Genomic DNA, 57671 nt, shown 5'->3' with positions numbered 1-57671 from the left:
CCTTGGGAACGTTGTCCTCACCGATGACAATGCGCTTAATCCCGCCCAGGAACAGTATCACGTTGAATGCCCAGCTGACAATTGCCAGGGATGCTTTCCTTGCCTTGTCGTCATTGAACTTGTGCATTATAAAGAGCACCAGCTGCATTGGTAGTGAAACGATCAGGAAAATAACAAGAAAAATAAAAATAATTATTGTACGAATCATTTATTTGAGCCTTTCTTAGAAAATTTCCGTTATTATTTTCTCATGAGAAGCGCAAAAATGGAATAGATTTCTCGTTTTATGTTAAAGTATAAAAGAGCGTACCACGAAGGAGGCATGCATGCTGCTGATAAAGAACGGAAGGATCATGGATCCTGCTACTGAGACAGAGGGTGTTTTTGACATCCTTATAGACAAAGAGAAGATCGTAAGGATAGGACTGTGTGGCAGTCTTGATGAGATAGCAAGAGAGAGTGCCTCCATGATGGAGGCAGGCGACGACTATACAGAGATAGATGCCGGAGGATGCATCGTGGCGCCCGGCCTTGTGGACGGGCACGTTCATTTCAGAGATCCGGGATTCACTTATAAAGAAGACATCGAAACCGGTGCCAGGGCAGCAGCCAAGGGCGGCTTTACCAGCGTCATAATGATGGGCAACACCAATCCCCACATGGACAATGTGGCTACAATAAAGGACGTGCTGGAGCGTGGCAGTAAGACCGGCATCAACGTCTACACCTGTGGTAACGTCACCATGAATATGGAGGGGAAAGAGCTTGTGCCGATGGAAGAGCTTAAAGAGGCGGGAGCAGTTCTTTTCACCGATGACGGTAAGCCCATAATGGATGCAGCGCTGATGGAGAGGGCGTGCGTAAAGGCGGCAGAGCTTGACAGAGTAATAAGCCTCCATGAGGAGGACCCTTCATTTATTTCAGAAAACGGGATCAACGCAGGAGAGGTGGCAGCGGAATTGGGTCTTAAGGGCTCGCCCAGGGAAGCTGAGATCTCCATGGTCAAAAGAGATATCGAAATAGCCAGAAAGACCGGCGCTACAATAGTTGTTCAGCACATAAGCGCAGCTGAATCGGTGGAACTTATAAGACAGGCCAGAAGAGAGTGGGTCAAGGTCTTCGCTGAGGCAACTCCACACCACTTTACGCTGACAGAGGATGCGGTAAGAAAGCACGGTACTCTGGCCAAGATGAATCCGCCCCTTCGCCTTGAGAGCGACAGACAGGCGATAATCGAAGGTCTGAGGGACGGAACCATAGATATGATCGCAACGGATCATGCGCCACACTCCAAGGAAGAGAAGGAAAAGAGCTTTAAGGAGGCGCCCAGCGGAATCACAGGACTTGAGACCTCGCTGGCACTGGGCATCAGGGAACTGGTAAAGCCAGGATACCTTAGCCTTATGGAACTTCTATCTAGCATGAGTGCCAAGCCGGCGGCTCTGTACGGGCTTGAGGCAGGAGCCATAAGAGTTGGCGATAATGCGGATCTGATAATCTTTAACCCCGATGAGGAGTGGGTGTTTGACAAGAGCGTTTCCAAGGCATCAAATACACCGTTTCTTGGAGAAAAGCTACCCGGCAAGATATTCTTTACCATCTGCAGGGGACAAATAGTATATAAAGCTGATTGAGGTGGATATATGGCAAAGAAAATGAAAACAGAGGCGAAAGTCCTCTCCCAGAGGCTTTTAGCCGACGGAATCTATGACATGTGGCTTGAGACGGAGATGGCCGGAGATGCCCATCCCGGGCAGTTTGTGGGAGTGTATCCCGCAGGCAAGGCAACACTTCTTCCAAGACCGATAAGCATCTGCGAGGTTGATGGAGCAAGGCGCGCTATCAGGCTTGTGTACAGAGTAGTAGGACAGGGAACTGCTGAGTTTGCGCTCTATCAGCCCGGGGACTACATCAGTATTTTAGGCGTTTTGGGAAACGGCTTTCCGCTTGATAAGGCAGAGGGCAAAAGAGTTCTTCTCATGGGCGGAGGAATCGGAGTTCCGCCACTTCTCCAGACAGCAAAGGAGTTAAAGGCTGCAGGTAAGGCAGCATCTGTGACCTGCGTACTGGGATACAGGGACGCCGAGACTTTCCTGCGTGACGATTTTGAGAAGGCAGCAGAGCTTGTCATTGCCACAGAGGATGGCAGTATCGGGACCAAAGGAAATGTCATAGATGCCATTAAGGAAAACGGCCTTGAGGCAGATGTGATCTATGCCTGCGGACCAATGCCGATGCTCAGAGCCATCAAGGCTTATGCTTCAGAGACCGGCATGAAGGCCTATGTTTCTCTGGAAGAGAGAATGGCCTGCGGCGTTGGAGCCTGTCTTGGATGTATCTGTAAGACAAAAGAGATCGATGAGCACTCACAGGTTAAGAATACAAGGATCTGTACCGACGGACCTGTGTTTGATGCTGACGATCTTGATATGTGATAGTTGGAGGTGAAGCTTTGAAACTTTCTGTTAATATAGCCGGCGTTGAATTCAAGAACCCCGTGATGACTGCTTCGGGAACCTTTGGATCCGGCATGGAATATTCTGATTTTGTTGATCTGAACAGACTTGGTGCTGTGGTTACCAAGGGCGTAGCCAACGTGCCCTGGGAGGGAAATCCCACACCGAGAGTTGCGGAAGTTTACGGCGGAATGCTAAATGCCATAGGACTTCAGAACCCCGGAATCGAGACCTTTGTCAAAAGAGATCTCGAGTTCCTTAAAGGGTATGACACAAAGGTGATCGTCAATGTATGCGGAAAAAGCATTCAGGACTACGTTGATGTGGTGGAGAGATTATCGGATGAGCGCGTGGATATGCTTGAGATCAATGTCTCCTGCCCTAACGTTAAGGAAGGTGCCATTGCCTTTGGACAGAATGCCAAGGCCCTTACTGAGATAACCACCGAGATCAAAAAACACGCAAAGCAGCCTGTTATCATGAAGCTCAGCCCCAATGTCACCAGCATTTCAGAGATGGCAAAGGCTGCAGAGGCAGCAGGTGCGGATGCGATATCACTTATAAATACAATTACAGGAATGAAGATAGACATTCATAGAAGAAAGTTTGCTCTTGCAAACAAAACAGGCGGACTTTCAGGCCCTGCCATCAAGCCCGTTGCCGTAAGGATGGTCTATGAGGCTGCTCATGCGGTTGATATCCCGGTTATCGGAATGGGAGGAATAGCCACAGGAGATGATGCCATCGAGTTTATCATGGCAGGAGCAAGTGCTGTGGCAGTGGGAGCCATGAACTTTCATGACCCTTACGCAACCGTTCATGTGATAGAGGGAATCGAGAATTACATGAAACAGTATGGCGTAGAGGACATAAACGAACTTAGAAAAATACTGTAACAAAAGGAAAAAGAGGAAGAGCTTTTTACGGCACTTCCTCTTTTGTGTTACTAGCAACGGTATTAAGTTTCTACTTTCCCTGTGAGCTCGTCGAAACCTTTCATAACGGCGTCAAAGGTCTGTTTTGAAATATCAGGGAGCTCTCCACCCCAGGTCTTTTCGGCCTGTTTGTATCCCTTTTCAAATGCAGATCTCATCTTCTCGAGCTTTTCAGGATCGTCTCCTGCAAGCGCTTTGGCAAAATCAAGAATACGCTCTGAGGTTTGTTTAACGCCCCAATAGCCGTTTTCTGAAATGTCTTCCTGCGCCTGCGCTTTGGTAGCTGCGTCTACTGTGAAATCGCCCTTTGCAAGGAATTTCCAGATAGAATCCTCGTCATTTTCGCTGTTTGCAATGCCATAGGTCTTGGCCTGCTTGCCCATCATCTTATGGACGATGTCCAAAAGCTGCTGTTGGCGAAGCGCATCATCTGCTTTCAGCTGTTGAATGATCTTGGCTCTGTCTGTCTCTTTCGATGAAACCTTGGAGGTACTTGAATTTTCCTCGGATTTCTCGTATACGGCAGCCGCTTCTTTTTTGACCTCTACCTCTTTGTCTTTTTTCTTGTCTTCGACAGGAGAATTAACGGTTGAAGTATAGGTCGTTGCGATGTTGTTAGTAACCTCGGTAACTCCGTTTACGCCCATATAGAACTCCTTTTCCGCACAGGTTAGCTAATACCGCGCTGAAACGAAACTATAGTTTACCTATTCTGACTATCGGCAATTTTTTGAAAAACTTAACCCCTGAAATAAAAATTTTTCATTTTTTTTGTATTTTTTTTCTTGTAATGGATTATGGATGGTGAGAAGATGTGAAGTAGCGGGGGATGTAGAGATTTCTTTTGCAAATTATCAGTAGGGGAGCGGATTCTAGAGATGAAGATAACCAGAAAAGCCTATGCCAAGATAAACCTGGGACTTGATGTAATCGGAAAAAGAGATGACGGCTATCATCTGGTAAAGATGATAATGCAGAATGTAGATATATATGACACGCTGACCTTTGAGGATAATGCAGACGGGGAGATAACCCTTAAGGCTAATTCCGAGACCATTCCGACGGATGGAAGCAACCTTATCTGCAAGGTGGCAAATCAGCTGAAAGAGGAATTCGGTATTAAAGCCGGTGCCGACATCACTTTGGAAAAGAGAATTCCCGTGGCAGCAGGTATGGCGGGAGGAAGCACCGACGGTGCAGCATCTTACCTTGCACTTAATGAACTCTGGGGGCTTGGACTTTCCAAAGAGGAGCTGTGCAAAAGAGCTGTTAAACTGGGAGCGGACATTCCATACTGCATCATTGGAGGAACGGCTCTGTCGGAGGGAATCGGAGAAGAACTTACCGTTCTTAAGGATGCCCCGGAATTCTACCTTGTGGTTGCAAAGCCTGCGATAGCGGTTTCTACAGGCTGGGTATATACAGAGCTGGATAGCAATGTTATTGAGAAACACCCTGATATAGATGGTATTAGGAAGGCCATCGAAGAGGGTGATGTCAGAGGAATGTGTGACAAGATCCACAACGTACTTGAGCCTGTGACAACAGGTAAGTACAGCGTTATCAAGGATATAGAGAGAGTCCTTGAAGACAACGGAGCCGTAAGGGCTTTTATGACAGGAAGCGGTCCAACTGTTTTTGCTGTTTACGAGAGAGAAGAAGATGCCAGAAAAGGTTATGAGGCGGTCAAAGAATCCGGCCTTGCTCCGGAGCTCTTTTTAACAAAGCCCATTAACCCCGGCAAATGATCAGGTGAATTGTATGAAGAGAAATGTAGAGGTCAGTGTTACAGGCATACATTCAAGAGAAGGTGAACCGACTGAAAAGGTTGAATCCTTGGCAGCGGGAATATATGAGCTTTTGGAGGACGGAAGTTTTATCGTCGAATACGACGAGGAACAGGATACCGGAGCCGGGAACATGAAGGTTCACAACCGGGTGCACATCGGTGCCGATGGCCGGAAGATGGAGATTGTAAGAGGAGGAGCAACTACCTCAACGCTTACATTTGCCGATGACCTTGAGTATGACACTGAGTATGCAACGCCCTACGGAACCATGCTGATGAAGGTAAGGACCAAGAGCTTTGACTTTACCAAGGTCGGCGGAGACGAGGAAATAAAGCTGGTTGCGGATTATGACCTGGAGATTGAAGGCCAGGTGGTTTCGAGTTCGATGATAGTTATAGACATAAAAAATGCGGTGGCAAGCTAAGTTGTCACCGCATTTATCTTTTTTATTATTTAACCATTTTTGCTCCGGCCTTTTCCTGAGCCTTGGCAACGAGATTCTTAAAGAATCCTTTCTTCTGCTCGGGAGCCTGAACCTTACCATGAAGGCCCTTAACTTCTGTTACGTAGATACCGCTTACTGAAGCCTTAACCTCTTTCTTGGTAGGAACTGAGTCGAAGATCTTCTCATCACAGATAAGACTCATTACTCTGTTGCCGATCCTTACCTTGAGGATAGGAAGTCTTGAACCCCTGAGGAGCTTGGGAGTCTGATCGATGACTGCCTGTGGAAGACCTGCTTCCTTGAGCTTCATTCTCTTCTTGTCAATGATCAGCATTGTGACTGTCTGCTTCATGGCATCGAGCTGAACCTGCTGCTCTTCCTGCTTCTTCTGAGCTCTCTTGCCGAGTATGAAAAGTGCAACAACAGCTGCAATCAGAACAACTAAAACTACAATTAAAACTATTAATCCTGTACTCAAAATGTAATCCTCCAAACTAAATAAAAAGTGCACTACCTATTCTAGCATTCTTTTTAGTTTTGCGCAATTAAATACTTTAATAAGAAGTTAGAGTGTGGTAGTATAAGAAATATTGTTTGAAGGAGTAACATATTATGAAGAAAAACTATAGAATAATCGCTGCTTTGGCAGCATCAATGGTTATGCTCTGTGCATGCGGAAAAGAGGCAGCAACAGAGACAACAGAAACTACAACAGAAGCAACAACAGAGGCTACAGCCGATGAGGCAGCTCAGTCAGATGCACAGGTTACAGCTGATGCAGCGGCGGAAGGGACTTCCGGAAGTATCGATGTTTCAGGGCTTGAGGCAGTAACACTTAATGACGTTGACATCGACAGCCTGGTTAAGCTTGGAGATTACAAGGGAATCACTCTTGATCTCAAGAAGACAGAAGTAACAGATGCAGACGTTGAGGACAGCCTTAAGAGTGCTTATTCTCAGAATCCTAACATGAAGGAAGTTACTGACAGAGCTATCGAGAGCGGAGATACAGCCAACATCGATTTCGTTGGAAAATACGCTGACACCAAGGAAGAGTTCCAGGGTGGAGCAGGACAGGGATATGACCTTGTTATCGGTTCAGGTTCATTTATCGATGGATTTGAGGATGGCCTTATCGGAGTTAAGAAGGGTGAGACAGTTGATCTTAACCTCACCTTCCCTGAGGACTACGGCGCTGCAGATCTTGCAGGCAAGGACGTTATCTTTACAGTAACAGTTAACAGCATCAAGGTTGCAGATACTGAGCCTTCAGATGAGTGGGTTAAGGGTCTTGGCCTTGAGGATGTTGAGAACATGGATCAGTTCAGAGCACATCTTCGTGCAGAGCTTGAAGCTGATGCAGATACTCAGTACAATGAGGACCTCAAGAACGCAGCTGTTGAGATGGTAGCAGATAATGCAACTGTAGATGAGATGCCTGAGAAGCTCTACAACAGATACTACATCCAGATGGTAGATTCACTTAAGAGCTATGTTCAGCAGATCGCTTACACATATGGCGTTCAGGTTTCAGAGACAGAGTATGTTCAGACAGTAATGCAGAACAACGGTCTTACAGGAACACCTGAGGATTACCTCAATGACCTTGCTAACCAGCAGACCAAGAGAATCATGGTTCTTCAGGCGATTGCAAACAAAGAGGGTATCGAGGTTTCACAGGAGACCATTGATAAGTATATCCAGGAAGACTATGACAACTACTTCAAGTCAAGCTACAACACCATTGATGAGTTCAAGGCATCCTTTGACACAGAGGATTACAGAGAGCAGATCATGGCTGAGCAGGTTGCAGAGTTCCTTGTAGAGAATGCAAATATTTCAGAATAATGTTATACTACATATAGTAGTAATTGGTTTTATTTGATACTAGTTGTTGAAATTAAAGCAAGGGGGTATTGGGATGAAAAGATTTTATTCTATCGTTGCCGTGATACTTTCCCTTGCTTTTTTTGTACTTACTCCGGTACAGTCTTTTGCCACGACCAGTGAAGAACTTCAGGAACAGCAAAAGAAACTGGAGGAGGAAGAAAAGGCCCTGAAGCAGCAAAAGAAAGCTGCCGAGAGCCAGAAGGCAGCAAGCCAGAGCAAGTTAAACGAGGCAAACAGTCAGATATCAGAGTCTACCGAGGCACTCGGAGAGACACAGGAAGCTATAGATTCCACAAATGCAGAGATCATCGGTCTTATGACTGATATCGAGCTGATAAAAGAAGATATTGAAGAAAAGGCTCAGCTCATAGATCAGACCAATGCAGAGTACGAAGAGGCCAAGAATCATGAGGAAACCCTTTACGGATCAATGGTCCAAAGGGTGAAGTTCATGTATGAGAAAGGCAATCTTTCTTATGTACAGCTTCTTCTTACAGCCACAAGCTATGCGGATGCTTTGAACAAAGCTCAGTATATTGAGGAGCTCTATGAGTACGACAGGCAGAAGCTCTCAGAATATGTGGCAGCCAAGGAGGCAGCAGCTGCACTTGCGCAGAGACTTGAAGAGGAGAAGGCTGAGCTTGAAGCTTCTCAGTTCGAGCTTGAAGAGGAAGAGGCCTACATGGAAGAGCTCCTTGCCCAGTACAAGGCCACTTACGCTGATTATGAAGTCAAGCTTGCCAAGGCTAAGCAGGACGCAGCAGTATATACGGCTCAGGTTAAGAGCCAGCAGGCCAGCATAGCAGGTCTTCAGAAGAAGATCGAGGCCAAGCAGAAGGAAGTTGATGCAGCCAAGCAGGCGACACAAAACGCTCTGGATGCAGAAAGAGCAGCAGCTGAAGGAGATGGCGGTTCAGATTCAGGATCTTCATCATCAGGTGGCGGATCGGGATCAGGGTCCTCCGGCGGTGGTAAGACCTACGCAGCAGCCGGAAGTGCAACAGGAAGCAATATAGCCAAGTATGCATGCCAGTTTGTTGGAAATCCTTATGTGCCGGGCGGTACAAGCCTTACAAACGGAGCAGATTGCTCAGGATTTGTTCAGTCAGTTTACAAGGCCTTTGGAATAAATGTTCCCAGAACCTCCTGGGGGCAGGGATCCTACGGCAGAGAAGTTTCCTATGCTGATGCCCAGCCGGGAGATGTTATCTACTACGGCGGACACGTTGGAATATACATTGGCGGCGGACAGATTGTTCATGCCAGCACTCAGAAGACGGGTATTAAGTACAGTCCTGCAACCTACAGATCGATCATCACTGTAAGGAGATTTTTGTAAGGCAGTATTTGATGTGATAGCAGTTGAGATTTTAGTTGTGAGGAGGAAGAATGGCTTCAGAAGAAAAGGTCATAGTCATTGACTTTGGCGGGCAGTACAACCAGCTTGTTGCCCGAAGAGTCAGAGAATGCAATGTGTATTGTGAGATTTATTCTTATCGTACACCAATTGAGCAGATTAAGGAGATGGCGCCTAAAGGAATCATCCTTACCGGCGGTCCCAATTCCTGTTATGAGGAAGGTGCACCTTCCTACACAAAAGAGCTCTTTGAACTGGGAATTCCGGTACTGGGGCTTTGCTACGGTGCTCAGCTCATGATGCACCTTTTAGGTGGCAAGGTTGAGAAAGCTCCTGTAAGGGAGTATGGCAAGACCAATACTTTTATTGACGGATCCTACGATACACTGTTTAAGGATATCGATAAGGAGACCGTTGTATGGATGAGTCATTTCGACTACATCAGCAAGGTTGCACCCGGATTTGATATCATTGCACATACAGCAGACTGCCCTGTTGCAGCAGCTGCCTGCGAGGACAAGAAGCTCTACGCAATACAGTTCCACCCTGAAGTTCTTCATACCGTTCAGGGTAAAGAGATTCTTCACAACTTTGTAAGGAATATCTGCAATACACAGGGAACCTGGAGAATGAACTCCTTCGTTGAGAACACGGTTAAGGAGATCAAAGAGAAGGTCGGCGATGGCAAGGTACTTCTTGCTCTTTCCGGCGGAGTTGATTCATCGGTTCTTGCAGCCCTTCTTGCTAAGGCCATCGGAAGACAGCTCACATGCGTCTTTGTTGATCACGGACTTCTTCGTAAGAACGAAGGCGATGAGGTCGAGGGAGTATTTGGACCAAACGGTAATTTTGATATTAACTTTGTCCGCGTCAATGCGGCTGAGAGATATTACGCTAAGCTCAAGGGCGTTGAGGAGCCTGAGAGAAAGCGTAAGATAATCGGAGAGGAATTCATCCGCGTATTCGAGGAAGAAGCTAAGAAGATCGGAGCAGTTGACTTCCTTGCCCAGGGAACCATTTACCCTGACGTTGTAGAGTCAGGACTTGGCGGAGAGTCAGTTGTCATCAAGTCTCACCACAATGTCGGCGGACTTCCCGACTATGTTGATTTCAAGGAGATCATTGAACCGCTTCGTCTTTTGTTCAAGGACGAAGTCCGCAAAGTTGGTCTTGAGCTCGGACTTCCCGAGTACCTGGTATTCCGTCAGCCATTCCCCGGCCCCGGACTTGGTATTCGTATCATCGGTGAAGTTACAGCCGAGAAAGTTCGCATCGTTCAGGACGCCGACTACATCTACAGAACCGAGCTTGCCGAGGCAGGCCTTGAGAAGCTCCCTGACCAATACTTCGCAGCTCTTTCCAACATGCGCTCAGTAGGTGTTATGGGAGATGAGCGTACCTACGACTACGCAGTTGTCCTCCGTGCTGTTGAGACCGTAGACTTCATGACTGCAGAGGCATCAGAGATTCCGTTTGCAGTCCTTCAGAAGGTCATGAGCCGCATCATCAACGAGGTCAAGGGCGTTAACCGCGTAATGTTCGACCTTACAAGTAAGCCCCCGGGAACGGTGGAACTGGAGTGATAACGAGCCGGGCACGAGAAATTCATATGGAAAAACCACGAAGTGGTTTTAGTAGATAGCGAAGAACCGGTCTGAATGCTTGCATTCAAGACCGGTTCTTTGATAGCTACGGAGAATCCCGTAGGGATTTCCATATGAATTTTCGAAGTATCCGGCGACAACAGACGCTTATAGAAATCGCGTTTTGAAGCGATTTCTATAAGAGGAGTGATACATTTGTGATGTCTCGTTCATCCGGTATAGATAACGCTAATAGATTGCAGGTAATCCATGTGATTACCTGCAGTTTTATTATTGGGAAATAATGTCGTGCCAAATAAAAGCAATACGTTGACAACGTATACATGCTGCTTTATACTTTAATAAAGTATAGAAATGTTTCGGAGGTTAAGATATGGATATTTCAGAAAGAATAAAGGAATTACGAAAGAAAACGGGATTATCGCAAAGTAAGTTTTCTTCAAAATTTGGAATTCCTGTAAGAACACTTCAGCAGTGGGAACAGGGGATTAGTGCTCCTCCGGATTACGTGGTCAGAATGATGGGGTATATTATGCTTCTTGAGGAAAACGGGCAAATAAATGGAGGCGAACTGATGGGGGGAAAACGTGAAGATGGCAAATGATAAAGTTCAGTTATTTGAAGACCAACCGATAAGGACTGCATGGGTAGAGGACGAAGAAGAATGGTATTTTTCGGTTGTGGATGTAGTGCGTGTATTAACGGAACAACCAGATACAGACGGTGCAAGAAATTATTGGAAAGTTTTGAAAAACAGAATAAAAGAAGAAGGAAATGAACTGGTTACAAATTGTAACCAGTTGAAGATGAAAGCTCAGGATGGAAAAATGCGTTTAACAGATGTTGCCAACACAGAACAGCTGCTTCGCATTATTCAGTCGATCCCATCAAAGAAAGCTGAGCCATTCAAGCTGTGGCTTGCTCAGGTTGGTCGCGAGCGAATTGAAGAAGTAATAGACCCGGAGCTGACCATAGAACGCGCTTTGGAAACCTATGCTAAGAAGGGGTATTCGCGAGAATGGATAAATCAGCGCTTGCAGGCTATTCAGGTGCGTAAAGAACTTACAGACGAGTGGGATAAGCGTGGCGTAAAGAAAGGCGTAGAATATGCAATCCTGACAGATGAGATAACGAAAGCCTGGTCCGGAATGACAACGCGACAATATAAGAATCATAAAGGGTTGAAAAAGGAAAACCTCAGGGATAATATGTCAACATTGGAGCTGGTGCTTAATATGTTGGCTGAGGCTACTACTACAGAAATTTCTAAGCAAAAACAACCGGAATCTTTTGAGGAAAATCGAATTGTTGCAATTGAAGGTGGGGAAGCGGCAGGAGAAGCACGATTGGCGGTGGAAAAAAGAACCGGAAAACCTGTAATTACAAATAAAAACGCGGCACAATTGCAGGATATAGTTACAGGACTCATTGAAACTATAAATGACAATAGCGATGATCAAGAAGGGGAATGAATAAACTAAGAATCTGCTATAATTCATTACTATATGGATACAAATATTATTACAACCGGTTTCGTTGAAAAATCAAAAGAAATCCTACAGGAGAATCTTGTAGGCATATATCTCCACGGCTCAGCGGTCATGGAGTGTTTTAATCCTGCTAAGAGTGATCTTGATCTGATCGTAGTAGTGAAGAACTCTATGTCAGATGCTGATAAAAGAGCCTATATGGGCATGGTGGTTGATCTAAGCAGCCAAGGACCGGCCAAAGGGATTGAAATGAGTGTAGTTAAACAAAGTGTTTGCAAACCATTTGCCTATCCGATTCCCTTTGAGCTGCATTTTTCTATTGCTCATCTTGATTGGTACAGAAATGATCCGGATGATTATGTTTCGAAAATGAAAGGTAAGGATAAAGACCTTGCAGCGCATTTTACGATCATAAATCACAGAGGCAAGTGTCTTTACGGAGCTCCAATCAAGGATACGTTTGCAGATGTGCCGATACAGGACTATATAGATTCCATTTGGGAAGATGTTGCAAATGCAAAAGATGAAATAGCAGATAATCCAATGTATCTGACATTGAATCTGGCAAGAGTTCTTGCGTATTTGAAAGACGGCGTTGTCCTCTCCAAGAAAGAGGGTGGCGAATGGGCGCTGAACAATATTCCTGAAAGGTATCATAGCTTGATATATAATGCAATGAATGACTATGCTGAAGGCGCTGTTATAACATATGACTCTATTTTTGCAAAAGAATATGCTGGATTTATGTTGGAACAAATTGTAAAGGAGCAATGGATAGGCACATATGCAGAATGATAAACGTATGAATTATGTCATCAGAAATATGAGAAAAAATGAAGTCGGCCTGCTTAAAGATTTTTTGTACGAAGCCATATTTATTCCGGAAGGGATCCAGCCACCGGAAAAAGACATTGTTGAAAAACCGGAATTGAGAGTTTATACAGATGATTTTGGCAGTCGGCAGGGGGATAACTGTCTGGTGGCTGATTTCGGAGGAAAAGTGGTTGGGGCTGTTTGGACGAGAATAATGGATGATTATGGCCATATCGATGATGCGACTCCGTCATTTGCTATTTCTCTGTATAAGGAATATCGTAAGCAGGGCATTGGATTACAGCTGATGATTAAGATGCTGGAACTGCTTAAAAGGCAAGGATATGAGCGGGCATCTTTGGCAGTACAAAAAGCCAACTATGCCGTAAAAATGTATGAGAACGTTGGATTTAAGGTTGTCGATGAAAACGATGAAGAATACATTATGGTTTGTGAATTATGAGAGATGAAATGGGGGAGGATATGATATTACTTGTTGTAGATGTGCAGAAGGGCATAACAAACGACAGGCTATATGCCTACGAGAGCTTTATCAATAACATAACTGAATTGATTAACACAGCCAGGAGCAACAATGTAGAAGTAATCTACGTCCAGCATGATGATGGACCGGGATCGGGTTTTTCGATTGGGGATGAAGCTTTTGAAATCGCAGAGCAGGTGGCTCCAAACAGCGATGAAAAAGTGTTTGTTAAAACCATAAACAGCTGTTTCGGAAATCATGACTTCGCAGAATACCTGAAAGATACAGGTGAAAAAGAGTTGATGATAATCGGGCTTCAGACTAACTTTTGTATCGACGCAACTATAAAATCAGCTTTTGAGAGAGGCTATAGAGTAATTATTCCTGCCGAAAGCAATTCTACTTTTGACAACGATTATATGGACGCAGAGACCACTTACAGGTACTATAACGAGATGATGTGGCCCAAAAGATTTGCAGAATGCGTATCGATGGAAGCGGCGATAAAGCTATTGCAGAAAATGTGAGGACAAAAAAGAGGAGTATGAAAAGTAAAGTATCAAAGGACAGAATATGGATTGTAGCCCTACTGGTAGCACTGGCGCTGGGCTTTGCAATCTTTGTAATAGCAGCCCTGTTCATGGAAACAAAGAAGATCAGGGAGTTCAAGGTAGACGTATTTGTACTCAGCAATGAGTCTGACATATGCATGGCTGACGGCCCGGATGGAACAGTGAAGATGAGCGCTGACAATCTTCCGGCGATCTATTCGATAATCTTAAAGTCCAAGGGCAGGATCGTCTTTGGAGAACCCAAGGTGCAGGATACTGTGGTGTTTAACTTTGAGTGCCACGATGAAGACTGGACCATGACAGTAGATGAGATAGATGATGACAAGATCAGGGTAAATCTTGAAGGCCCGAGGACTTATACAATGTACCTGAACAACAACAAGAATTTTGAGGCATTTCAGAAGGCAGCATCTGCTGAAGGTTACGTTAGTAAAAACAAGGTTATCAGGTAAAAAGACAGTTAATTTAAATAATTGTGTTGACAAAGCCCATCAATTAGCATAATGTAATAATTACTTGTAGCAAAGCAAACTAAGAAAGGAGGTAAGAACAATGTTAAAGACTAGAAATTATGTAGCAGTGAATATGGAAATTGTGGTTACCTCGCAGGAGTTTGCTCAGTAATTGTATTTATCTAGAAGCAATCAGGCGTGGTATCCGCATGGAGACCACGCTATTTTTATGGCTGTTTATGGCGGTAGGGTCTCCGGGCTCTACCGCTGTTTTTATATGAGGATGTGATAATTATGAAAAAGTATTTGATAAGGAACTGGTGGAGATATACCCTCGGCGGAATATCACTTATATGCAGCACAGCAATCGATGTGCTTCTTCCCTTCGTAACACTTTCCATGGTAGATGATGTTATCGTCGGAAGAAACATGGATATCTTCAGAAGAGACATACTTCTGTTTGTGGCAGCAGGCCTGGGAAGAGCTTTCTTCCAGTTCGTAAAAGAGTTCCTTTGTGATATGTCGGGATGTCGGGTGGCATCCGGCCTTAGAAAAGATATGATGAAGCATATCTTCACGCTCCACAAGGGATATTTTGACAAGACCAACACCGGCGAACTCATGGCAAGAGTCAAGGACGACGCCGGAGCAGTCTGGGATCTGACCGGATTTGTTGGAATGCTGCTGACAGAGGCGACAGTTTACTTCATCGGAGTTGTCATCTGCATGATCAGGCTCAACTGGAAGCTCAGCCTTGTGCCTTTGGTATTTATGCCTTTCCTTGCCTATGTGGCCCTTCATCTGGAAAAGACACTTAGCAAGGATTACGACGATATCAGTGAGAGAAACGCAGCCCTTACCAAGGTAGTTGAGGAGAACATCTCAGGCGTAAGGACCGTTAAGGCTTTTTCTGCCGAAGGCACCGAGATGAAGAAGTTCGATGAGAAGAACCTCGACTACGCTAAGGCCAACAAGAAGTTTGCCTCTGACCTTGCAGACTCTGATCCGCTCATCGGCCTTATACCGAAGGTTATGCAGGTGGCTGTGGTTGCTATAGGCGGCTATGCGGCGATCAAAGGAAGCATAACCTACGGAACACTTGTGGCATTCGTGTCATATTCAATCAACATCGTATGGCCCATCGAGAACCTTGGCTGGATGCTTTCCCTGGTTTCTCAGGGACTTGCAGGCTACAAGAAGATCTCCAAGGTTCTTGGCACAACACCCGATATCACCGATCCTTCGGGAAAAGAGCTTTCGGAAGCAGCAAACGCTCCCGGGCAGATCAGCTTTGAGAACGTCAGCTTTGCCATCGACGATAAGCCCATTTTAGAGGATGTGTCTTTTACCATAGAAAAAGGAAAGACTCTCGGTATCATGGGCGCAACGGGTGCGGGAAAGAGTACCATCGTCAACCTGCTTGAGAGATTCTATGACGTGACAGACGGATGCATTCGCATCGAGGGAAAAGACATTAAGGACATGCCACTTAGTGATGTAAGGGCCTTTTCATCAGTGGTAACCCAGGATGTATTTCTTTTCTCCGACACTATCACTGAGAATGTAAGGCTTGGTTTTAAGGACAGCATGGACGAGGTGACGGTAAGAAATGCCATTAAGAGTGCCCATGCAAAAGACTTTGTCGAGAAGATAACCGATAGCTACGAGGCGGTTATCGGAGAGAGAGGCATTGGTTTGTCCGGCGGTCAGAAGCAGAGACTTTCAATTGCGAGAGCACTTGCAAAGAAGGCAGATCTTCTGGTTCTTGATGACTCCACATCTGCTCTTGATATGGAGACGGAAGCTGCGATCCAGCAGGAGCTTTTAAAGAAAAAAGACATGAGTAAGATCATCATCGGTCACCGTATATCATCGGTTAAAGACGCAGATGAGATCATAGTTTTGGAAAACGGAAGAGTAAGAGAGAGAGGAACCCATGCTGAGCTCATCGGAAAGAGGGGACTGTACTACAGCACCTACGAAGCCCAGTACGGAGACTACAGGAATGCTCTTGCGGTAAATGAGTAAGGAGGTGCATAAATGGCTATTAACAGCACCAGAGAGGATGAGGATTTAAAGGAGAGCCTTAAGCTTGACGTCCTAAAGAGACTTCTTAAGAATCTTCTGGAATATAGGGGGAAAAATGTGCTGGTAACCGGACTTATTCTGGTGACGGTTGCCATCCAGACCACTTATCCTCTGCTGATAGAAAAAGTAATTGATGATGAGATCATAGATGGAAATGTCCGGGGCCTTTTTACCATGGCCGGATTTATGATAGTTCTGGCCTTTGTGAACTACGCAGCCACCAGGATCTGGAGACGCATAATGGCTGTGATCTCCAACGACATGATCATGAACATCAGAAGAAGGCTCTATGTTCATATTCAGGAGCTGGGAGTAGACTTTTTTGACCAGAGACCATCCGGCAAGATCCTGGCCAGGATCACGGGCGATGTCAATGCGTTAAAAGAGGTTCTCTCAAGCACTATTACGACCCTGGCACCTGAGGCTGTGATGCTTGTTGCGATACTGGCTATCATGATCGTAAAGAGCCCGGTTCTGTCGCTGTCTGCGGCAGTTGCAGTTCCGATCATCATGCTGGGACTTTACTTCTGCGAGATCCTCGCCCACAAGAGATGGCAGATCTGGAAAAAGAAAGATTCTAACATGACAGCATACATCCATGAGGGAATTGAAGGTGTATCCATTATCCAGAGCTTCAATGCTCAGGAGGAGTCCTCAAAGGAGTTCGACGGACTTGTTAATGAGGTTATTAAAGCCTTCAGAAATGCGGTAGTTATAACAGATATCTACAGCCCTACAATCGAGATTGCAGGCGGACTTGGAACGGCGACACTTTACTATCTGGCAGTTACAAAGCTCAATGTTCAGCCGGAGTCCATAGGTACGCTTTCAGCTTTTGTTCTCTATCTTGGCATGTTCTTTAGTCCTATCAGGAATCTTGCCAACTACTACAACAAGCTGATTACTAACCTTTCTTCTGCTGAGAGAGTTTACGAGATCATGGATATGGATCCTCTTGTTAAGGATGGAGAAAGAGCTATCGACCTTCCTGAGATTGAGGGAAATGTTGAGTTTGACCACGTGACCTTTGCTTACCCCGATGAGCCGGATGTGGACATTCTCCACGATGTCAGCTTTAAGGCTAAGAAGGGAGAGACCATTGCCCTTGTTGGACCGACAGGAGCAGGTAAGACAACCATTGTGAGTCTTATCAGCAGGTTCTATAACACTAAGAGCGGAAGAGTTCTTGTGGATGGATATGACATCAGCAAGGTGACAATCCAGTCACTTAGAAATCAGCTGGGAATCATGACTCAGGACAACTATCTCTTTTCCGGAACCATCAGGGACAACATCAAGTACGGAAGACCTGATGCCACGGATGAAGAGATGCTGGCGGTATCAAAGGCTGTACATGCCCATGATTTTATCTCGCAGATGGAGAAGGGGTATGACACTGTGATCACAGAGAGAGGAGGCGGACTCTCCAACGGGCAGAGGCAGCTTGTGGCTTTTGCGAGAACTCTTTTAACAGATCCCAAGATCCTGATCCTGGATGAAGCCACGGCTAGCATCGACACCAGGACTGAGATCCTGGTTCAGCAGGGAATAGAGGAGCTTCTTAAAAAGAGAACTTCATTTGTGGTTGCACATAGGCTTTCCACCATCAAGAATGCGGACAAGATATTTGTTATTGATGACGGTGGAATCCTTGAGTGGGGTGACCACGAGAGCCTGATGGCAAGAAGAGGAGCCTACTACGAACTCTACTCGGCGCAGTTTGTCAGCGCGTCGTAATGTTGTATAATTTACATTATGAAAGACATAGATAAAGACTACTTATCCTGCAGGTTATGCCCCAGGAACTGCATGGTGGACAGAACCACCACAAGGGGCTATTGCAGGGAACTGAATACTTTGCACGTATCAAGGGCTGCTCTCCATATGTGGGAGGAGCCCTGTATTTCCGGTACGTCCGGGTCAGGTACGGTGTTCTTTTCAGGCTGTAACATGGGATGTGTCTTTTGTCAGAACAGGAAGATCAGCCGGGGAGAAGTCGGGAAATTCATATCGACGGAGCGCCTCGTGGAGATATTCTTTGAGCAGCAGGAGAGAGGTGCAAACAATATAAATCTCGTGACGGGGGACATGTTTATCCCTACAATTGCAGATGCAATCGAGAGAGCCAAGGATCAGGGGATTAAGATTCCGTTCCTGTTTAATACATCTTCGTACCTGAATATCGAGAGCGTGAAACGTCTTGAGGGGCTGATTGATATTTATCTTCCGGACTTTAAGTACATCAGGGAGGAAGATGCTGTGAGGTACAGCAATGCTCCCGGATACCCTGAGGCAGCCAGGGCGGCCATTGCGGAGATGGTAAGGCAGTGCCCTGAGTGCGTGTTTGAGACGGATGCTAAAGGGCAGGAACTTATTAAGAAGGGCGTGATTGTCAGGCACCTTCTTATGCCGGGTATGCTGATACAGGCCAAGATGATCACGAAATATCTTTATGAGACCTACGGAGATAATATCTACATAAGTCTTATGAATCAGTTTACACCGGGAGAGGGGCTGGAGAAGTTTCCTGAGATCAACAGGAAGATCACGGAAGCTGAGTATCGTAGCCTTGTTGATTACGCATCGAACCTTGGCGTAGTAAACGGCTATGTTCAGGAGGGCGAGACTGCTTCGGAGAGCTTCATACCGGAGTTTGATTGCGAAGGGGTGTAAGTTGATGGGGAGTCAGTGGGGACGGTTCTCTTGGGGAGTCAGTGGGGACGGTTCTCTTGGGGAGTCAGTGGGGACGGTTCTCTTTGACTCCCTTTGTTTGGGAATTTTATCGCTCTTAATTATCTGACAAGGGAGTCAAAGAGAACCGTCCCCACTGACTCCCCAAGAGAACCGTCCCCACTGACTCCCCACTGACTCCCCTTAGGGGGTTGCAAAACCCCTTTCAATGGGCGAAAATATTAGATATAAGTGTTCTAAGACGGAGGGTTATTATATGGATTATCAGTCAAGATATGAAGAGTGGATGGAGAAGCTTTCTGACAGCGATCCCTTAAAAGCTGAGCTTTCTGCCATCGCAGATGATGAGAAGGAAAAGGAAGAGAGATTCTATCAGGATCTTGCATTTGGAACTGCAGGCCTTAGGGGTAAGGTTGGAGCAGGAACCAATCGCATGAATTTCTTAACTGTAGGCAAGGCTTCACAGGGCGTTGCCGACTACATTGTTTCAAAGGGACAGGCAGCAATGGATGCAGGTGTTATCATAGCTCATGATCCCAGACATTTTTCAAGAGAGTTTTCCGAGCTGGCAGCAGGAATCTTTGCGGCTAACGGCATCAAGGTTTATACCTTCCCGAGCCTTCGCCCTACACCTGAGCTGGCATTTATGATAAGACGCCTTCATACGGTTTCAGGAATCAATATTACAGCATCCCACAACCCCAAGGATTACAACGGCTACAAGGCTTACTGGGATGACGGATGTCAGGTTTCAGCAGAGGTTGCAGACGGAATGACCGAGTGCATCAACGCGGTAGATATCTGGACCGGTATCAGGAAGTCCGACTATGACGAGGGCGTAAAGGCAGGCAAGATCATAGTTCTTGGTGAGGAGTATGACAGAGAGTACCTGGACAAGATTGAGTCCCTGGCTATTCATGAGGGCGACGATCTTGATCTTTCAATTCCTCTTGTTTACACACCACTTAACGGATGCGGATCAATTCCGTTCAGGCAGATGCTTACAGACAGAGGCTTTACTAACTGGAAGATCGTTCCCGAGCAGGAGAATCCCGACCCTGATTTTACAACTGTCGGATATCCCAATCCCGAGGATCCCAAGGCCTTTGCTCTTTCTGAGAAGTATGGAAAAGAGTTTGGTGCAGAACTCCTTATGGCTACCGACCCCGACTCTGACAGATTTGCTATAGAGATCAGGGATGATAACGGCAACTACGTTCCTCTTAACGGAAACCAGACAGGTTACCTTCTTGTAAACTATGTCCTTGAGGGACACAAGAGCGCAGGAACACTGCCTGCAAAGGGAGCAATGGTTAAGTCCATTGTTACATCTACTCTTTCAACAATAATGGCAAAGGCTTACGGAGTTGAGATGTTCGAGACTCTGACAGGCTTTAAGAATATCTGTGGTAAGATCCCTTACCTTCACGAGAACGGCTATCAGTATCTCTTCGGTTATGAGGAGTCTGTTGGATATGCAGTTTGTGAGGATATCAGAGACAAGGACGGAATCTCAGCAGGAATGCTGGTTGCAGAGGCAGCAGCTTACTACCGCAAACAGGGCAAGACCCTTTGGGATGTTCTTGGCGAGATCTATGCCAAGTACGGTTTCTTCGCTGAGGATGAGCCGAACATCGTGCTCGAAGGAATTCCGGGTGCTCAGCGTATCCAGCGCATGATGAAGTACTACAGGGAGAATATTCCCACAGAAGTTGCCGGTGCCAAGGTAGAAAAGGTCATCGACTACATAAACGGCTACGAAGACATTCCACCACAGAACGCCATCAGGATGTTCCTTGACAACGGTTCATGGTTTGCAATAAGACCAAGCGGAACAGAGCCAAAGATCAAGTTCTACTTCTATTCAAATCAGGATTCAAGAGAGAATGCGCTGAAGGTTAACGCCGATATCAAGAAAGCCACACTTGATCTGATAAATTCTGTTGAGTAAGGGGATATATAAATGAGCGAGCACACACATACATATACACATGAGCATGACGGAAGTCAGCATACTCATACATATACGCATGATCACGAGAATGGTGCAGAACATCACGACCACGATCATCACGAGCATCACCACCATGATCATCCTATGGAGAACAAGGAGCAGGTAAAAGCTCTTTTGGACTACAATTACAAGCACAACACCAGCCACGCTGACGAGCTGCACAAACTTGCAGATAAGCTAGAGAGCTTTGGATTTGCTGAGGCAGCAGCCAAAGTATCGGAGGCGGAAAAGCTCTTTTCCGAAGGAAATGCAAATCTTAAGGCAGCGCTTGATCTTATCAGTAACGACTGATAGAAGGAGGTGTGATATGTGCCTTTCTACAGTTTACAAGAACTCCAAGCCGGATGAGGCGATCATGGAATACGTAAGTACCATAACCTTCGATGGGGACAACGTCATCTGTACGGATCTCATGGGTGAGAAAAAGAGCTTTAAGGGTAAGCTTACTTTTGTTGATCTGACAGGCGGAGTCATCAGGATCGATTGTGAATAAGAGTAAAAAATAAGAGGCCATCGCCAGGTGCGATAGCCTCTTTTAATTTCTTAAAAACTTGTGTCTTCTACGCTTTCCTTCATTGAGTAAGGCATTGCAGTTGCATCGGGACGCTTCATGTTGTCAAAGCGCTTGATCATAAGAGGCTCCCAGATGTAGTACAAAAATTTACCATCCAGATCAAAATAGAAAACTGCAAAGAGGATGCCATAAATAAGTGCTGCAATCCTGAAAAGTTTGAAGATGAATTTTAATATTTTACTCATAATTACTCTCCCTTTTAATTACCAGCTGCCTCCGTCATCAAAATCAAGAAGTGAAGGATCCAGTGGCTCCTCGCGCATTACGGTTGTCATGTAGTCGTTTATGATATCGCGGATCTCTGCGCGGGATACTGTTCTCTTATCCGGAAGAGCATGTGGAACCCAGATAGCATGGATGTTACGCTTGCGGAATTCGTCCTCGAATACTCCGTGGATTCCCTGCATTCCCTTACACTGAAGCTGGTCGTACATGATGACCATATCGCAGTTGAATCTCTCCATGTAATCGAACAGGGAAAGAATGTGCTCATGTCCGCCAACTGCCATTGCACGCATAGGTGCTTTCTCATTGAACCATGCCAGATCCTCAAGAGCGTGCTCGTAGGTGTCGGTACGCAGGTACTGGTCGAACATAAGCGAATCCATGTTGATAATGGTGTTGATACCCCAGCAGTTGTAAGCCCATGTGCACCAGTGTGAGTAGTAAAGAGGTGCGCAGCTCCATGCAATTGCACGGTGTCTGGTCTTTGGGAAGGTCTCGATCTTGTTCTTGACACACTTGTCCATGATGCGCTTTACATGTGCATCCATCTCGTGCCAGATAGGTCTGTCACCATCCTGTGAGTAGTAGATTCTGTAAAGAGCCTGAGCAACACCGGTGATAGGATAGTAAGGAGTGTTGGCTGCAACATCCCATTTCTCCCACTCAAACTCGGTGAGCTTGTTGAAGCTCTGTGCATATTTAACGTACTTATCCCAATCCATCTTGATGCCGAAGTTCTCTTCTACGAACTTCCATGCACCTTCGATCTCTTTCTGACAGTTCTTCTGAACCAGAGGATCGTCATAGCGCATAGGCTGTGGCATAGCATAGAGCGGACGGTTTAAGAACCAGTCCTGAAGAACTGAAGTTGCAACGGATCCGTCACAGGCTTCGTTCGTTGTAAGCATTACCGGGCTGTAATCCGGGTAATCGTCAAGGACAAAGAGTCCGTACTCAGCCTGACACATAGGACATGGATCTGCAGGAAGTCCGATGGACTGCGCTGCGTCGATGTAGTTCAGAACTGTGTGGTTGTTTACGTGTACTGAAACGAAGTAGGGGATCATCTCAAGAGCTACATCGTCGAGCTCACCTCTCCAGCCGTAAAAGATATTTCCACTGAGCGTCTCGTTGTGGGCAATGGTCTTTTTCCAGGTCTCGTTTTCTTCTCCGCCGTTGAGCTTTTTGTCGGCCTCAAACATTCTCATGAACTGTCTGATGGTCTCACTTACCATTCCGCGATAGTGCCAGGCAGAAGCCTTCATGGCCTCGCCTCTTGCACCTTCAAGACCTCTGTCGAACCAGTGCATAACTGTAAGATAAGTCTGACCCATCCAGCGATATCTCATGGTTCCCTTGGCGAAAGTAACAATGCCCTTAGGACCGCCTCCGTAATTCATGATATCAGTAACCATGTGAGCGTAGTTGTAAAGCCAGATCATGTTGAAGTAGTACATGGTATCTTTTACACCACGCCACTCACGGTGCTTGTAAAGTCCTGTGTTGCCGACGTAGAGATCACCAAGACGTCTCTCTTCATGTGGCTTGCCATACCAGAAATCTCTGGCCATTTTTTTTATGTCTTTTGGTTTATTCTTTTCTTCCGGGCTCTTTTCTACAACGAAGAGCTCGCGATATTTTGCTTTTATGTCTTTAAGTCCGAATGCCATATACCTCAGCCCTCCTTCTGTATTTTCTTGAGCTCGATGCTCTCAACAAACGCCTGGAATCTGGTTCTTAGCTGTCCTACGGCGTTGTTTACATATTCTTTCTCGATAGAACATACGGGGTAACCGAAATCTCTTGGGATAACCAGGGTGTCGATGGTACGCTCATAGCTCCAGTACTCGCAGAACTTCATCTGTGAAATGATGATACCGTCTGCCTTGTATTCCTTGGCAATATCAGCAAGGTACTGCTTACGAGCACGCATGATATGCTGATCCATGAAACGAGGACACTCGCTGGTCTCAAGGTAGTGGCGTGCGATAGCGCGAAGGGGCGTCTCACCCTCTTTTACCACGATCTCTTCTCTTCCGGGAAGTGATCCGTAGCAGTAGCGGTCAGCAACAACCAGAGCGCCGCACTCCTCGATGAGTTTGATGAAGTCAGGATCATCCTCCTCGGAGCCTGTAAGAACAACCTTTACTCTGTAGTTCTTCTTGGCATCGGGTTTTCTGGTCTTGAGCTCTTCTGCGATGTCTTTTAACTTATCGATGATAAGGTACTTGGGACATACAAGAGTTGCCAGCTGGATGACGGAGAATTCCCAACCTGTGATGGTGGGTTCGTCGAGCTTTCTGTAGCTGCCGATCTCCTGAATGAGACGGCAAACCTCATTGTGCTGCTCGATAGCTTTTAAAAGAGCTTCATCAGAAGTGTCGATGTCGAAGTGCTCTTTTAACTTATCCAGCACGTGAGCCTGTAACTGGCCTACATAGTGGTCAATGGAGTTCTCGTTTTTCTTGAATGGAACATCGGTGAATTCGCAGAAGAAATCAGGATTCTTGATGATGTCCATAAGCTGGAGATGCTCCTGGAACCTACAGGTCACAGTACAGGTTTCTGTTGCCATTTCGGCGTCAAGGAAGTTGAAGCCTCCCTCAAGAGCCCTCTCTAAAAGGCAACGTCCGTACATACAGGTACGGTTGGTCATGTAGTAGGTTGCCATATCAGGCGATCCACTACGAGGTGCACGAAGACGCACTGAAAAACATCCCGGAAGGTCCAAAAGAACTTCCGGCATGAAATAGCAGGTATAACCAAGAGCGCGCTTTCCGTCAGCTTTTGCCTGGCGGACAAGCGGATTGTTGGCTTCCTGCAAAAGGTCTTCGAGCTCAAAGATATGCACGAGATCTTTCATGTATTTGGTTTCCCCCTCTTGAAGATTAAAAAAGCAAAAACACCGCAAGGCATTTTGCTTAAAAACATGCACTATATCATCAAGGCTATAATAACATATATCACAAAAAGTTAAAAGAATAAGGTAATACTCTTGTAGAAATTATACAATCCTTTATAATATAAGAGCAGGGTAATTAACTCTACGAGGGGGATTTATGACACATAATACAGTTGTTATCGCATTAGCGGGCAAAGGTGGCGTTGGCAAGACGTCTCTTTCTGCTGCTATTGTAAGACTCCTTACTGAAAAAAGACCCGACGCCAAAATTCTGGCTATTGATGCAGATCCGGCGGTGGGTCTTTCTGTCGCTCTTGGGGTAGAAGTCACTGAGACTCTGGACCAGATAAGAAAGAGAGTGGCAGAGGATGTTACCGGTAAACTAAGGGATACCCAGGATATCCTGGCAGAAGCCAAGTTCAGGCTCTATGATGCCATGGCTGAGCAGAGAGGATTTGCATTTCTTGCTATCGGAAGGCCGGAGGCGGCCGGATGCTACTGCGCCATCAATACTTATCTTAAGAAGGTCATCGAGATGCTTGTAGATGATTTTGACTACGTGGTGATTGACGGAGAGGCAGGAATTGAGCAGATCAACAGAAGAGTTCTGGAGAAGGTAACCCACCTTGTGTGTGTATCGGATCAGAGTCAGAAGGGTCTTAAAATCATCGGTACTATCAGAGACGTGGCAGGCGAACTGGTAATGTACGATGAGATCGGTCTCATAGTAAACAGGGCACTGTTCCCTGAGAGAATTGAGGACAAAGAGATTGAGGGAGTTAAGGTTGTGTCCGTCATCCCTCAGGATGATGCCATGACGGAGAACGACATGGAAGGACGCAGCATCTTTGAACTTCCGCAGGATACCGGAATATTAAAGGGCGCCGACGAGGCCCTAAAAAATTTAAAAATCTATTAAAGGCATAGAAAGGAGGTAGCCGTGCAGGACCTAAAACATCTAATCAAATTCGAGAATCTATTGGATGATGCAGCCAACGATCTGGTCAAGGAAGCACAGGCAGAAGGGCAGTATGCTATCGGATACACCTGTTATCACATGCCGGAGGTACTTCTGAATGTTGATAATTGTTTTTCAACCCGTATGCGAGCTCCGCGTACAGGTTCGATAGACATTTCCACATATTACATGTCCAACTACACCTGCGAGTTTGCCAGAGCTCTTTTGGAGAGAGGCATCGAGGGTGGTTATGAATATCTGGACGGTGTAGCCGGTGTTGATGCATGCTCAGCCATGAACAGATGCTATGAGCATCTTGAAGTGCTTGAGTGCAACAAGAAGCCACACTTCTTTGTAACTCACACCGATGTACCCTACAAGGTAGAGGACTACAACGTAGATCAGGTTGCAACACAGATGCGCCTTAGAGTTCTCGATGTTATGCACGAAAAACTCGGCACCGACGTATCGGACGAGGCAATCAGAAAAGCAGTAGAGGAACACAACGAACTCTGCAGAGTTGTCACAGAAATCGGAAACTTCAGAAAGCTGGAGAATCCACCTATTACAGGATATGAATTCCATGTCATCTCTCTTGTGAGCTACTGCTGTCCGACTGCCAAGATCCTCCCGCTCCTTAAGGAGACTTTGGAGGAGATAAAGACAAGAAAGCCTGATCCCAAGCCATGGTTCAGAGCAAGAGTTGCAATTGTCGGATCAGAGGTGGACGACCTTGATCTTACAAGACTTCTCGAGGAAGCAGGAGCGATGGTCGTAGCCGACAGATACTGCTACGGATCCTTCCCTGGAAGAGAAGAGATTAAGCTCAATGATGACGAAGATATCGTCAAGCAGATAGCAAGACATTACATGTTGACTTCCGAGTGTCCAAGGTACATGGCTGAGGAAAAGATAAAGCAGAGGAGAGATACTGCTGACAGACTCGCCAAAGAGTACGGCGCTGACGGAATCATCTTTGAGCAGATGAAGTACTGTGATTTCTGGGCATTTGAGAGACCTCTTGCCAGCCATATCCTCACTGAGGAGTACGGATGGCCGACTCTCTCCATTGACAGATCTTACAACGTACACAATTCGGGACAGCTGCGAACCCGTTTCCAGGCGTTTGTTGAAGCCCTTGAGATTAAACGAATCAGAAGAAATGCCCAGGAACAGGAGGTGGTTGGATGAAATACATAGATCCCAAGAATTTCAGACTTAAAGACCACATCGACTGGAAAGCCCAGGCTGAAAATATGAAGGAGATCGCAGGCATCGTCGGAGAGCTGGTTAAAGAGACCGACTGGAAAGACGTTGCAGCAGCTGCAGGTAAGGACGCCAAGGGACTTAAAAAGCGCATTACCCATGAAGTAAATCTTCTAAAGAATATGTCTCCCGAAGAAGTAAAAGACCTTGTCCTTAACGGTGAGAAACAGCTTGGTAAGCTCTACGCCAACGGCAAGATGGCCACAGTAAGGCGAGAGTGGAGAGGTATAAAGGACACCGGAGTTGACTTCTATGAGTGGACCAGAATGTGGGGAATGCTTCTTGCAACTTTCTCAAAAGACCTGGTACCTGCCCTTATGGGAGCAACACATTACAGATGGATGATCTCATACTTCTGCTGTCACTCCTTCATGGACAAGAACACCATGGGACTTAGAGGAAGAGCTCTTAAGATGCACCACGAGCTCATCTATGCAATATTCAGATACGTTGCTGAGAACCTGGTTCTTCTTATGAAGGCAGATGAGAAGGTTGGTAACAGCACAGACCTCTCCAAGAAGATAGTTCTTTTTGACGAGATGACAATGTCACAGATAATGGCAGGATTCCCGGACCTCATCGGTATTCCTTATCAGCTGATGCCGGTATTCCTTCTCTCTGAGATCGACCAGCTGGCATGTATGCCATACATTGACGCGATCGAATCCTACGGACTTCCGTCAGATACCTGCCCGGTTCCTTCATCAGAGTGCGGAGCGGTAGTTGTGGATGCTCTTCCTCACATGGGAGCATGCTTCATCTCCAGCTCAATGCCTTGTGACGGATCTGTTATGGCTTCCTCTTATACAAGCCGCAGATTTAAGGACCTTCCCACATATCATCTGGCATTCCCGGTCAGATATGAGGACGAGTCCATTATGGATGCAGCGGTAAAAGACATTAAGGGCTGCATCAAGTTTATCGAAGACAATACAGGTGCAAAGTGGAACTGGGATGCTTACTTTGCTGCCATGAAGAGATTTAACGAAGAGACCAAGTATGAGCTCCAGAAATGGGAGATCAACCAGACCCCTTATCCTCAGCTCATCGGACCATGCTACGAGCTGTTCCGCAAGTGGAACTACGAGATGGACGGAGGTCTCGATCCCAGAATCATCTCAACCTTCAAGAAGGTTGATAAGCTCATGCTCAAGGCTTATGAGAACAGGGATGAAGCATGGCGCGGCAAGATGAAATACAGAGCAATCGTTTGGTCAATACCTGCTCACTACTATGCAAACTTCTCCAACTGGGCGGCTAACTGCTGGGGCGTAGATATCCTGGTAGAGATGGAGTCATTGAACTTCACCAAGCCTCTTGAGACCGAGGATAAGGAAGAAGCTCTCAAGGATCTTTCAAGACTCTACGAGAGAATGGTAATGAGAAGACACACCAACGGTGGATATGACCACGTTGTTACAGAGCTCTGGAGACAGTGCGAGGCATGGAACGTAGACTTCGTACTTATGTATCAGCACGTATCCTGCAAGAACATGGCTACTGTTCAGGGACTGTTCGAGGATCAGGCAAGGGAGAGAGGCATCAAGCTTTTGTGGTGCAGCCACGACCTTATGGATCCAAGAACCGTATCACGTAAGGATATGAGATCAGAGTTTAACGAGTTCATGAGAACTGTTATGAAGGCAGAACCGGTTGATCCGTCACTGCTGGATTTCGAAGATGATACTACATGGTGATATAGGGATTCAACGATATGTGTATATCACCGGTAATTAAATGATTTAAGACAATGAACATTAATTTCTTAGGAGGGATTTTTTAAATGAAATATTTCGGTGGATGTGACGTAGGATCAACATATACAAAGGCTGTAATTGTTGACGAGACAGGCAAGATGGTTGCAGGAACAACTGTAAAGAGCAAGATCATTGCTCAGGAGTCTGCAGAGATTGCCATGAAGGAAGTAATCGATCAGGTTGAGGGACTTAATAGTTCCAAGGATCTTGAGTACCTCATCGGTACAGGATACGGACGTAACAAGGTTCCTTTTGCTGATGAGAACATTTCCGAGATCTCATGCCACGCTATGGGTGTACATGTTACTAACCCTTCAGTTAAGGCTATCATCGATATCGGTGGACAGGACGTTAAGGGTATTTCAATCGATACAGACGGAACAGTTAAGAACTTCGCTATGAACGATAAGTGCGCAGCAGGAACAGGACGTTTCTTCGAGGCTATGGCTCGTTCTTTCGAGATGAGTCTTGAGCAGTTCTCAAATCTCTCACTCTCAGCTAAAAACGTTATTCCTATCACAGCTCAGTGCACAGTTTTCGCTGAGTCTGAGGTTATCACCCTTGTTGGTGAAGGAAAGCCTATGGATGAGATCGCTGCAGGTATCGAGATGGCTGTTGCCAAGAGATGCTTTGTAATGTCCAAGAAGGCAGGCGCTACAGATTCCATCACACTTACAGGCGGATGCGCTAAGAATGCCGGACTTAAGGCTGCCATCGAGCAGGTACTTAAACTCAAGGTTGTTGATCTTTCTATCGATCCTCAGCTTATGGGAGCACTTGGAGCTGCTGAGTATGCAAGACAGAAAGGCCTTGCTAAGTAATAAGTGAAAGGACTTATTAGGGATGAGTAAGACTATAAAGATCATTCTGAAAATAATAAAAATTCTTACCATTGTCACAGGAATACTCTTTGTGATCTATTTCTGGAACCTTGATCAGAAGCTCATGGCCTGGGCCTATACACAGGTAAACAAGATTTTCGACCGCAAGAAAGCGGACATTAAGTTCTGATCGGAGAAGGTTTATGAAGTTATATGATAATTTGATCGATGTGACAGCAAGAGAACTTGAGAAGGCACAGGGAAAGGTCTTTTCCTATGAAAAGGTACCTGGCTGGAAGTGTCTTGATAACACTGAGTTCATCATGCAGAGAGATGCTGCTCTTGAGCTTGGATCAGTAGGACTTCCTTCGGTTAACTACACCTGTGTCACAACCTCAGGGAAGATAGCTGATGATGAGATCGTCGTTTACGGAAAAGACATATCGGAGATAAACGGCCCTACAGCCTTTGCCAGGATTGTGATCCTTGAGACGGGTGACCTCGGAGAAGATGAGGACCAGGAGAAGGCGTTCCAGGCCATCAGAAATCTTGAGTTCGTAAGATACCATGTTTTCCCTGAAGGCTACATGGTAAGGGTGTCTTCCCAGAGCAATCAGGAGCAGGTTCGCATCGCAAAGAGTGCCCTGAAGAAGGGAATAAACTTTGCCGGCGTGGGAGCAGCTTATATTTCCAAATACAAGGAGCTCGAGCAGGTAAAGAAAGTCAGGGTTATTTTCATCACAGAAAAAGAGCTGGTGGAAGCTCTTTTGCCAAATGCAGACAAGGTGGATGCCATCACCAAGACTCTTACTCACATTCTCGACGGACTGCCAACGGACTGTGGTCACTGCAGCATGAAGCCGGTTTGTGATGAGGTCGAGGGCATGCGCGAGCTGCATCTTGGGAAGAATAAAAAATAAACGAAAGGAATTGCCTAAATGAAACAGGAATATGAATCACTGTTCACCCCATGGAAGATCGGCAATCTTGAGATCAAGAACAGGATTGTACTGGCGCCCATGGGTGGCACATGTATCTTCGGTTGGATGGAACCAGGCGGAAGTCATTTCGACAAAGAGGCAGCAAGGCTTCTTTTAAAGATTGCCAAGCACGACTGCGGACTTGTTATTCCCGGTATCGCTCCGGTAAAAGACATGCTCGGCGGAAAATGGCTGTATCAGAACAAGCGCAAATTCAGTGAACTGGCTGACTTCATGGATGAGCTCCATGCTACGGGAGCTAAGATGTTTGTGCAGATGACGGCCGGATTCGGCAGGTCTTTTGCTCTTACAGCTCCGCTTGCGCTTCTTGCCAAGAATAAGGCTCTCAACACAATTGCTAAGCCTTATATCGATGCAGAGTATCTTACAGCAGCGCCTTCAGTTCTTCCTAACCGCTGGGCTGACGACGTAACAACACGTGCCATCACAGAAAAAGAGATCAAAGACATCATCTATGCTTTCGGAGAGACAGCAAGACTGTGTAAGGAAGCAGGAGTTGACGGTGTTGAAGTGCATGCTGTTCACGAGGGATACCTCCTTGACCAGTTCACACTTAAGTACACCAACAAGCGTACTGACGACTACGGCGGATCTTTTGAGAATCGCTATCGTTTCGCAGTAGAGATTGTAAAAGAGATCAAGAAGAAATGTGGGGATGACTTCCCGGTTTCTCTTAGATATTCCGTAAGGTCCATGACCAAGGCATTCCAGTACGGAGCTATGCCGGGTGAGGACTTCGAAGAGATCGGAAGAGATATGGAAGAGTCTGAGAAGGCGGCTAAGTACCTTCAGGATGCAGGCTACGACATGCTCAACTGTGACAACGGAACCTATGATGCCTGGTACTGGGCACATCCACCGCAGTACATGCCTCAGAACTGTAACCTCGCGGATGTTGAGCACATCAAGAAGTTCGTTGATATTCCTGTTGTATGTGCAGGTAAGATGGAACCCGATGTTGGAGCAGCAGCCATCAGAGAGGGCGGCATCGATGCCATGGCTGTCGGAAGACAGTTCCTTGCTGATCCCAAGTGGGTATCCAAGCTTAAGAGAGGCATGGAGGAGGAGATCCGTCCATGTATCTGCTGTCATTCAGCATGCTTTAACCTTACCAAACACAACGGAACAGCCAATGATCAGGATCTTTCAGAGTCTGCAGGAATGTGTAAGTGCGCGGTTAACCCTCGCAGCATGCAGTCTAAGAAATACAGAGTTAAACCTACCGATTCACCTAAGAAGGTTGCCATCATCGGCGGCGGTGTAGGTGGTATGGAAGCAGCAAGAATCCTTGCTCTTCGCGGACATGAGCCTGAGATCTATGAGAAGACCAGTGAGCTTGGCGGTGTATTCATCGCAGCTGCAGCTCCTGAGTTCAAGGAGAAGGATAAACAGCTCATCGCATGGCAGAAACATCAGCTTAAGAAGCTCGGTGTTAAGATCCACTTCAACTATGAAGTAAGACCTGATTCACTGCCGTCAGCTGACGAGTACATCATCGCAACAGGCGCTGAGGCCAACAAGATTCCGATTCCCGGAGCAGCAGAGTATGCTATGGATGCTACAGATTACCTCCTTGGTAAGAAGAGCGTAGGAAAAGATGTTGTTATCATCGGCGGAGGTCTTACAGGCTGTGAGATCGCTCTTGACCTGTTCAGAAAGGGCAAGAACCCTCAGATCGTTGAGATGAAGGATGACCTTATTGCAGTTAAGAACATGTGCCTTGCTAACACAAGTTACCTTCGTGACTGCTTCAAGACCAACAATGTTCCTGTATATCTCAATGCAGGTGTTAAGCAGATCAACGAAAAGAGTGTTGATGTTAACCTCAAGGATGGAAGAACAATTACTCTTCCGGCTGACAATGTTATCATGTCAGTTGGATATCATCCTATTCCACTCCTTCAGGCAGCTAAGAACGTACACCTCCTCGGCGATTGCCAGAAGGTTGGAAATATCCGTTCAGCTATCTGGGGTGCATGGGACATCGCAATGAAGATTTAAATAATGATAAATTAAAAGCTCCGCTGTTTTGTGACAGCGGAGCTTTTTTATGTTTGTCGTTATAGTCTGTTATGTATTCCTAGTTCCTCATGCATCTTGCGTTTTAGCTCATACATTCTCTGATCTGCAAGCAGATATACTTCATGAGATGTGGCGTTTTCTGCACATTCATGCCTGAAGGCGTAGCCCGTAGCAACACTCCTGTGATACTCGGAGTATATGGCGTTCATTACGTTTAGAGCGCTGTTCATTCTTCCAAGCAGTGCATCGACGTCTTTTTCTGTTGAATCTTCCAGGATGACCAGGAATTCATCTCCGCCGATCCTTGCGCAGAACCCGGTCTCATCGAAGGTTGTAATAAGAACCTTTGCGAAGTCTGTTATGTATTTATCTCCTGAAGGATGTCCGAACTTGTCGTTGACGTACTTAAGGCCGTTTAAGTCAACGGAGATAATACAGTAATCGAGATTTGTCTTATCAAGATCCTCCATCTTCTTGTCTGCCTTTGCTCTGTTGGGCAGATTGGTAAGACCGTCTGCATAAGCCAGGTGCGAAAGAGAAGCATGTTCCTGCCTTTGGGCATAAGCACCTGTGATAAACACAAGATAGTTGGCAAGCTGGCAGACAACAAACACAAGACATCCGGCATCAATGGTTGCAATGCTGAGGAAGCTGGCATTTGGCATATAGTGGTAATTGGCCATGTAATAAATAATAAGATGTATCAGCTGTGCCAGTGCAAAGATAAACATTCCAAACATCTGTATCATATCGGATTCGGAGATATCTCTTTTGCGGATATTCCTAATGAGATAATAGGTTATCACTCCAAATCCGAATGCGCCTGCTGCGTGATAGATCGGCAGCGTAACTTTCATATGGATTCCGAAGATATAGTGAAGGACATACTGGGCAATGGTTACGCCTGTGGTCAAAAGAGCAGCTGTAAGATAAAGCTTCTTGTTCTCAATTTTCTGTATCAGATACAGGAAAAGATAGCAATAAGGCACAATAAGGTACATGGTGAAAAACTCAACCTCTGTCTCAAATCTGGTGTAAACAAAGGGCGAGAGTATGCTGTAGTAGGACATGATCCATGCTGACAGGTTCATACAAAAGATGGAACCTATTAGGAAGGATCTGATGTCCGGTACTGAGCTTACAAAAAACATTGTGATGCAAAGGAAGGAAAGACCAAATACCATCAGGAACATGCCGGTTGCGATTATGGGCAGATGCCTGTGGATGAAATCTCCCTCGACATCGGGCTGGCTTCCGAGCATAGGTGGATTAAGGTCCTTAAAGGCGCCCTGCTCACTTACTTTCATGATGAACTTTAGCTCTTTTCCCGCATAATCAGTGGGGAGCGTTATGAAATGGTAGGTCTTACCTAGGAATTTTTTTTCTTTGTAAATGTCTGATCCGAAATCGAAGATTTCCCTGCTGTCGAGAAAGGCGGTAAGGGTCGTGTATCTGCTCTTGAACAGTATTACGGGAAATGGGATATCGCCCAGATCCGGTAGTGTCGTGTACATTACGATGTTATCGCCTCTCTCAAGATGGCCGTTGGTGATGGACATAAAGCGGGTGAGAGGAATGTCTTTATTTTCAATACCGTTTACTGTAATGACCCAGCCCTCGTCAAGCTCAGCCATGGGGTATTCTGCAGTAAACTTCATGCAGGTACTGATGAAAATATCTACGAGTGCAGCTAATATCAGAGCACAGATAATGGGGAGGATGTGTTTTTTATTCATCGCTGTCACCTCCCTTTTCCAGCATCTTGCCAAGAAGGTCATCATAGAGCCTTCCGAGGGTCTGCCTGTGATGCTGGTTTTTCATGGCATACATGCGCTTATCGGCAAGAAGATATACCTTCTGTGCCGGTGAGCCGGATTTTAATTCTTTATCCCTGCTGGAAGCATAGCCCCAGGAAGCGGAGAATCTAAGGGTTGTGCTGCCGGAATTTCTGTGTTCCATCTGATCGGCAAAGCATGCCAGATCTCTCTGGGTTCTTTCCTCGTCAATAAACGGGAGAATGACGATAAACTCGTCACCGCCCATTCTTCCGATGAGTGAGGCGTCGGTGAAGCTGTTCTGAAGTATTTCCGAAAAGCCGCTAAGGAGCTTGTCTCCCATGTCGTGGCCATAATTGTCATTGGTGTATTTAAGGTAATCGAGGTCCATGCTTATAATGGTGTAGTCGCCGGACAGCTCTGCCAGAGTCTGTTCACAGCGGGATCTGTTGGAGATACCTGTTAAGGCATCACTGTAAGCAAGGCCTTCAAGCTGCGTCTTTATAGTGGATTCGTTGATGAATTCTATGCAGTGGAAGAAGAAGTTAAGAAGAAGGCTCATGATGAAAACCAAGGCACCAACTGTGGTGAAGGTGATCTCAACCTTGGCCTGGCCTATGGCGACAAACTTCAAAATGTTGTAGGCCACGATATCTACCAGAGCACAGAATACGAAGAAAATCAGACCTATGATAAGGATCTGAGTAGAGACTATTCTTGCGCGAACAATGTCGGCATCATTATCGTTAGATGCTTTGATAACTGTATGTATGAGAGAGAATATTACAAATATGCCCTCTGTAAGAGCAAGGATATGGAGCGTTGTTACAAAATCGCAAATGTGTACGATGTTGGTAAAGTGAAGGATTGCTGTAGTTAATCCGAATAAGATATTTATTGCCAGCAGAACCTTGGCAGTGTGTTTAAAGCTTGACTGGCCAGTTGCAACAATAAAGCCCATGATGGCAGCGGGAATGAGGTATAGCGTGATGTATTCGGCAAAGGTATAAAAGGGAGGATTGTCCGCAAGATACCAGAAAACATCGTTAAAGCTGAGTATATAGATTCCGATGAGCAGTGATGTTAAGCCGCTGAAGATAATACTCAGGTCGTGATATCTTGAAAATGCCAAAAATGGAGCCATGACAATGAGCAAAAAGCCCAGATGGCAGAGATATACACCAATAACCATGGGAAGACGGTTGCCCTGGACCATGGTATTTTTTATGTCGTTATAAATGCCGATTTTTATAGGGGATAAGCCGGAAAAGGCATCTTTGTCGCTGGCAGTAAGAATGATCGTCAGCTCTTTTCCCTGATAATCATCCGGGAGCTGTACGAAGTTCTCGTTCTTTGGGGCCATTTTGCCCTTGGCGATGTAATCTGTTCCGAAAGAATAGATGGGCTCGCCGTCTAAAAATACTTCTACTGAAGAAAGGATTGATCTGAAAGAAAGAGCTGCAGGAGAAATCTGTTCGTTTGGAAGAGTGGTGGAAAGTTTTAATACGTCGCCTGCATTAAGCGTTCCAAGGCTGGTCTTGGTGATATTATCAGGCTGCCAGACCTCATCTCCACGAGAAATAGTCCAGCCGGAATCCAGCTGAACTATTTTATTCTGTAATGGAGTATCGTACTTGTGTGTGCCAAGAAACAGCAGAAAAACAGTAACCAGAAGTACTGCCATTACTGACAACAAAGCTGTGCGGATCTTCACAGTCATTGCCACCGGGTAATCCTCCTGCTTTAGAAGTGTCCGTGACTTCCTCCGTGAGTATGTCCGGAACTGGATGTGTGGACTGAACTTCCGCCTCCAAATGAGCTGCCACGACCTGAAGAGTTGTTGTCGTGGGATATTGGAGTTCTGTGAAGGGTCTTATTAATGAATCTGTCCTCGCAAACTCTGAGAGTTGGTGAGCCTGCCTGATAACCACCGGCACCGGGTTTCATCTTGACGGTCTTTAAGTCTGATTTCATCTTAAGGATCGGGGCAAGACCCAGTAAAAGTCCGATGATAACACTGTATAGGCCAAAGCTCATATAGTCAGAAGCTGTGCGAATGGGTTTGGAATACACATCATAAGGTGTACCCTTGGAAGCCTCTTCGAGGAGCTTGTCACATTCCTTGACATAAGTTGTAAATGCACCGTTGTAGTCGCCATTTCGCAGGTCATCCATCATGGCGTTTTCCATGTAGGCCTGACCGTAGTCCGTGAAGGTGTTTATCGCACTGCCGCTGGTACTGATGGCCCATTCTCTGTCGTACATGCTGAGCATAAAGAGAATACCGCTTTCATTGTAATCAGCGCCGAAACCGTTGTATTCGAAATAGTCATCTGCGTAAGCCTGGATGTCTCCATCGTGGGAATCAACCGTCAGCAAAACGATGTTGCAGCTCCATTTCTGACTGGTCTCGTCAAGCCTTGCAAGCAGCGCCTGCTCCTGTGAATCCGTAAGGAGATCTGCGTTGTCAACAAGTCTTGGCTTTTGGCGACTTGAAGGTATTGTATTGCTATCCCAGAGCTTATCGGCTGCCAGAACCTTAACCGGTAACAGCAGTGTAAGGAGGAGCAAAGCCAATATTATTCTGGATAGATAGATTTTTAAATGTGTCTTTTTATTCATGATTTGTCCTGAAGGTTACATTATGCAAACATGCAGAAAAGGCCGAAGGCTATAGCTGCAATCACGCCGGCAATAGGGAAGTAGTACATGAGTGCTCTCGATAAAGAAAATGGGAGATTTCCCACAAACTTACCGCTCTGTCCGTTCATGGCAAAGAGGTAATTGCCTCCGTTCCAGGAAGTATTGAGGATATAAACCGGATAAAGAGCATACTTGCTGGACTCATTGGATGGAGTGCACTGTTCGCTCCTTGCGTGTAGCGTTGAGTAACCTGAAATGGTATTTCTGAAGTCGGTAATGGCGGAGGAGTGCATCCTGCTCAGCGCCCTACCCTGGTCTTCATCGGCGCAGACGTTGTATTTGTTGGCGAGAAATCCTGCTAGATAACCCATGTTGAAGGGAACCATCTTGGACTGGTCGAAGGGTTCAAGTGATTCCATAAGGTCATCAGGCATCTCTTTGGAGCCGTCAACAGGAACTTTTTCAAAGCGCTCGGATCCCACCCTTGTAATATCGTAGTGGCTGGTCTCTGTGTAGTGATAGTTATGATCGCTCCAGGTCCTGACCTTGGTGGCATCAAAGGAAGCGCTGTAGTTCTGGGTTGCGTCAAAGAGCCAGAAGGGCACATAGATACCTTTGATCTCGTCGATGTGATTCTGATCAAAGAATACTTTTGGCAGGAGCTTCTTGGATTTTACGTAACCTTTATAAGCCTCGATGGCATCTTCCTTTGTCTTTTCAAAGGGAATGATGTAGTCGGGGGTGAACTTTCCTGTGAACTTCTCTTTTACAACGACGTTGTTACTGCAGAAAGGACATTTCATGGAGCCAAGCGACTCTGTGGCCAGAATTTCGCCGCTACAGGATCCGCAGCGGTAGATGAACATCGGCTGAGATGAGTCTGCTTCGCCTTCGGCGGGATTTGTAACATAATCATCCGCTGATTCTCCGGCTGAGTCTGAGTTGTGATTGGCTATATAGTCCTTTACATCAAATTCCGAATCACAGAAGGGGCATTTGATCTTCTGGGTCTTCGGATTAAATTCCATTGCCCCGCCACAGGCGGGGCATTCATATTCGTGTAAAGCCATGATTTCCTCTGAATAATAAAATTAGTTAGGTCTTGGTGAACCACACTGTGTGCAGAAGTTGCCTGAGTTTACAGTGCCACATGAGCATGTCCAGCCGGCATCAGGCTTCTTGGCGCCACAGTTAGGGCAGAAGTTACCTGTATTTACGTTTCCGCAAGAACATGTCCATGAACCTGCAGAAGTAGCAGCCATCTGAGGAGCAGCCTGAGGCTGAGCCTGCTGAGCACCCATTGCATAGAGTGACTGTGCGTTCATTCCGCCTGCCTGCTGAGCCATGTTCATTCCTGCAAATGCCATCATAGGACCTGTTGCAGTGTTCTTAGCTGCATCCTGCATAGCCTGTGCCTGAGCACTTGCAAGAGTAGCAGCTGCCATATTAGGATTCTTAAGAGCGCCGGCTCTCTGGAGCTCTTTGATTGTCTTTTCATCTTCCTCGGAAGCATTAACTGAGCTGATACCGAAGGAAGAAATCTTGATACCGTAGGTCTCTGTCCACTTCTTTGAAAGAACTGTGTTGAGAACGTCTGCAATCTCTGTTGTGTGTCCGGGAAGTGCGCTGTAACGGATTCCCATCTCTGAGATCTTTGCAAATGTAGGCTGAAGAGCTGTAAGGAGCTCGCTCTTGAGCTGAGATTCGATCTTGTCTCTTCTGAACTCATCAGTTACGTTGCCGACGATGTTCTTGTAGAAAAGAACAGGATCAATGATCTTATAGCTGTACTCACCGTGGCAGCGGATATCGATATCCATATCAAGTCCTACGTTAGTGTCAACTACGCGGAAAGGAACGGGATTTACTGTTCCGTACTTGTTGCCGATGATGTCTTTTGTATTGATGTAATAAACTCTCTGATCCTTAGCTGTGCCACCTGCAAAGCTAAGTCTCTTATAGAATTCCTTAAAGGAGTTAACGATGTTCTCTCCAAGATCGCCATAGAAAATAGATGGCTCTGTTGAAGTGTCGTATACGAATTCGCCTGCCTCAGCACAGATTTCAGTAATCTGTCCCTGATCAACCAGGATCATGCACTGACCTTCGTTAACAGCAACGATTGATCCGTTAGAGATGATGTTCTCATTGCCCTTGCCCTGTTTCTTCTTACCTTTTGTTAGAAGCACATCAGAAGTGAGTGAATCACAATAGAAATAATCTCTCCAGGAATCAGAGAGTACGCTTCCGCCTGCTGAGAGTGCTGCTGAAATAAGCCCCATAACTATCTCCTTTCATACTAAAAAGCCATTTTTTATTTCCGAATTAATCTACTCGGTTACCTTATATTTTCTCACATTTAAGCTGAAAATGCCATTGTTTTGTGACAATTTCGCCCCCCCTAAATGAGCCCCCGGGACGGAGTCAGTGGCTCATTTTTGATCCCTAGGGACGGAGTCAAGGGCTCATTTTTGACCCCCTGGGACGGAGGTAAGGGACCATTTTTAGGGGAGCTGCTTCCGACTGAGGGCCTGGAGCGCTGGTAAAAGACTACTAAGAAGCATCACATCAGGTCAATTTTATAAGTCTTGGTTGGAAACTGTATATCGATCACCCCACAACTATCTTCTATGCAAAAAATAGTTGGAAATTTCAAAAAGGGATTTTGCCTCACTGAGGAATTACATCACACGACATCCGTAGTCCGGTAGTTGTGATGCAGGAAAAACCTTAGGCATCAAATTTTTTTCCCCGACCCTCGAAAATCTTTTGTGATTTCCATCTAGTTTGTCATATAAAAATTTTTGTGATGCTTTTGAAAAATCGGTTCCAATCAATAGGGTGATATATCCTATTTTGTGATGCATATTTCCGTGTTCCAGATGAAAATGAGCCACTGACTCCGTCCCTGGGGCTCAAAAGGAGTCAAAGAGAACCGTCCCCATTGACTCTAAAAGCCACAGTTACTACACTTAGTGTATATGAAGGCAAAAGAGATTTCGGTGACCATAAATGAATATGGAAAACAGCTCTCAGTAACTGGTACAAAGGGTGAGCGCCTAAAAGCCATCCTCGACAGGGCAGGATGCGTGTACTCGCTTCCTTGCGGAGGTGCAGGAAGGTGCGGAAAGTGCAGGATCAAGTTCCTGAAAGGCGCACCTATTCCCGGCAGTTTCGAGGAGAAGTTCCTGACGGATGAAGAGACGGAAGCCGGAATAAGGATACTCTGCAGAACTGTGGTCTATGAAGATTGCGAGATAGAGCTTCTAAAAAGTTCGCAGGAGCAGGATATATCTGCGCTGACTTTAAGTGATGAGTCGGTAAACTCTTCCGATAAGCCAGGCAAGCCAACAGGCCATGATGGTGAAACGGCAAGATCTTATGGCATCGCCATCGATCTCGGCACAACCACCATAGCCGCAGCCCTGGTATCAGCCACTTCGGACAATCCCGGCTACAAGGTCCTTCAGACCGCCAGCTGCATCAATTCCCAGCGGCGCTACGGAGGTGACGTAATATCAAGAATTTCAGCTGCGGAGGACGAAGAGACAAGAGAAGCTCTTCGCAAGTGCGTAGTCACAGACATAGAGAATCTGATAAAAGAGCTTGCAACAGCCGGAAACATCACCTATACCGGCATAAACCCGGAACTAAAAGCCATAACCATAACAGGTAACACAACCATGCTCTACCTCCTTGCCGGCAATGATCCTAAAAGCCTTGGCAGTTACCCGTACATAGCAGAGCATCTCGAAAAAGAGTGGATGCTCTCTGACATAATCCTTGATAACATCCCGGACATCGGCCTGACAATTCTTCCAGGAATATCAGCATTTGTCGGTGCCGACATCGTAGCCGGACTCTTCACCCTAGAACTTACCGATGAGGAAAAGTTCTTTTTCCTTGATCTTGGAACCAACGGTGAGATGGCTTTCTACGACGGAGAGAAGCTAAGGGTCACTTCAGCCGCCGCAGGGCCTGTATTTGAGGCAGGTGGCATCAGCTGCGGAACGGCGTCAATCCCCGGCGCCATCGACCACATAACAATAGATAAAACAGATCACCATGTAACCATCCATACCATCGGCGATGCAGAACCCATCGGCATCTGCGGAACCGGCGTAATGGAGATAACCTCCGAACTTGTCAAAAATCACATCGCAGATGAGACAGGTCTTTTAACAGATGAGTACTTCGACGAGGGCTTTCCGCTGACCGAAGACGGCATGATAAGGTTTACACAGCAGGATATCAGAAACGTTCAGCTGGCAAAGGCTGCGATTTACACCGGCGCAAAGACTCTTTTAAACGGAGATATTCCCGATAAGGTCTATGTTTCCGGAGGATTTGGAAGTAAAATATCACCAGAAAATGTAGAAGAATTACGTATGTTTCCAAGGGAATTTGATGGTAAGATAGTAGCAATCGGAAACTCTGCACTTAAAGGCGCTGCGCAGTATACGGCATGTGTCCTCTCAGGGTGGGAGAAAGAAACCGATGCTACAGCGAAACTTGACCTCATAACCGAAAGCGCCCGGGTAACCGAACTGGCAACCACGGACGGATTTGATGAGGACTATATCGCAGCAATGAACTTTTGACGGAGGATGAGAAAATGATAGACGAGAGATGGGTATTTCATAAGGATGTTAAGGCAGAGGATCAGGGAAACGGCGTGGTAAGGCGCGTTCTTGCATATAGCAAGGACCTCATGTGTGTTGAGAACACCTTTGAGAAAGGCGCAGTAGGAGCGCTTCACCACCACCCACATACCCAGATCACCTATATAGTAAGCGGCAAATTTGAGTTTGAGATTGACGGGGTAAAAAAGATTGTGGAAGCCGGAGACACCATGCTCAAGATGAACGATGTGGTTCACGGATGTGTATGTCTTGAAGCCGGAATCCTTCTGGATATCTTTAATCCCATGAGAGAGGATTTTGTATGATCTGCGACAGCTGCGCAAATTATGTGTATGATGAGGACTGGGAGTGTTACACCTGCATGGTGAACATGGATGAGGACGATTACTACAGGCTCATGTCCGGCAATAATAAGGAGTGCCCTTATTACCAGGACGGCGATGAGTACAAGGTTGTAAGACACCAGATCTGAGGGGAGAGTATGAAAATAGTATTTGAGCACCTCACTAAGAGGTTTCCCAACAGGAATAGGAAGATAAAAGATGAGGTGGTTGCTGTCTCTGACTTCAACTTCACGATTCCGGATGGCAAACTGGTGGGGCTTTTGGGGCCTTCCGGCTGCGGAAAGAGTACCGCGCTGAATCTTATCTGCGGACTTGAGAAGCCCACGGAAGGAAGAATATATTTCGAGGACCTTGATGTTACGGACCTTGAACCCGAGAACAGGGGAGTGGGACTGGTTTTCCAGAACTACGCCCTCTATCCGCATCTGACCGTAAGGCAGAATATCAGATTTCCTCTTGAGAACCTTCGCGGAGACAAAAAGCTCTCCAAGGAAGAAATGGAAGAGAAGGTCCAGGCAGCTGCAAAGCTTGTTCAGATTGAGGCACTTCTCGACAGAAAACCCAATGAGATGTCCGGCGGACAGCAGCAGAGAGTGGCCATTGCCAGAGCACTGGTAAAGGTTCCTAAAGTTCTTTTGTTGGATGAGCCCCTCTCAAACCTTGATGCGAGATTAAGGCTCAAGACCAGAGAAGAAATAAAGCGCATCCAGGTTAAAACAGGCATTACTACTGTGTTTGTAACCCATGACCAGGAAGAGGCCATGAGTATCTCGGATATAATCGTTGTTATGAAAGACGGCGTTCTTCAGCAGATGGGCAAGCCCCAGGAAGTCTACGACGAGCCGGAGAACCTGTTTGTTGCCATGTTCCTTGGAACTCCGCAGATCAACGTGTTCGAAGGCACCATAAAGGGTGAAAAAGTGTACATCGGAGACGAGGCTGTAATGGATGCCAAGGGGGCAGGGGATAGAGACGTCTTCGTTGCAGTAAGACCTGAGGGCTTTATTGTTGACCCTGACGGACCTTTATCATGCACATTTATCGACAGGGAAGTAATGGGTCGCGATACCAGTGTTATCGCATCGCACAAGCTTTTTGAGGGCGAGAACATAAGGGCGATCATACCTTCGGAAGAAGATGTTACGCCGGTAGATGGAATCGTGAGATTCTCCCTTAAGCCTTTTAAAGTTAAATTATTCGACAGGATCAGTGAGGAAAGGATACGGATTAAGTCATGAAAAAGAATCTGACGGCCTGGCTGTGTCTTCTTCCTGCGCTGGCCTTTCTTTTGGTATTTATGGTTTACCCTCTTGTGGATGTTTTCATCTATTCCTTTGAAGAGGGCTATAACTTCGCATCCCAGAGCTATTTCGGCGTTGGGCTTTATAACTACAACTATGTTCTTCACGACCCGTACTTCATTCAGGCCCTGAAGAACACCTTCATTATCGTTATCATTACGGTTCCGCTTTCTACCGGAATCGCTCTTTTGATTTCCTTGGAACTCAGTAAGATAAGGTACATCAGGAATTTCTTCCAGACGGTTTATTTTCTCCCCTATGTGACAAATACTTTGGCTGTGGGACTTGTCTTCATGATCCTCTTTAAGAAGACTCCTTACTCCGACGGCCTTGTAAATATACTGATACAGTTCTTTGGCGGAAAGGGCGTGGACTTCATCGACGGTCCCTACTGGGCCAAGATGTTCGTCATGTGCTTTTACACCATCTGGATCGTTATGCCCTTCAAGATCCTGATCCTGACCAGCGCCCTGGCATCGGTGAACCCGATGTATTACAAGGCTGCCAAGGTGGACAACACATCGCCCTTCAGGATCTTCTACAAGATCACGCTTCCGATGATATCGCCCATGGTCTTATACCTGGTGATCACAGGATTTATCGGAGCGTTCAAAGCCTACAGCGATGAGGTGGCTCTTTTTGGAACTGACCTTAATGCAGCGGGTATGAATACCATCGTGGGCTACGTCTACGACATGCTCTACGGCAACAGCGGCGGATATCCGTCCTTTGCATCGGCAGCAGCCCTGATACTGTTTGCCATCGTATTCACCATCACCACCATCAACCTCATGGTCAGCAGGAAGACTGTGTTCTACAATTAAAAGAGCTTTAAGAGGAACCTGTATAAATGGACAAAACGCAAGTAAAAAAACTTGAGAGAGAAAGCAGAATAAAAGAGGCTGCAAGAACAGCGCTGCGCTACTTTTTCCTGGCGCTCTGGGCGCTTTTGGTGCTGTTCCCGTTCTACTGGATGATACTTACTTCGGTAAAGAGCTATGGAGCGTACAACTCTGAGTACATCCCGAAGTTTTATACCTTAAGTCCCACAACGGCGAACTATATTCAGGCCTTCACGGCAGTGCCTCTTGCCAGGTACTTCCTGAACACCCTGATATTTACCGTAGTCACCACCGGTCTTATGATGATTGTCGTTATCTTTGCGGCTTTTGCTTTCGCGAGACTTGATTTTAAGGGAAAAGACATTGTCTTTTCGATGTTTCTTTCTCTCATGATGATACCTAATGAGCTGGTCATCATAACGAATTTCGTTACCATTACAAACCTGGATCTGCGCAATACTTATCTGGGTCTTATCCTGCCGTCGGTAACTTCGGTGTTCTATATTTATCTGCTCAAGGAGAATTTCGAGCTGATCCCGGAGGAGCTTTACAAGGCAGCCAAGGTGGACGGGACCTCGGATATGAGATACCTGTTCAGGGTAATGATCCCGATATCAAGGCCAACGCTGGTGACCATCATTATCCTTAAAGTTATTGAGTGCTGGAACAGCTACGTCTGGCCAAGACTCATTACCGATGACAAGAATTACTTCCTGGTATCCAACGGAATCCAGGAGATCAGAGAAAACGGCTTCGGAAGAGAAAACGTACCTGCCATGATGGCGGCGGTTGTAGTGATCTCACTCCCTCTGGTAGTTCTTTTCCTGATCTTCAAGAGGAAGATAATGGAGGGTGTAGCTCGCGGCGGAACCAAGGGCTGAGCTTGTGTGAGGAACAGTATGAAGAAGATTAGAGTTATGGCGATGGCGATGGCAGCAGGTGCGATGCTGCTTACCGGATGCCATGGAGCCAAGGCTAACAAAGCTTTTGAGATTCCCGAGAGCTTTGATGAAAACAAACAAATACAGATCACCTTCTGGGCCAAGAACGACACTAACGTTGTGCAGAGCAGGATTTACGCGCAGGCCATAGAGGATTTTGAGAAGCTATATCCAAACATCACTGTAAATCTGCGTCTCTACACCGATTACGGAAAGATATACAACGATGTTATTACCAACATTTCAACAGGCACAACTCCGGATGTTTGCATAACTTATCCGGACCACATCGCCACGTATCTGACGGGCAATAACGTTGTGGTACCACTTGATGACCTCATGGCAGATGCCAGGTACGGCCTTGGAGGGAGCGAGCTTAAATACGACTCCCCCGGGAAGGAAGAGATCGTAACCGAGTTCCTTGACGAGGGAATCATCGGTGAAAGCCACTATGCACTTCCTTTTATGAGATCTACTGAGGCCTGTTACGTAAATGAAACCTATGTGGAGAAGCTTGGCTTTACCCTTCCCGAAGTCCTTACCTGGGACTTCATGTGGGAGGTGGCCGAGGCAGCTACAGAGAAAAACGATGACGGTACCTACAAAGTAAACGGACAGAACGTCATGATCCCTGTGATCTACAAGTCCACGGACAACATGCTGATCACAATGCTAAGGCAGGAAGGTGCGCCTTATACCGACAGTGACGGAAACGCCCTTCTTTTTAATGACGAGACAAAAGACATCTTGAAGACCGTAGCGCAGCACACAGAAACCGGGGCTTTTTCCACCTTCAAGATATCCGGATATCCGGCAAACTTTTTAAATGCCGGACAGTGCATCTTTGCCATCGACTCAACTGCAGGCTCAACCTGGATGGGCAGCAAAGCACCTCTTCTTGATATCGCACCGGATAAGGTTGTGGATTTTGAAACTAAAGTGTTGCCCGTTCCGCAGTATAATGCTTCGGATCTTAAGATGATCTCCCAGGGCCCTTCTCTTTGTATCTTCAATAAGAAAGACCCACAGCAGGTTCTGGCATCCTGGATGTTTGCACAATATCTTTTGACAAACGAGGTACAGATAGCCTACTCAAAGACTGAAGGGTATATTCCTGTGACCACTAAGGCACAGAACAGCCCTGAGTATCAGGAGTATCTGGCAAAAGAGGGAGAGGACAACTCCGAACACTATGATGTAAAGATCGAGGCTGTTAAGCTTCTTATGGATAATACAAAAAACACCTTCGTAACTGAGGTGTTTAACGGCTCAGCTTCAGTCAGGGACGCGGCGGGACAGCTCATAGAAAACGTGACAAAGTCCGTTCGCAGAAAAAAGACTGTTGATGACTCCTTTATAGAAGCTCAGTACAAAGAGGTTAAGTCGCTATATCACTTGGATCAGAAGAGCGCAGGTGGTGCTTCCGGAGAGAAAAAAGACTTAGGACCACTTCCCGGTGCGTCGAAAGCTCTTTTAACAGTGCTCGTATTGGCGTGGGCTTTGATAGGCCTTGTCGCCTTTAGGAAATACAACAAGAAAAAATAATGTGCTATAATCATTTTGCTAAAACAGTAGCACACACAAAAGGAGAAAAATTATGAAAAAGACATTGGCAGTAGTACTTACTATGGTAGTCGCTCTGTCGACTGCAGCATGCGGGGCTTCAGGAAGTGGCAAGTCAGCTAAGAGCGAGGGCGTTATGACATACGCTGAATACGCAGCAGCTGAGCTTGATTCTGAAGTAGTTGTTGAGACTTATGTTCAGGCTAAGCAGTCATGGTGGGAGAACAAGGCAACCATCTACACTCAGGATGCCGACGGCGGATACTTCATCTATGAGCTTCCTTGCACAGAGGATGAGTACAACAAGCTTGTTCCCGGAACAAAGATCAAGGTTACAGGTTACAAGTCAGAGTGGTCAGGCGAAGTTGAGATCGTTGACGCAACTTACGAGATCGAGAGTGGTGACACCTATGTTGCTAAGGCACAGGACGTTACAGGACTTCTTGGCAAGGATGAGCTTGTTGAGAAGCAGAACGTTTTTGCTGCGTTCAAGGGCCTTACAATCGAGCCTTCAAAGGATGCAAACGGAGCTGATGTAGCTTATCTTTACAAGTGGGACGGCTCAGGAACAGAGGGTGATGACCTTTACTTCAACGCTTCTGTTAACGGCCAGACCTATACATTTACAGTAGAGTCTTACCTTTGCGGCGCTGACACAGAGGTTTACAAGGCAGTTCAGGGCCTTGAGATCGGTCAGACTGTAGATATGGAGGGATTCCTCTACTGGTACGAGGGTGCAAATCCTCACATCACAAAGGTTACAGTTAAGTAATCAAAGGCACAAACAAGCCCCATGGTTCTAGGAACTATGGGGCTTTTATGCAAAAAGGGGACAATTATGGAAACAAACAAAATGCCAAAGATCACAAAGGAATGTGTTGAGAATGTAGTAGACAAGAAGTTTCTCCGGGTATACGACTTAAAGTACGAAGAGGGAAAGCACTATTTTGATGCCTCAAGAAGATCGCTCGAAAATCTGGTTGCGCCTATGAGCGAGGACGAGTTTAAGGCCATGATCCCGGACGCCGTAAGCTGCGTTGTTATCGTGGAGCTTCCCGGCAAAGAGCCACAGCTTCTTTTCTCCTATGAGTTCAGATATCCCACAGGAAGGCTACTTCTAAGTGTTCCTGCAGGACTTGTGGATCCTGAGGATAAAGAAAAAGAAAATCCCCTGATCGAGACAGCAAAGCGTGAGATCTTCGAGGAGACGGGAATTGTGGTGGATGAAAACAGGGATGAACTCTTTGTTATAAATCCGCTTCTGTTCAGCTCGCCCGGTATGACAGATGAGAGCAACGGCCTTGTCTGCGTTAAGCTCCATCTTGATAACCTTGATATGCTGGATCAGACCGGCGCCCTTGGTCAGGAATGCTTTGACGGGTTCGAACTGGTAAATGAGGATAAGGCAAAAGAGCTTTTGAAGAAGGGAGTAGATGACAAGGGGCATTTTTACTCTGTCTATACCTGGTCTGCGCTGATTTATTTTATATCAGGTTTATGGAAATAAGGGTAATTTCTTTATATAATTGAAATTACCTAGAGGAGGGTAAATTATGAAAAACAGACTTTTGGCGGTATTAATGATCACAGTTTTATCAGCTGCCATGATGGTAGGTTGTGGTAAAAAGGATGTACCTGTAGAAGAAGTGCCCGAAACCACTACAGAGGCATCAACTGAGGAGGCCAGCGTAGAGGTACCGGTGGAGGAGCCTTCAGATGCGGCAACAGAGGAAGTGTCAGATCCGCTCATCACAGCAGATCTCGATGAGACCATCGGAAACGGAATTCTTATAACTATCAACAATCTTTATAAGGCAGGCGAGACTCAGGGCGAGGGCCATATACTTATGGACAAGGAAGAACCTGATGAGAACGGCGAGATAAAGTGCTATGTACTTGAGACCTTCGGAGCTTACGAGTTCCAGGACGGCAATTTTGTAAGATGCGCAGGTTCAGGTGTTATCCCTGCAGTCGTAACAGTTAAGGCCAATGATGACGGAACCTATGAATTCATCTCAATCGAAGAGGCTGAAGACGGAAGCAACTTTGTAGATTCCATCAAGGAGAACTTCCCTGAGAAACTTTGGAGCAGATGCATCACCATCGAGGATGATGACAGAAATGAGCTGAACAAGCAGGATAGAGCTTACGCTGAGGAGTATCTCAGTACTATCGGAAGAGAAGACGCCGAGATTGGAGATTATGGCGACTTTGAGCACACTCTTTTAACAGATGAGGGCGTATCCGTAGAGGTTTCCAACAAGATGGTGGATGTTCAGTCGGGAGACGGATTTGAATTTTTCTGCCCAATGTGGATAGGAGACCGTGAAGTTCTTGATGAAAATGTCCGATATACATATAAGACAGAGTATGACAAAAAGAAAAATGAGATAACATTCTCAAAGGTATTGTATGAGACAGGTGAAGTGCTGGAGTCATCAACATACGATGCCAAGACAGGTGACAAGGTAGAATAATTGATTTGATAGCAAGGATGCTAGCGAGACTATACTCGAAAAAAGGAGGGAACCATGAGCAATATTTCTGAGATCACTGCTGCAAATACCGGCGCTGCTCTTGAGGCTAATAAAACTCAGAGTACAGGAAAGACCGGTAACTACGGCAAAACTGTCGGAAAGCCCCAGCTAAGTGAAGCCGGTGCTAAATACTACGAAGAACTTAAGAAAAAATATTCAGGCATGGACTTTGTTCTTGTCAGTAAAGACATGAAGGAAGTCGCTAAGCAGAATGCCAGTTCCTATGGCAATGCTAACAGAATGGTAGTTCTCATCGATGAAGAGAAGATCGAGAGAATGGCCACTGATGAAAATTATCGTGCAAAATACGAAGGCCTTATTGCAAAGGCTCAGTCACAGATGCCACAGCTTAAGTCCGTTATGGCTAATCAGCCCGGTGTTAAGACCATCGGAATGCAGGTTAATGACAACGGAACAGCTTCGTTCTTTGCTGTGATGAGCAAGTCCAATCAGAATATGACTGAGAAGCTTGCTGCAAAGAGAGCAGAGAAAAAGGCTGCTGAGAAGGCTGAGGCCAAGAAGGAAGCCAAAAAGGAGCAGATGGAGAAGCTCCGGGAAGGGCATCTCGATAAATCCGACAAGGTGCCTGATGACGACGATGACTACGTTATCCTGCAGGCGGATTCCGTGGAGGAACTGGTCAAGAAGATCGAGAATTATAATTTCAGTCTGAGAGCGGATTCTGTTCAGACGCCATATGAAAAGAGTATTGGGCAGTCCATAGATTTTAAGGGCTGACGATCCGGGGGTTATATGTACAAACTGGCTATATGTGATGATGAGAAAAGCTCTGCTGCTGAGGCGGCAGAGCTTTTGGAAAAATATAAGGCAGCTCACAGCGGCCTTGAATTTAGCGTGGATATCTTTAACACGTCCTTAGATCTCCTGGGGGCGATGGAAAAGAAGGTCTACGATATCTTTTTGCTGGACATCTATATTGATAAGATCAACGGTATAGAGCTGGCTGAGACAATAATGAAGAACAATGAGAATGCCCATATCATTTTCATGACATCCTCAAATGCCTTCTACAAGGACGCCTTCAGGATCCATGCTGCTCATTATCTGGAAAAGCCCATATTGCAGGAAGAATTCTTTGAAGCCATGGACAGGGTTTGTACTGAGGAAGAGGAAGATCACTATTTAACCTTCAGAGAGAGCGGAGAGGTCCACAAGGTTTTGGTGGATGATATTCTGTATGTGGAGTCGGAGGATCATTACAAGAGGATTGTGATCCGCGATGACAGCTTCCTGATAAGAAGTACTATGCAGGCGCTGCAGGAGAGTCTTGATTATCCCCATTTCTATGCCATGGGAGTCAAGAGCATTATAAATCTCAAGAGAGTTTTAAAGATTACTAAGGACTCGGTTGTTATGGAGAACGGAAAAGAATTTTCGGTTCCCAGAGGAACCTACAGAGCCTTAAGCGAGTTGGTACTTAAATACACATTCTAAATAAAAAAGTTAAAGCTCCCACAGATTGTGGGAGCTTTTATTGGATAAAAACGGAGACGGCGGGATTCGAACCCGCGTGCCCCGGAGGACAAACGCATTTCGAGTGCGCCTCATTACGACCACTTTGATACGTCTCCAAGCGCTTCGGACGATGCTCCGAAGCGTTTTTTATTATACTTTTTTAATGAACTGTAGTCAACCGGATTACTTGGCAGTATGTACTGTATTAATGTATAATTACAAGTAGTGTGCATTTACAAATTTGAATATTCAAAGGAGGCCTTTTTCACATGATGAGAATTGGTATGTTGACTAGCGGTGGTGACTGTCAGGCTTTGAATGCAGCAATGCGCGGCGTTGTTAAGTGTATTGCGCACAGTGGAGAGGAAGTTGAGTTCTATGGCTTCAAGAACGGCTACAGAGGACTCATCTACAGCGATTTCAGAATGCTTACCTCCAAGGACTTTTCAGGAATCCTGACAAAGGGCGGAACTATTCTTGGTAGCTCCAGAACGCCTTTTAAGACGATCAGAGAACCTGATGAGAACGGACTTGATAAGGTAGAGGCTATGAAGCAGAATTATTACAAGCTTCAGCTGGACTGCCTTGTAGTTCTCGGAGGAAACGGCTCACAGAAGACCGCTAACCTCCTTTCAGAAGAGGGACTTAATGTAGTATCTCTTCCGAAGACAATTGATAATGACCTTTGGGGCACGGATATGACCTTTGGTTTCCAGAGCGCCGTTGACGTTGCAACCAATGTTATTGATAATATCCATACAACAGCTGACTCCCATGGCCGTGTATTCATCATCGAAGTTATGGGACATAAGGTTGGATGGCTTACTCTGAACGCAGGCCTTGCCGGCGGTGCAGACGTTATCCTTATCCCTGAGATTCCTTATGACATCGGCAAGATCTGCGACGCCATCGAGGCAAGAGATGCAAGAGGCAGCAGATTTACCATCATCGCTGTTGCAGAGGGCGCTATCTCCAAGAAGGACGCCAAGCTCTCCAAGAAGGAATACAAAGAGAAGATGGCTAACTACAAGTATCCTTCAGTATCCTACGAGATAGCAGAAGCAATTCAGAAAAAGACAGGACATGAGGTAAGAGTAACCGTTCCCGGACACATGCAGAGGGGCGGAGCTCCGGATCCTTATGACCGTGTATTTGCATCAAGACTCGGAGCAGAAGCCGGACAGCTCATCCTTAACAAGGAATACGGCTTCATGGTAGCTTACAAGAACAGGGAGATCGTTAAGGTACCTCTTTCCGAGATCGCCGGTAAGCTCAAATACGTTTCGCCGGATGCCAGCATCATCAAGGAAGCCAAGATGCTTGGTGTATGCTTCGGGGATTAAGTGATTTAAAGTTTTGTTGGAGTAGTTTTTTACAATGGGTTATGTAGCACTATACAGGAAATTCAGACCCCCGGTCTTTGAGGATGTCAAAGGCCAGGATCATATAATTACAACGCTCAAGAATCAGATCAGATCGGACAGAGTTGGACATGCTTACCTGTTCTGCGGAACTCGTGGAACAGGTAAGACTTCTGTTGCAAAGATTTTGGCCAAGGCGGTTAACTGCGAGCACCCGGTGGACGGAAGCCCCTGCGGTGAATGCGCTATGTGCAAGGAGATCGCTGCCGGTAACAGCATGAACGTCATAGAGATCGATGCTGCGTCCAACAACGGCGTTGATAATGTCAGAGAGATCATCGACGAGGTCTCCTACTCCCCAACCAGAGGCAAAAAGAAGGTTTACATCATCGACGAGGTACACATGTTATCCGCCGGTGCTTTTAACGCGCTCCTGAAAACCCTTGAGGAGCCACCGGAATACGTTCTGTTCATCCTGGCAACCACGGAGGTCCACAAGATCCCCATCACTATTCTCTCAAGGTGCCAGAGATACGACTTCCACAGGATCACCATTGATGATATCGAGGGAAGACTTAGAACAGTAGTTGACGCAGAGGGTATTAAGGTTGAGGACAAGGCGCTTAGATACATCGCCAAGACTGCGGACGGATCCATGAGAGATTCCCTTAGTCTTCTTGATCAGTGCATAGCCTTTAACTACGGCGAAGAGCTCACCTATGACAAGGTCCTGGGAGTTCTGGGAGCGGTAGACACTGAGGTATTCAGCAATCTCTTTTCCGCGCTCTATGAGCAGGATGTAAACAAGGCTCTGACAATCCTGTCGGATGTAGTTATCCAGGGCAGGGAGCTCACACAGTTTGTTAACGACTTTGTTTGGTATCTCAGAAATCTCATGCTGGTACAAGCCTCCGATCAGATGGAGGACGTAGTTGATATTTCAACCGACAACCTTAAGACACTTAAGGAACAGGCAGCAGGTGTAAGCAGCGACGCAATTTTAAGATTCATAAGGATCTTTTCCGAACTGAGCGCAAACATCAGGTATGCGACACAGAAGAGGATACTCATAGAGATCACCCTCATAAGACTCTGCAAACCGCAGATGGACAAGGACGAACAGGACTCCTTCGAAGACAGGCTCAGGATCTTGGAGGAACACGATGAGAAGAACAGCAAAGTCCTTAGCGGAATCCAGACGGGACAAATCGCAGTGGCATCAGCAGGCGGCACAGGTATGGCGGCTTCGCCGGTGGTAAAAGAGAAGAAGACCCTCGAGAGGGCTGTTCCGGAAGATATACAAAAGCTTGTTAAAAGCTGGCCACAGGCCGTAGCAAGAATGGGTAACCCCATGAAGACTTACATGCAGAGAGCTAAGCTTAGCCTTGGCAATGATGACAGACTTCAGGTGGTTTTTGATAATAAACAGTTGGCAGACAAATACTCAAGCGGAGAGTTTGTGCAGGAGTTCCAGGATACGCTGGATGCCATAATCGGCAAACACGTTGAGTATGAGGCCAGATTCCTCGAACCCACCCAGAATTTCGAGGAGAATTACGTAAACTTACAATCCATCAATTTTGATGTTGTAACAGAAGATGAAGAAGAGGAGAATTAACAATGGCAAAAAGAGGCGGATTTCCCGGCGGCGGAATGCCCGGTAACATGCAGAACCTTATGAAGCAGGCGCAGAGAATGCAGCGCCAGATGGAGGAGAGCCAGAAAGAGCTCGAGACCAAGGAGTTTACTGCCAAGGCAGGTGGCGGAGCTGTAGAGGCTACCGTTATGGGAAATAAGACTTTAAAGAGCATCACAATCTCACCCGATGCAGTTGACCCCGATGATGTGGAGATGCTCCAGGATATGATCGTTGCAGCTGTCAACGAGGCTATGAAGCAGGCGGATGAAGCCAGCGGCGCAATGATGAATAAGATGACAGGCGGATTAGGCGGAGGCCTTGGATTTTAATGGAATTATACAGCGGACATATCAACCGTTTAATTGAAGAACTGGCAGCCCTCCCGGGAATCGGGGGCAAGTCCGCTCAGAGACTGGCTTTTTACCTGATAAATCTGCCCAAGGACAGAGTTAAGAAATTGGCGGATTCTATCGTGGATGCCAGAGAGAACGTGCACTATTGCGAGGTATGCTGTACGCTAACCGACGAGGATATATGCCCTATCTGCAGTAACCAGAACCGCGATCATCACACGATCATGGTTGTGGAGAATGCAAGGGACCTGGCGGCCTATGAGAAAACCGGCAAGTACGAGGGCGTTTACCACGTACTTCACGGGGCGATTTCTCCGATGCTTGGAATAGGACCCGGAGATATCAGACTCACTGAGCTTATGAAGAGGCTTCAGGAAGAGGATGTTGACGAGGTGATCATCGCCACGAACTCATCCCTTGAAGGTGAAACAACAGCTATGTATATCAGTAAACTTGTCAAACCCACAGGCATCAAGGTTACAAGGATAGCCAGCGGAGTACCTGTCGGGGGCGACTTGGAATACATTGATGAAGTCACGCTCCTTCGTGCTCTTGAGGGAAGAACAGAGCTATAAGGCGTGGCGCAAGCGATTAAGGAGGTCACAAATGGCAGTAAAAAGAGAGTTTTGGGGAGAGGCTCCAAGTGGTGCACCTATTTACGTGTATCATTTGACCAACCAGTCCGGTGTTGAGGTATGCGTTCTCAACTACGGTTGTACTATCAGAAATATCTTTGTACCTGACAAGAACGGCGAGAAGGTTGACGTTGTTCTTGGCTATGATGACTACAAGGAGTACTTTGGAAACGACTGCTTCCTCGGTGCTACTGTAGGACCTACAGCAAACAGAATTGCCAATGCCAAGTATTCAATTGATGGAAAAGAGTTTATCCTTCCCATCAACGATGGACCCAACAATCTTCATACCGATATGAATAATGGTTTCCACAAGAGAGTATGGGACGCGGAAGAGGGCGAGAATTTCGTTACCTTCACACTTAAGGCTGACGACGGAGACCTGGGATTTTCCGGAAACAGAGAGTTTAAGCTCACATACACACTTACAGATGACAATGCTCTTGAGCTTCACTACCATGCTACAAGTGATGCCAAGACTCTCATCAACATGACAAACCATGCGTACTTTAACCTGGCAGGTCAGGGTTCAGGAAGCTGTCTTGACCATGTCATGAAGATGTACACGTCACATTACACACCTGTTATTGATTCAGCAGCTATTCCTACCGGTGAGATAGCTTCTGTAGAGGGAACACCTTTTGATTTCAGAGTTGCCAAGACAATCGGCAAGGACATAAACGCAGACAATGAGCAGCTTAAGTTTGTTGGCGGATACGATCACAACTATGCTATTGACGGCGCTGACGGATCAATGAAGGTTTTCTGCGAGGTAACAGCACCTGCAACAGGAATCACAATGAAGTGCTCAACAGACCTTCCCGGATTCCAGCTCTATGCAGGTAATTTCCTGAAGCATCCAAATGGCAAGGGTGGAAAGGCTTATGTGCCAAGAGACGGATTCTGCCTTGAGACACAGTTCTATCCAAACTCAATCAATGAGGCCGGATTCCCTGACTGTGTATTTGGACCTGACAGAGAGTATGATACAAAGACTGTTTATCAGTTTGTATAAAGAAATAAAGGATATCGTTTGGAGGTTGGCATTTGGCTGAAGTACGTGATTTTGCCTCATATGCAGAAAAAGTTAATAACGGGAATTATAGTCAGAGGTCTTCCGAAGACGAACCTTCTTATAAGGAAAAGATAAGAAATCACAAGCTGGCGGTCTTGTTCAGGACCGCCGGCATTGCCTTGGTAGTCGTACTGCTTGTTGCGCTGATCTATCTTAGCTGGAGAGATAAGGAATATTCGGAGGCTCTTCTTGAGAATGAAGCGCCGATAACCAACGGACTGGACTCGAAAGTTTTGGGACTTGGCGGACATGTCATTCAGTACAGTAAGGATGGTGTGAGCTGCATTAATCCATCGGGACAGGTTCTCTGGAATCAGACCTATGAGATGCAGAACCCTATAGCAAGGACATGTGGCTCGGTGGTGGCGGTGGGTGACTACAACGGCCACAATATTTATGTCAACAATACATCGGGTTCCATGGGAGTTATTGATACCAATCTTCCTATCAGAGATTTCTGTGTATCATCCCAGGGCGTTGTGGCAGTAGTTCTTGATGGAACGGATGTTACCTGGATCTACCTTTATGATGCACAGGGCAATACCATTGCCAACTTTAAGACAACCATGAAGGACAGCGGATACCCGATTGACATTAGCATCTCGCCAAACGCAGAGCTTGTGTGCGTATCCTATCTGTATCCCGACGAGGGTGCCCTTAAGACCAGTGTTGCGTTCTTCAACTTTGGTTCTGTAGGACAGAACTCTATAGACAACTATGCAAGCGGATATGAATATCCGGGAGTAGTGGTTCCTTATGTTCAGTTCATGAATACGAGCTCCTGCTTTGCTGTATCCGATGACAGAGTAATGTTCTATACGGGAGATCAGAAGCCTGTCAGTCAGGCGGATTATTTTACCGGCGAAGAACAGATAAAGTCTGTGTTTAACAGCGAGTCATACGTTGGCCTTGTGTTCCCTAACAGTACTACCGACGGAGCGTACAGACTTCAGGTGTACAATGATAAGGGCGAGAGCGTACTTACTACTTACTTTGATATGGAGTGCTCTGAGATCATTTTCAATAACAAACAGATCATCATTTATAATGAAGACGAGTGCCTTATCATGGATATGAACGGACACGTTAAGTACCATGACAAGTTTGAAGTTCCGGTAAGGACTATGGTTCCTACCGGCGTCAGAAGTAAATTTACATTGGTGACTGCAAACAGTGTGGTTACCATGAATCTAAAATAGGAGAAACAGATGAGTTTGGAAATTTCACAGATAGTGATCACCGTCGTTGTGGTCTGTCTGTTTCTGTGGAGAATCTCATATGGAACAAATAATGGCCTGTTTGCGGAAGCAGCAGGCCTTATTGCTGTAATAGCATCTTACATCGCTGTGTTCTATCTTATGAGTATTACAGGCAGCGTACTTAGTAGCAAGTTCGGCGAGGTTATCCCCAAGATCGGATACCTGGTGGCAGCATTCCTGGTTTACAGTCTTATGACAGCCCTGGCCGGTGCGCTTCGCAAGGTAAAAGAGATACCGATTTTAGGAGGGCTTGACAGACTCCTTGGAGGAGTTCTTGGTGGAATCGAAGCTGCTATTATAATTTATATTGTGGAATTCATTACAGGATTTGATCTTTTTGGACCTGCAATTGCCGCTTGGAATCAGCTTTTTGGCTACATTCAAAAAACTTTTATAAAGAATTAAAAAAAGTAGTTGACATGCCAAATCACCTATGCTATTCTAAATAAGCTGTCGCTGAGGCAGTGATAACAAAGCACCTTGACAAATAAACAGTAATGCAACCCTGAAAAATTCCAAGAGAATTATTCAGAAGTAACAAACCAAAAGTAATAACGGACAGAACGAAAGCTAACGTTTTAGTTCTGGCTGGAATTGAACTTATTTTAACGTGAGAGTTCGATCCTGGCTCAGGATGAACGCTGGCGGCGTGCCTAACACATGCAAGTCGAACGGAG

Annotated in this window: 57 protein-coding genes, 1 tRNA gene and 1 rRNA gene (1 of these 59 running past the window's edge); 47 read left to right on the top strand and 12 right to left on the bottom strand. The window is 46.1% G+C overall.

Going from position 1 to position 57671, the window contains the following annotated elements; all coding sequences use genetic code 11:
* On the bottom strand, nt 1-208 hold the beginning of the coding sequence (locus G589_RS0105000) for a lysophospholipid acyltransferase family protein (RefSeq protein ID WP_026521312.1). It extends 530 nt beyond the left edge of the window; the window shows 208 of its 738 coding nt (coding positions 1-208); the start codon lies at nt 206-208; its stop codon lies off the left edge, out of view.
* 118 nt (nt 209-326) lie between these two features.
* Here G589_RS0105000 and G589_RS0104995 point away from each other — a divergent pair, with 118 nt between their 5' ends.
* The 3 genes from G589_RS0104995 to G589_RS0104985 are packed head-to-tail and all read left to right on the top strand — an operon-like array spanning nt 327 to nt 3352.
* Nucleotides 327-1634, top strand: coding sequence for a dihydroorotase (locus G589_RS0104995; RefSeq protein ID WP_026521311.1), 1308 nt, complete (start codon nt 327-329; stop codon nt 1632-1634).
* Between the two features lie 9 nt (nt 1635-1643).
* Entirely contained in the window at nt 1644-2435 is a 792-nt protein-coding gene (locus G589_RS0104990; RefSeq protein ID WP_026521310.1) for a dihydroorotate dehydrogenase electron transfer subunit, read from the top strand.
* A gap of 17 nt (nt 2436-2452) precedes the next feature.
* A complete protein-coding gene (locus tag G589_RS0104985; RefSeq protein WP_026521309.1) occupies nt 2453-3352 on the top strand; it encodes a dihydroorotate dehydrogenase in 900 nt (299 codons plus the stop codon).
* Between the two features lie 62 nt (nt 3353-3414).
* Here G589_RS0104985 and G589_RS0104980 read toward each other — a convergent pair whose 3' ends face one another.
* Nucleotides 3415-4038, bottom strand: a complete 624-nt coding sequence (locus G589_RS0104980; protein ID WP_026521308.1) for a hypothetical protein — start codon at nt 4036-4038, stop codon at nt 3415-3417.
* A gap of 231 nt (nt 4039-4269) precedes the next feature.
* On the opposite strand from G589_RS0104980, the gene ispE reads away from it, so the two are divergent.
* Together ispE and G589_RS0104970 are read left to right on the top strand one after the other, a co-directional pair.
* Nucleotides 4270-5139 (top strand): 4-(cytidine 5'-diphospho)-2-C-methyl-D-erythritol kinase, encoded by an 870-nt coding sequence (gene ispE / locus G589_RS0104975; protein ID WP_026521307.1) that lies wholly within the window; start codon nt 4270-4272, stop codon nt 5137-5139.
* 13 nt (nt 5140-5152) lie between these two features.
* Nucleotides 5153-5605, top strand: a complete 453-nt coding sequence (locus tag G589_RS0104970) for a DUF1934 domain-containing protein (protein ID WP_022767803.1) — start codon at nt 5153-5155, stop codon at nt 5603-5605.
* A 25-nt stretch (nt 5606-5630) separates the two neighbouring features.
* Here G589_RS0104970 and G589_RS0104965 read toward each other — a convergent pair whose 3' ends face one another.
* A complete protein-coding gene (locus tag G589_RS0104965; RefSeq protein WP_026521306.1) occupies nt 5631-6104 on the bottom strand; it encodes a type IV pilin in 474 nt (157 codons plus the stop codon).
* A gap of 134 nt (nt 6105-6238) precedes the next feature.
* On the opposite strand from G589_RS0104965, the gene tig reads away from it, so the two are divergent.
* The 15 genes from tig to G589_RS0104885 all read left to right on the top strand — a co-directional run bounded on the left by tig (nt 6239) and on the right by G589_RS0104885 (nt 21574).
* Nucleotides 6239-7474, top strand: a complete 1236-nt coding sequence (tig, locus tag G589_RS0104960; RefSeq protein ID WP_026521305.1) for a trigger factor — start codon at nt 6239-6241, stop codon at nt 7472-7474.
* Nucleotides 7475-7547: 73 nt separating this feature from the next.
* Nucleotides 7548-8855: a C40 family peptidase gene (locus G589_RS0104955; protein WP_026521304.1), complete on the top strand. Its 1308-nt coding sequence runs from the start codon at nt 7548-7550 to the stop codon at nt 8853-8855.
* A gap of 50 nt (nt 8856-8905) precedes the next feature.
* Nucleotides 8906-10456, top strand: a complete 1551-nt coding sequence (gene guaA, locus G589_RS0104950; RefSeq protein ID WP_026521303.1) for a glutamine-hydrolyzing GMP synthase — start codon at nt 8906-8908, stop codon at nt 10454-10456.
* A gap of 394 nt (nt 10457-10850) precedes the next feature.
* Nucleotides 10851-11081, top strand: a complete 231-nt coding sequence (locus G589_RS0104945; RefSeq protein ID WP_026521302.1) for a helix-turn-helix domain-containing protein — start codon at nt 10851-10853, stop codon at nt 11079-11081.
* Complete coding sequence (locus G589_RS0104940; RefSeq protein WP_026521301.1) at nt 11071-11949, top strand: BRO-N domain-containing protein; 879 nt, start codon at nt 11071-11073, stop codon at nt 11947-11949. Before G589_RS0104945 ends, G589_RS0104940 begins: the two co-directional genes overlap by 11 nt.
* 189 nt (nt 11950-12138) lie before the next feature.
* A complete protein-coding gene (locus G589_RS0104935) occupies nt 12139-12762 on the top strand; it encodes an aminoglycoside adenylyltransferase domain-containing protein (protein WP_242826421.1) in 624 nt (207 codons plus the stop codon).
* A gap of 7 nt (nt 12763-12769) precedes the next feature.
* Nucleotides 12770-13243 carry a GNAT family N-acetyltransferase gene (locus G589_RS0104930; protein ID WP_026521299.1) on the top strand — a complete coding sequence of 158 codons (474 nt, stop codon included), beginning with the start codon at nt 12770-12772 and terminating at the stop codon, nt 13241-13243.
* Between the two features lie 20 nt (nt 13244-13263).
* Complete coding sequence (locus tag G589_RS0104925; protein WP_026521298.1) at nt 13264-13791, top strand: cysteine hydrolase family protein; 528 nt, start codon at nt 13264-13266, stop codon at nt 13789-13791.
* Nucleotides 13792-13808: 17 nt separating this feature from the next.
* Nucleotides 13809-14288 (top strand): hypothetical protein, encoded by a 480-nt coding sequence (locus G589_RS0104920; RefSeq protein WP_026521297.1) that lies wholly within the window; start codon nt 13809-13811, stop codon nt 14286-14288.
* Nucleotides 14289-14582: 294 nt separating this feature from the next.
* Complete coding sequence (locus G589_RS0104915; protein WP_026521296.1) at nt 14583-16316, top strand: ABC transporter ATP-binding protein; 1734 nt, start codon at nt 14583-14585, stop codon at nt 16314-16316.
* A gap of 12 nt (nt 16317-16328) precedes the next feature.
* Entirely contained in the window at nt 16329-18113 is a 1785-nt protein-coding gene (locus G589_RS0104910; protein WP_026521295.1) for an ABC transporter ATP-binding protein, read from the top strand.
* 18 nt (nt 18114-18131) lie between these two features.
* A complete protein-coding gene (locus G589_RS0104905; RefSeq protein WP_026521294.1) occupies nt 18132-19049 on the top strand; it encodes a radical SAM protein in 918 nt (305 codons plus the stop codon).
* Between the two features lie 274 nt (nt 19050-19323).
* A complete protein-coding gene (locus G589_RS0104900) occupies nt 19324-21018 on the top strand; it encodes a phospho-sugar mutase (protein WP_026521293.1) in 1695 nt (564 codons plus the stop codon).
* A gap of 12 nt (nt 21019-21030) precedes the next feature.
* Nucleotides 21031-21372, top strand: a complete 342-nt coding sequence (locus G589_RS20955; protein ID WP_051192190.1) for a hypothetical protein — start codon at nt 21031-21033, stop codon at nt 21370-21372.
* Nucleotides 21373-21388: 16 nt separating this feature from the next.
* Nucleotides 21389-21574 carry a CooT family nickel-binding protein gene (locus G589_RS0104885; protein WP_022767790.1) on the top strand — a complete coding sequence of 62 codons (186 nt, stop codon included), beginning with the start codon at nt 21389-21391 and terminating at the stop codon, nt 21572-21574.
* Nucleotides 21575-21624: 50 nt separating this feature from the next.
* Here G589_RS0104885 and G589_RS0104880 read toward each other — a convergent pair whose 3' ends face one another.
* From G589_RS0104880 to G589_RS0104870, 3 genes are read right to left on the bottom strand one after another with little or no spacing between them, the layout of a single operon-like run.
* A complete protein-coding gene (locus G589_RS0104880; protein ID WP_026521292.1) occupies nt 21625-21840 on the bottom strand; it encodes a hypothetical protein in 216 nt (71 codons plus the stop codon).
* A gap of 18 nt (nt 21841-21858) precedes the next feature.
* Entirely contained in the window at nt 21859-23550 is a 1692-nt protein-coding gene (locus G589_RS0104875) for a 2-hydroxyacyl-CoA dehydratase family protein (protein ID WP_026521291.1), read from the bottom strand.
* A gap of 5 nt (nt 23551-23555) precedes the next feature.
* On the bottom strand, nt 23556-24743 hold the full coding sequence (locus G589_RS0104870; protein WP_022767787.1) for a 2-hydroxyacyl-CoA dehydratase family protein: 1188 nt from the start codon (nt 24741-24743) through the stop codon (nt 23556-23558).
* 196 nt (nt 24744-24939) lie between these two features.
* On the opposite strand from G589_RS0104870, the gene G589_RS0104865 reads away from it, so the two are divergent.
* The 7 genes from G589_RS0104865 (at nt 24940) to G589_RS0104835 (ending at nt 32586) form a co-directional block, all read left to right on the top strand.
* Nucleotides 24940-25701: an ATP-binding protein gene (locus tag G589_RS0104865; RefSeq protein ID WP_026521290.1), complete on the top strand. Its 762-nt coding sequence runs from the start codon at nt 24940-24942 to the stop codon at nt 25699-25701.
* Between the two features lie 21 nt (nt 25702-25722).
* Nucleotides 25723-26931, top strand: coding sequence for a 2-hydroxyacyl-CoA dehydratase family protein (locus tag G589_RS0104860; protein WP_026521289.1), 1209 nt, complete (start codon nt 25723-25725; stop codon nt 26929-26931).
* Nucleotides 26928-28703, top strand: coding sequence for a 2-hydroxyacyl-CoA dehydratase family protein (locus G589_RS0104855; RefSeq protein WP_242826420.1), 1776 nt, complete (start codon nt 26928-26930; stop codon nt 28701-28703). Before G589_RS0104860 ends, G589_RS0104855 begins: the two co-directional genes overlap by 4 nt.
* A gap of 86 nt (nt 28704-28789) precedes the next feature.
* Nucleotides 28790-29584 carry an acyl-CoA dehydratase activase gene (locus G589_RS0104850; RefSeq protein WP_022767783.1) on the top strand — a complete coding sequence of 265 codons (795 nt, stop codon included), beginning with the start codon at nt 28790-28792 and terminating at the stop codon, nt 29582-29584.
* 22 nt (nt 29585-29606) lie between these two features.
* A complete protein-coding gene (locus G589_RS21845; protein WP_155832497.1) occupies nt 29607-29774 on the top strand; it encodes a hypothetical protein in 168 nt (55 codons plus the stop codon).
* Nucleotides 29775-29787: 13 nt separating this feature from the next.
* The gene (locus G589_RS18925) at nt 29788-30504 is read left to right on the top strand and encodes a hypothetical protein (protein WP_051192189.1); all 717 of its coding nucleotides are present in this window, start codon (nt 29788-29790) and stop codon (nt 30502-30504) included.
* 18 nt (nt 30505-30522) lie between these two features.
* Complete coding sequence (locus G589_RS0104835) at nt 30523-32586, top strand: oxidoreductase (RefSeq protein WP_026521288.1); 2064 nt, start codon at nt 30523-30525, stop codon at nt 32584-32586.
* Between the two features lie 59 nt (nt 32587-32645).
* Here G589_RS0104835 and G589_RS0104830 read toward each other — a convergent pair whose 3' ends face one another.
* From G589_RS0104830 to G589_RS0104810, 5 genes are read right to left on the bottom strand one after another with little or no spacing between them, the layout of a single operon-like run.
* Nucleotides 32646-34343, bottom strand: a complete 1698-nt coding sequence (locus G589_RS0104830; RefSeq protein ID WP_026521287.1) for a GGDEF domain-containing protein — start codon at nt 34341-34343, stop codon at nt 32646-32648.
* Entirely contained in the window at nt 34336-36102 is a 1767-nt protein-coding gene (locus G589_RS0104825; RefSeq protein WP_242826424.1) for a GGDEF domain-containing protein, read from the bottom strand. The genes G589_RS0104830 and G589_RS0104825 overlap by 8 nt, the downstream gene beginning before the upstream one ends.
* A gap of 23 nt (nt 36103-36125) precedes the next feature.
* A complete protein-coding gene (locus G589_RS0104820) occupies nt 36126-37004 on the bottom strand; it encodes a TPM domain-containing protein (RefSeq protein WP_035775427.1) in 879 nt (292 codons plus the stop codon).
* A 20-nt stretch (nt 37005-37024) separates the two neighbouring features.
* Nucleotides 37025-38095 carry a hypothetical protein gene (locus G589_RS0104815; RefSeq protein ID WP_035775424.1) on the bottom strand — a complete coding sequence of 357 codons (1071 nt, stop codon included), beginning with the start codon at nt 38093-38095 and terminating at the stop codon, nt 37025-37027.
* A gap of 21 nt (nt 38096-38116) precedes the next feature.
* A complete protein-coding gene (locus G589_RS0104810; protein WP_026521283.1) occupies nt 38117-39307 on the bottom strand; it encodes an SPFH domain-containing protein in 1191 nt (396 codons plus the stop codon).
* Nucleotides 39308-40027: 720 nt separating this feature from the next.
* On the opposite strand from G589_RS0104810, the gene G589_RS18920 reads away from it, so the two are divergent.
* From G589_RS18920 to G589_RS0104740, 12 genes are all read left to right on the top strand, one after another.
* Nucleotides 40028-41626 carry an ASKHA domain-containing protein gene (locus G589_RS18920; RefSeq protein ID WP_051192187.1) on the top strand — a complete coding sequence of 533 codons (1599 nt, stop codon included), beginning with the start codon at nt 40028-40030 and terminating at the stop codon, nt 41624-41626.
* 14 nt (nt 41627-41640) lie between these two features.
* Nucleotides 41641-41973: a cupin domain-containing protein gene (locus G589_RS0104800; protein ID WP_026521282.1), complete on the top strand. Its 333-nt coding sequence runs from the start codon at nt 41641-41643 to the stop codon at nt 41971-41973.
* Nucleotides 41970-42140: a DUF6472 family protein gene (locus tag G589_RS22075; protein ID WP_022767772.1), complete on the top strand. Its 171-nt coding sequence runs from the start codon at nt 41970-41972 to the stop codon at nt 42138-42140. The genes G589_RS0104800 and G589_RS22075 overlap by 4 nt, the downstream gene beginning before the upstream one ends.
* 9 nt (nt 42141-42149) lie before the next feature.
* A complete protein-coding gene (locus G589_RS0104790; protein WP_026521281.1) occupies nt 42150-43250 on the top strand; it encodes an ABC transporter ATP-binding protein in 1101 nt (366 codons plus the stop codon).
* Nucleotides 43247-44137 carry a carbohydrate ABC transporter permease gene (locus G589_RS18915; protein ID WP_035775422.1) on the top strand — a complete coding sequence of 297 codons (891 nt, stop codon included), beginning with the start codon at nt 43247-43249 and terminating at the stop codon, nt 44135-44137. Before G589_RS0104790 ends, G589_RS18915 begins: the two co-directional genes overlap by 4 nt.
* Before the next feature lie 26 nt (nt 44138-44163).
* Nucleotides 44164-45036, top strand: coding sequence for a carbohydrate ABC transporter permease (locus G589_RS0104770; protein ID WP_026519043.1), 873 nt, complete (start codon nt 44164-44166; stop codon nt 45034-45036).
* A gap of 18 nt (nt 45037-45054) precedes the next feature.
* A complete protein-coding gene (locus G589_RS0104765; RefSeq protein WP_035775419.1) occupies nt 45055-46641 on the top strand; it encodes an extracellular solute-binding protein in 1587 nt (528 codons plus the stop codon).
* Nucleotides 46642-46693: 52 nt separating this feature from the next.
* The gene (locus tag G589_RS0104760; RefSeq protein ID WP_026519041.1) at nt 46694-47431 is read left to right on the top strand and encodes a hypothetical protein; all 738 of its coding nucleotides are present in this window, start codon (nt 46694-46696) and stop codon (nt 47429-47431) included.
* 66 nt (nt 47432-47497) lie between these two features.
* Nucleotides 47498-48166, top strand: coding sequence for an NUDIX hydrolase (locus tag G589_RS0104755; protein WP_242826419.1), 669 nt, complete (start codon nt 47498-47500; stop codon nt 48164-48166).
* A 46-nt stretch (nt 48167-48212) separates the two neighbouring features.
* Nucleotides 48213-49136, top strand: coding sequence for a hypothetical protein (locus G589_RS0104750; RefSeq protein WP_026521278.1), 924 nt, complete (start codon nt 48213-48215; stop codon nt 49134-49136).
* Between the two features lie 54 nt (nt 49137-49190).
* Nucleotides 49191-49934 (top strand): DUF6033 family protein, encoded by a 744-nt coding sequence (locus G589_RS0104745; RefSeq protein ID WP_026521277.1) that lies wholly within the window; start codon nt 49191-49193, stop codon nt 49932-49934.
* A gap of 15 nt (nt 49935-49949) precedes the next feature.
* A complete protein-coding gene (locus tag G589_RS0104740) occupies nt 49950-50651 on the top strand; it encodes a LytR/AlgR family response regulator transcription factor (RefSeq protein WP_026521276.1) in 702 nt (233 codons plus the stop codon).
* A 51-nt stretch (nt 50652-50702) separates the two neighbouring features.
* Here the strand turns inward: G589_RS0104740 and G589_RS0104735 are convergent.
* Nucleotides 50703-50788, bottom strand: a tRNA-Ser gene (locus G589_RS0104735).
* A 153-nt stretch (nt 50789-50941) separates the two neighbouring features.
* Between G589_RS0104735 and G589_RS0104730 the strand changes: the two genes are divergently transcribed.
* The 8 genes from G589_RS0104730 to G589_RS0104695 all read left to right on the top strand — a co-directional run.
* Nucleotides 50942-52015, top strand: coding sequence for a 6-phosphofructokinase (locus G589_RS0104730; RefSeq protein WP_022767762.1), 1074 nt, complete (start codon nt 50942-50944; stop codon nt 52013-52015).
* Between the two features lie 34 nt (nt 52016-52049).
* Complete coding sequence (dnaX, locus tag G589_RS0104725) at nt 52050-53651, top strand: DNA polymerase III subunit gamma/tau (RefSeq protein WP_026521275.1); 1602 nt, start codon at nt 52050-52052, stop codon at nt 53649-53651.
* A 2-nt stretch (nt 53652-53653) separates the two neighbouring features.
* Nucleotides 53654-54001, top strand: a complete 348-nt coding sequence (locus tag G589_RS0104720) for a YbaB/EbfC family nucleoid-associated protein (RefSeq protein ID WP_022764712.1) — start codon at nt 53654-53656, stop codon at nt 53999-54001.
* On the top strand, nt 54001-54600 hold the full coding sequence (recR, locus tag G589_RS0104715) for a recombination mediator RecR (RefSeq protein ID WP_022767760.1): 600 nt from the start codon (nt 54001-54003) through the stop codon (nt 54598-54600). Before G589_RS0104720 ends, recR begins: the two co-directional genes overlap by 1 nt.
* A gap of 31 nt (nt 54601-54631) precedes the next feature.
* Complete coding sequence (locus G589_RS0104710; RefSeq protein ID WP_026521274.1) at nt 54632-55675, top strand: aldose epimerase family protein; 1044 nt, start codon at nt 54632-54634, stop codon at nt 55673-55675.
* A gap of 32 nt (nt 55676-55707) precedes the next feature.
* On the top strand, nt 55708-56934 hold the full coding sequence (locus G589_RS0104705) for a DUF5711 family protein (protein WP_026521273.1): 1227 nt from the start codon (nt 55708-55710) through the stop codon (nt 56932-56934).
* Between the two features lie 9 nt (nt 56935-56943).
* Nucleotides 56944-57399, top strand: coding sequence for a CvpA family protein (locus G589_RS0104700; RefSeq protein WP_026521272.1), 456 nt, complete (start codon nt 56944-56946; stop codon nt 57397-57399).
* Nucleotides 57400-57600: 201 nt separating this feature from the next.
* Nucleotides 57601-57671, top strand: a 16S ribosomal RNA gene (locus G589_RS0104695); the annotation flags it as partial.

The organism is Butyrivibrio sp. VCB2001 (genome assembly GCF_000423965.1).
GTDB lineage: Bacteria > Bacillota > Clostridia > Lachnospirales > Lachnospiraceae > Butyrivibrio.
This window is presented reverse-complemented; position numbering and strand designations above follow the sequence as displayed.

What these genes read in the sequence shown, in the direction of transcription:
- G589_RS0104995 (WP_026521311.1), top strand. Translation starts at nt 327, where the DNA reads ATGCTGCTGATAAAGAACGGAAGGATCATGGATCCTGCTACTGAGACA.
- G589_RS0104990 (WP_026521310.1), top strand. Translation starts at nt 1,644, where the DNA reads ATGGCAAAGAAAATGAAAACAGAGGCGAAAGTCCTCTCCCAGAGGCTT.
- G589_RS0104980 (WP_026521308.1), bottom strand. Translation starts at nt 4,038, where the DNA reads ATGGGCGTAAACGGAGTTACCGAGGTTACTAACAACATCGCAACGACC.
- ispE (WP_026521307.1), top strand. Translation starts at nt 4,270, where the DNA reads ATGAAGATAACCAGAAAAGCCTATGCCAAGATAAACCTGGGACTTGAT.
- G589_RS0104970 (WP_022767803.1), top strand. Translation starts at nt 5,153, where the DNA reads ATGAAGAGAAATGTAGAGGTCAGTGTTACAGGCATACATTCAAGAGAA.
- tig (WP_026521305.1), top strand. Translation starts at nt 6,239, where the DNA reads ATGAAGAAAAACTATAGAATAATCGCTGCTTTGGCAGCATCAATGGTT.
- G589_RS0104955 (WP_026521304.1), top strand. Translation starts at nt 7,548, where the DNA reads ATGAAAAGATTTTATTCTATCGTTGCCGTGATACTTTCCCTTGCTTTT.
- guaA (WP_026521303.1), top strand. Translation starts at nt 8,906, where the DNA reads ATGGCTTCAGAAGAAAAGGTCATAGTCATTGACTTTGGCGGGCAGTAC.
- G589_RS0104945 (WP_026521302.1), top strand. Translation starts at nt 10,851, where the DNA reads ATGGATATTTCAGAAAGAATAAAGGAATTACGAAAGAAAACGGGATTA.
- G589_RS0104940 (WP_026521301.1), top strand. Translation starts at nt 11,071, where the DNA reads ATGGCAAATGATAAAGTTCAGTTATTTGAAGACCAACCGATAAGGACT.
- G589_RS0104935 (WP_242826421.1), top strand. Translation starts at nt 12,139, where the DNA reads ATGTCAGATGCTGATAAAAGAGCCTATATGGGCATGGTGGTTGATCTA.
- G589_RS0104930 (WP_026521299.1), top strand. Translation starts at nt 12,770, where the DNA reads ATGAATTATGTCATCAGAAATATGAGAAAAAATGAAGTCGGCCTGCTT.
- G589_RS0104925 (WP_026521298.1), top strand. Translation starts at nt 13,264, where the DNA reads ATGATATTACTTGTTGTAGATGTGCAGAAGGGCATAACAAACGACAGG.
- G589_RS0104920 (WP_026521297.1), top strand. Translation starts at nt 13,809, where the DNA reads ATGAAAAGTAAAGTATCAAAGGACAGAATATGGATTGTAGCCCTACTG.
- G589_RS0104915 (WP_026521296.1), top strand. Translation starts at nt 14,583, where the DNA reads ATGAAAAAGTATTTGATAAGGAACTGGTGGAGATATACCCTCGGCGGA.
- G589_RS0104910 (WP_026521295.1), top strand. Translation starts at nt 16,329, where the DNA reads ATGGCTATTAACAGCACCAGAGAGGATGAGGATTTAAAGGAGAGCCTT.
- G589_RS0104905 (WP_026521294.1), top strand. Translation starts at nt 18,132, where the DNA reads ATGAAAGACATAGATAAAGACTACTTATCCTGCAGGTTATGCCCCAGG.
- G589_RS0104900 (WP_026521293.1), top strand. Translation starts at nt 19,324, where the DNA reads ATGGATTATCAGTCAAGATATGAAGAGTGGATGGAGAAGCTTTCTGAC.
- G589_RS20955 (WP_051192190.1), top strand. Translation starts at nt 21,031, where the DNA reads ATGAGCGAGCACACACATACATATACACATGAGCATGACGGAAGTCAG.
- G589_RS0104885 (WP_022767790.1), top strand. Translation starts at nt 21,389, where the DNA reads ATGTGCCTTTCTACAGTTTACAAGAACTCCAAGCCGGATGAGGCGATC.
- G589_RS0104880 (WP_026521292.1), bottom strand. Translation starts at nt 21,840, where the DNA reads ATGAGTAAAATATTAAAATTCATCTTCAAACTTTTCAGGATTGCAGCA.
- G589_RS0104875 (WP_026521291.1), bottom strand. Translation starts at nt 23,550, where the DNA reads ATGGCATTCGGACTTAAAGACATAAAAGCAAAATATCGCGAGCTCTTC.
- G589_RS0104870 (WP_022767787.1), bottom strand. Translation starts at nt 24,743, where the DNA reads ATGAAAGATCTCGTGCATATCTTTGAGCTCGAAGACCTTTTGCAGGAA.
- G589_RS0104865 (WP_026521290.1), top strand. Translation starts at nt 24,940, where the DNA reads ATGACACATAATACAGTTGTTATCGCATTAGCGGGCAAAGGTGGCGTT.
- G589_RS0104855 (WP_242826420.1), top strand. Translation starts at nt 26,928, where the DNA reads ATGAAATACATAGATCCCAAGAATTTCAGACTTAAAGACCACATCGAC.
- G589_RS0104850 (WP_022767783.1), top strand. Translation starts at nt 28,790, where the DNA reads ATGAAATATTTCGGTGGATGTGACGTAGGATCAACATATACAAAGGCT.
- G589_RS21845 (WP_155832497.1), top strand. Translation starts at nt 29,607, where the DNA reads ATGAGTAAGACTATAAAGATCATTCTGAAAATAATAAAAATTCTTACC.
- G589_RS18925 (WP_051192189.1), top strand. Translation starts at nt 29,788, where the DNA reads ATGAAGTTATATGATAATTTGATCGATGTGACAGCAAGAGAACTTGAG.
- G589_RS0104835 (WP_026521288.1), top strand. Translation starts at nt 30,523, where the DNA reads ATGAAACAGGAATATGAATCACTGTTCACCCCATGGAAGATCGGCAAT.
- G589_RS0104830 (WP_026521287.1), bottom strand. Translation starts at nt 34,343, where the DNA reads ATGAATAAAAAACACATCCTCCCCATTATCTGTGCTCTGATATTAGCT.
- G589_RS0104825 (WP_242826424.1), bottom strand. Translation starts at nt 36,102, where the DNA reads ATGACTGTGAAGATCCGCACAGCTTTGTTGTCAGTAATGGCAGTACTT.
- G589_RS0104820 (WP_035775427.1), bottom strand. Translation starts at nt 37,004, where the DNA reads ATGAATAAAAAGACACATTTAAAAATCTATCTATCCAGAATAATATTG.
- G589_RS0104815 (WP_035775424.1), bottom strand. Translation starts at nt 38,095, where the DNA reads ATGGCTTTACACGAATATGAATGCCCCGCCTGTGGCGGGGCAATGGAA.
- G589_RS0104810 (WP_026521283.1), bottom strand. Translation starts at nt 39,307, where the DNA reads ATGGGGCTTATTTCAGCAGCACTCTCAGCAGGCGGAAGCGTACTCTCT.
- G589_RS0104800 (WP_026521282.1), top strand. Translation starts at nt 41,641, where the DNA reads ATGATAGACGAGAGATGGGTATTTCATAAGGATGTTAAGGCAGAGGAT.
- G589_RS22075 (WP_022767772.1), top strand. Translation starts at nt 41,970, where the DNA reads ATGATCTGCGACAGCTGCGCAAATTATGTGTATGATGAGGACTGGGAG.
- G589_RS0104790 (WP_026521281.1), top strand. Translation starts at nt 42,150, where the DNA reads ATGAAAATAGTATTTGAGCACCTCACTAAGAGGTTTCCCAACAGGAAT.
- G589_RS18915 (WP_035775422.1), top strand. Translation starts at nt 43,247, where the DNA reads ATGAAAAAGAATCTGACGGCCTGGCTGTGTCTTCTTCCTGCGCTGGCC.
- G589_RS0104770 (WP_026519043.1), top strand. Translation starts at nt 44,164, where the DNA reads ATGGACAAAACGCAAGTAAAAAAACTTGAGAGAGAAAGCAGAATAAAA.
- G589_RS0104765 (WP_035775419.1), top strand. Translation starts at nt 45,055, where the DNA reads ATGAAGAAGATTAGAGTTATGGCGATGGCGATGGCAGCAGGTGCGATG.
- G589_RS0104760 (WP_026519041.1), top strand. Translation starts at nt 46,694, where the DNA reads ATGAAAAAGACATTGGCAGTAGTACTTACTATGGTAGTCGCTCTGTCG.
- G589_RS0104755 (WP_242826419.1), top strand. Translation starts at nt 47,498, where the DNA reads ATGGAAACAAACAAAATGCCAAAGATCACAAAGGAATGTGTTGAGAAT.
- G589_RS0104750 (WP_026521278.1), top strand. Translation starts at nt 48,213, where the DNA reads ATGAAAAACAGACTTTTGGCGGTATTAATGATCACAGTTTTATCAGCT.
- G589_RS0104745 (WP_026521277.1), top strand. Translation starts at nt 49,191, where the DNA reads ATGAGCAATATTTCTGAGATCACTGCTGCAAATACCGGCGCTGCTCTT.
- G589_RS0104740 (WP_026521276.1), top strand. Translation starts at nt 49,950, where the DNA reads ATGTACAAACTGGCTATATGTGATGATGAGAAAAGCTCTGCTGCTGAG.
- G589_RS0104730 (WP_022767762.1), top strand. Translation starts at nt 50,942, where the DNA reads ATGATGAGAATTGGTATGTTGACTAGCGGTGGTGACTGTCAGGCTTTG.
- dnaX (WP_026521275.1), top strand. Translation starts at nt 52,050, where the DNA reads ATGGGTTATGTAGCACTATACAGGAAATTCAGACCCCCGGTCTTTGAG.
- G589_RS0104720 (WP_022764712.1), top strand. Translation starts at nt 53,654, where the DNA reads ATGGCAAAAAGAGGCGGATTTCCCGGCGGCGGAATGCCCGGTAACATG.
- recR (WP_022767760.1), top strand. Translation starts at nt 54,001, where the DNA reads ATGGAATTATACAGCGGACATATCAACCGTTTAATTGAAGAACTGGCA.
- G589_RS0104710 (WP_026521274.1), top strand. Translation starts at nt 54,632, where the DNA reads ATGGCAGTAAAAAGAGAGTTTTGGGGAGAGGCTCCAAGTGGTGCACCT.
- G589_RS0104700 (WP_026521272.1), top strand. Translation starts at nt 56,944, where the DNA reads ATGAGTTTGGAAATTTCACAGATAGTGATCACCGTCGTTGTGGTCTGT.